54 protein-coding genes, 1 pseudogene and 1 other annotated feature are annotated in these 54,685 nt (G+C 38.6%); of the genes and pseudogenes, 7 read left to right on the top strand and 48 right to left on the bottom strand.

Annotation, left to right across the window (positions count from 1 at the left end; translation table 11 throughout):
* Positions 1–156: 156 nt before the first annotated feature.
* The 7 genes from dtd to V7164_RS07160 form a co-directional block, all read right to left on the bottom strand.
* Complete coding sequence (gene dtd, locus V7164_RS07190) at positions 157–597, bottom strand: D-aminoacyl-tRNA deacylase (protein ID WP_335345537.1); 441 nt, start codon at positions 595–597, stop codon at positions 157–159.
* A gap of 12 nt (positions 598–609) precedes the next feature.
* Positions 610–2,805, bottom strand: a complete 2,196-nt coding sequence (locus tag V7164_RS07185; protein ID WP_335345538.1) for a RelA/SpoT family protein — start codon at positions 2,803–2,805, stop codon at positions 610–612.
* A gap of 255 nt (positions 2,806–3,060) precedes the next feature.
* Positions 3,061–3,573: an adenine phosphoribosyltransferase gene (locus V7164_RS07180; RefSeq protein ID WP_335345539.1), complete on the bottom strand. Its 513-nt coding sequence runs from the start codon at positions 3,571–3,573 to the stop codon at positions 3,061–3,063.
* Positions 3,564–5,930 (bottom strand): single-stranded-DNA-specific exonuclease RecJ, encoded by a 2,367-nt coding sequence (gene recJ, locus V7164_RS07175; RefSeq protein WP_335345540.1) that lies wholly within the window; start codon positions 5,928–5,930, stop codon positions 3,564–3,566. The genes V7164_RS07180 and recJ overlap by 10 nt, the downstream gene beginning before the upstream one ends.
* Positions 5,931–6,021: 91 nt before the next feature.
* Positions 6,022–6,882, bottom strand: a complete 861-nt coding sequence (locus V7164_RS07170) for a cation diffusion facilitator family transporter (RefSeq protein WP_335345560.1) — start codon at positions 6,880–6,882, stop codon at positions 6,022–6,024.
* A 153-nt stretch (positions 6,883–7,035) separates the two neighbouring features.
* Positions 7,036–9,300: a protein translocase subunit SecDF gene (gene secDF / locus V7164_RS07165; protein ID WP_335345541.1), complete on the bottom strand. Its 2,265-nt coding sequence runs from the start codon at positions 9,298–9,300 to the stop codon at positions 7,036–7,038.
* Between the two features lie 158 nt (positions 9,301–9,458).
* Positions 9,459–9,755 (bottom strand): post-transcriptional regulator, encoded by a 297-nt coding sequence (locus V7164_RS07160; protein WP_335345542.1) that lies wholly within the window; start codon positions 9,753–9,755, stop codon positions 9,459–9,461.
* Between the two features lie 122 nt (positions 9,756–9,877).
* Here V7164_RS07160 and spoVB point away from each other — a divergent pair, with 122 nt between their 5' ends.
* Positions 9,878–11,440 (top strand): stage V sporulation protein B, encoded by a 1,563-nt coding sequence (spoVB, locus tag V7164_RS07155; protein ID WP_335345543.1) that lies wholly within the window; start codon positions 9,878–9,880, stop codon positions 11,438–11,440.
* Between the two features lie 24 nt (positions 11,441–11,464).
* Here spoVB and V7164_RS07150 read toward each other — a convergent pair whose 3' ends face one another.
* The gene (locus tag V7164_RS07150; protein ID WP_335345544.1) at positions 11,465–12,115 is read right to left on the bottom strand and encodes a DUF421 domain-containing protein; all 651 of its coding nucleotides are present in this window, start codon (positions 12,113–12,115) and stop codon (positions 11,465–11,467) included.
* 201 nt (positions 12,116–12,316) lie between these two features.
* Between V7164_RS07150 and V7164_RS07145 the strand changes: the two genes are divergently transcribed.
* Positions 12,317–12,709 (top strand): TIGR04086 family membrane protein, encoded by a 393-nt coding sequence (locus tag V7164_RS07145; protein ID WP_335345561.1) that lies wholly within the window; start codon positions 12,317–12,319, stop codon positions 12,707–12,709.
* Between the two features lie 168 nt (positions 12,710–12,877).
* Here V7164_RS07145 and yajC read toward each other — a convergent pair whose 3' ends face one another.
* From yajC to V7164_RS07115, 6 genes are all read right to left on the bottom strand, one after another.
* A complete protein-coding gene (gene yajC / locus V7164_RS07140; RefSeq protein WP_335345545.1) occupies positions 12,878–13,168 on the bottom strand; it encodes a preprotein translocase subunit YajC in 291 nt (96 codons plus the stop codon).
* Positions 13,169–13,242: 74 nt separating this feature from the next.
* Complete coding sequence (gene tgt, locus V7164_RS07135; protein ID WP_335345546.1) at positions 13,243–14,382, bottom strand: tRNA guanosine(34) transglycosylase Tgt; 1,140 nt, start codon at positions 14,380–14,382, stop codon at positions 13,243–13,245.
* Positions 14,383–14,431: 49 nt separating this feature from the next.
* Entirely contained in the window at positions 14,432–15,460 is a 1,029-nt protein-coding gene (queA, locus tag V7164_RS07130; RefSeq protein ID WP_335353767.1) for a tRNA preQ1(34) S-adenosylmethionine ribosyltransferase-isomerase QueA, read from the bottom strand.
* Positions 15,461–15,516: 56 nt separating this feature from the next.
* Positions 15,517–16,518 carry a Holliday junction branch migration DNA helicase RuvB gene (gene ruvB, locus V7164_RS07125; protein ID WP_335353766.1) on the bottom strand — a complete coding sequence of 334 codons (1,002 nt, stop codon included), beginning with the start codon at positions 16,516–16,518 and terminating at the stop codon, positions 15,517–15,519.
* 37 nt (positions 16,519–16,555) lie between these two features.
* Positions 16,556–17,167, bottom strand: a complete 612-nt coding sequence (gene ruvA / locus V7164_RS07120; protein WP_335345549.1) for a Holliday junction branch migration protein RuvA — start codon at positions 17,165–17,167, stop codon at positions 16,556–16,558.
* 155 nt (positions 17,168–17,322) lie between these two features.
* Positions 17,323–17,874: an intercompartmental signaling factor BofC gene (locus tag V7164_RS07115; protein WP_335353765.1), complete on the bottom strand. Its 552-nt coding sequence runs from the start codon at positions 17,872–17,874 to the stop codon at positions 17,323–17,325.
* A gap of 190 nt (positions 17,875–18,064) precedes the next feature.
* Between V7164_RS07115 and V7164_RS07110 the strand changes: the two are divergent.
* Together V7164_RS07110 and aroD are read left to right on the top strand one after the other, a co-directional pair.
* Positions 18,065–18,613 (top strand): annotated as a pseudogene (locus V7164_RS07110) (shikimate kinase); the annotation flags it as partial.
* A gap of 15 nt (positions 18,614–18,628) precedes the next feature.
* Complete coding sequence (gene aroD, locus V7164_RS07105) at positions 18,629–19,387, top strand: type I 3-dehydroquinate dehydratase (protein ID WP_335353768.1); 759 nt, start codon at positions 18,629–18,631, stop codon at positions 19,385–19,387.
* 89 nt (positions 19,388–19,476) lie between these two features.
* Here aroD and V7164_RS07100 read toward each other — a convergent pair whose 3' ends face one another.
* From V7164_RS07100 to nadB, 6 genes are all read right to left on the bottom strand, one after another.
* A complete protein-coding gene (locus V7164_RS07100; protein WP_335353764.1) occupies positions 19,477–20,139 on the bottom strand; it encodes a YhcN/YlaJ family sporulation lipoprotein in 663 nt (220 codons plus the stop codon).
* A 101-nt stretch (positions 20,140–20,240) separates the two neighbouring features.
* On the bottom strand, positions 20,241–21,233 hold the full coding sequence (locus V7164_RS07095; protein ID WP_335353763.1) for a phosphotransferase: 993 nt from the start codon (positions 21,231–21,233) through the stop codon (positions 20,241–20,243).
* Positions 21,205–22,767, bottom strand: a complete 1,563-nt coding sequence (gene safA / locus V7164_RS07090; RefSeq protein WP_335353762.1) for a SafA/ExsA family spore coat assembly protein — start codon at positions 22,765–22,767, stop codon at positions 21,205–21,207. The genes V7164_RS07095 and safA overlap by 29 nt, the downstream gene beginning before the upstream one ends.
* Before the next feature lie 207 nt (positions 22,768–22,974).
* Positions 22,975–24,081 carry a quinolinate synthase NadA gene (gene nadA / locus V7164_RS07085; RefSeq protein ID WP_335345554.1) on the bottom strand — a complete coding sequence of 369 codons (1,107 nt, stop codon included), beginning with the start codon at positions 24,079–24,081 and terminating at the stop codon, positions 22,975–22,977.
* Positions 24,082–24,141: 60 nt separating this feature from the next.
* A complete protein-coding gene (gene nadC / locus V7164_RS07080; RefSeq protein ID WP_335353761.1) occupies positions 24,142–24,981 on the bottom strand; it encodes a carboxylating nicotinate-nucleotide diphosphorylase in 840 nt (279 codons plus the stop codon).
* Complete coding sequence (nadB, locus tag V7164_RS07075) at positions 24,950–26,539, bottom strand: L-aspartate oxidase (protein ID WP_335353760.1); 1,590 nt, start codon at positions 26,537–26,539, stop codon at positions 24,950–24,952. Before nadB ends, nadC begins: the two co-directional genes overlap by 32 nt.
* Before the next feature lie 160 nt (positions 26,540–26,699).
* Here nadB and V7164_RS07070 point away from each other — a divergent pair, with 160 nt between their 5' ends.
* Both V7164_RS07070 and V7164_RS07065 read left to right on the top strand, forming a co-directional pair.
* Positions 26,700–27,842 carry an IscS subfamily cysteine desulfurase gene (locus tag V7164_RS07070; RefSeq protein ID WP_335353759.1) on the top strand — a complete coding sequence of 381 codons (1,143 nt, stop codon included), beginning with the start codon at positions 26,700–26,702 and terminating at the stop codon, positions 27,840–27,842.
* A gap of 71 nt (positions 27,843–27,913) precedes the next feature.
* Positions 27,914–28,450 (top strand): transcription repressor NadR, encoded by a 537-nt coding sequence (locus V7164_RS07065; RefSeq protein WP_335353758.1) that lies wholly within the window; start codon positions 27,914–27,916, stop codon positions 28,448–28,450.
* A 431-nt stretch (positions 28,451–28,881) separates the two neighbouring features.
* Here V7164_RS07065 and pheA read toward each other — a convergent pair whose 3' ends face one another.
* The 28 genes from pheA to V7164_RS06925 form a co-directional block, all read right to left on the bottom strand.
* Positions 28,882–29,760, bottom strand: a complete 879-nt coding sequence (pheA, locus tag V7164_RS07060) for a prephenate dehydratase (RefSeq protein WP_335353757.1) — start codon at positions 29,758–29,760, stop codon at positions 28,882–28,884.
* Positions 29,761–29,901: 141 nt separating this feature from the next.
* Entirely contained in the window at positions 29,902–30,357 is a 456-nt protein-coding gene (locus V7164_RS07055; RefSeq protein WP_066292905.1) for an ACT domain-containing protein, read from the bottom strand.
* 28 nt (positions 30,358–30,385) lie between these two features.
* The gene (obgE, locus tag V7164_RS07050; RefSeq protein ID WP_335353756.1) at positions 30,386–31,672 is read right to left on the bottom strand and encodes a GTPase ObgE; all 1,287 of its coding nucleotides are present in this window, start codon (positions 31,670–31,672) and stop codon (positions 30,386–30,388) included.
* Between the two features lie 80 nt (positions 31,673–31,752).
* Positions 31,753–32,295 (bottom strand): sporulation initiation phosphotransferase B, encoded by a 543-nt coding sequence (locus V7164_RS07045; RefSeq protein ID WP_335347766.1) that lies wholly within the window; start codon positions 32,293–32,295, stop codon positions 31,753–31,755.
* Between the two features lie 324 nt (positions 32,296–32,619).
* The gene (gene rpmA / locus V7164_RS07040; RefSeq protein ID WP_066292897.1) at positions 32,620–32,913 is read right to left on the bottom strand and encodes a 50S ribosomal protein L27; all 294 of its coding nucleotides are present in this window, start codon (positions 32,911–32,913) and stop codon (positions 32,620–32,622) included.
* Positions 32,914–33,258, bottom strand: a complete 345-nt coding sequence (locus V7164_RS07035; protein ID WP_335347765.1) for a ribosomal-processing cysteine protease Prp — start codon at positions 33,256–33,258, stop codon at positions 32,914–32,916.
* Positions 33,259–33,268: 10 nt separating this feature from the next.
* Positions 33,269–33,577 carry a 50S ribosomal protein L21 gene (gene rplU, locus V7164_RS07030; RefSeq protein ID WP_066292891.1) on the bottom strand — a complete coding sequence of 103 codons (309 nt, stop codon included), beginning with the start codon at positions 33,575–33,577 and terminating at the stop codon, positions 33,269–33,271.
* Positions 33,578–33,590: 13 nt separating this feature from the next.
* Positions 33,591–33,682: a sequence feature (ribosomal protein L21 leader region), on the bottom strand.
* Positions 33,683–33,731: 49 nt separating this feature from the next.
* Positions 33,732–35,192, bottom strand: a complete 1,461-nt coding sequence (locus V7164_RS07025; RefSeq protein WP_335353755.1) for an Rne/Rng family ribonuclease — start codon at positions 35,190–35,192, stop codon at positions 33,732–33,734.
* Between the two features lie 21 nt (positions 35,193–35,213).
* Positions 35,214–36,080: a M50 family metallopeptidase gene (locus V7164_RS07020; protein ID WP_335345754.1), complete on the bottom strand. Its 867-nt coding sequence runs from the start codon at positions 36,078–36,080 to the stop codon at positions 35,214–35,216.
* Entirely contained in the window at positions 36,073–36,849 is a 777-nt protein-coding gene (locus tag V7164_RS07015; protein ID WP_335345755.1) for a M23 family metallopeptidase, read from the bottom strand. The genes V7164_RS07020 and V7164_RS07015 overlap by 8 nt, the downstream gene beginning before the upstream one ends.
* A gap of 146 nt (positions 36,850–36,995) precedes the next feature.
* Complete coding sequence (minD, locus tag V7164_RS07010; protein ID WP_335345756.1) at positions 36,996–37,799, bottom strand: septum site-determining protein MinD; 804 nt, start codon at positions 37,797–37,799, stop codon at positions 36,996–36,998.
* A 1-nt stretch (position 37,800) separates the two neighbouring features.
* Entirely contained in the window at positions 37,801–38,478 is a 678-nt protein-coding gene (gene minC / locus V7164_RS07005; protein WP_335345757.1) for a septum site-determining protein MinC, read from the bottom strand.
* Positions 38,479–38,625: 147 nt separating this feature from the next.
* Positions 38,626–39,141: a rod shape-determining protein MreD gene (gene mreD / locus V7164_RS07000; RefSeq protein ID WP_335345758.1), complete on the bottom strand. Its 516-nt coding sequence runs from the start codon at positions 39,139–39,141 to the stop codon at positions 38,626–38,628.
* Positions 39,138–40,022, bottom strand: coding sequence for a rod shape-determining protein MreC (gene mreC / locus V7164_RS06995; protein ID WP_335345759.1), 885 nt, complete (start codon positions 40,020–40,022; stop codon positions 39,138–39,140). Before mreC ends, mreD begins: the two co-directional genes overlap by 4 nt.
* Positions 40,023–40,162: 140 nt before the next feature.
* Positions 40,163–41,179 carry a rod shape-determining protein gene (locus tag V7164_RS06990; RefSeq protein WP_335345760.1) on the bottom strand — a complete coding sequence of 339 codons (1,017 nt, stop codon included), beginning with the start codon at positions 41,177–41,179 and terminating at the stop codon, positions 40,163–40,165.
* Between the two features lie 170 nt (positions 41,180–41,349).
* Positions 41,350–42,039, bottom strand: a complete 690-nt coding sequence (radC, locus tag V7164_RS06985) for a RadC family protein (protein ID WP_335353754.1) — start codon at positions 42,037–42,039, stop codon at positions 41,350–41,352.
* A gap of 37 nt (positions 42,040–42,076) precedes the next feature.
* On the bottom strand, positions 42,077–42,670 hold the full coding sequence (locus V7164_RS06980) for a Maf family protein (protein WP_335353753.1): 594 nt from the start codon (positions 42,668–42,670) through the stop codon (positions 42,077–42,079).
* Positions 42,671–43,018: 348 nt separating this feature from the next.
* Positions 43,019–44,101: a hypothetical protein gene (locus V7164_RS06975; RefSeq protein ID WP_335353752.1), complete on the bottom strand. Its 1,083-nt coding sequence runs from the start codon at positions 44,099–44,101 to the stop codon at positions 43,019–43,021.
* Between the two features lie 108 nt (positions 44,102–44,209).
* Positions 44,210–44,962 carry a pilus assembly protein PilO gene (locus tag V7164_RS06970; protein ID WP_335353751.1) on the bottom strand — a complete coding sequence of 251 codons (753 nt, stop codon included), beginning with the start codon at positions 44,960–44,962 and terminating at the stop codon, positions 44,210–44,212.
* On the bottom strand, positions 44,959–45,588 hold the full coding sequence (locus V7164_RS06965) for a fimbrial protein (RefSeq protein ID WP_335345765.1): 630 nt from the start codon (positions 45,586–45,588) through the stop codon (positions 44,959–44,961). The genes V7164_RS06970 and V7164_RS06965 overlap by 4 nt, the downstream gene beginning before the upstream one ends.
* 2 nt (positions 45,589–45,590) lie before the next feature.
* Complete coding sequence (gene pilM / locus V7164_RS06960; RefSeq protein WP_335345766.1) at positions 45,591–46,583, bottom strand: type IV pilus biogenesis protein PilM; 993 nt, start codon at positions 46,581–46,583, stop codon at positions 45,591–45,593.
* 21 nt (positions 46,584–46,604) lie between these two features.
* Positions 46,605–47,360 carry a prepilin peptidase gene (locus V7164_RS06955; RefSeq protein ID WP_335345767.1) on the bottom strand — a complete coding sequence of 252 codons (756 nt, stop codon included), beginning with the start codon at positions 47,358–47,360 and terminating at the stop codon, positions 46,605–46,607.
* A gap of 51 nt (positions 47,361–47,411) precedes the next feature.
* A complete protein-coding gene (locus V7164_RS06950) occupies positions 47,412–47,849 on the bottom strand; it encodes a type IV pilin protein (protein WP_335345768.1) in 438 nt (145 codons plus the stop codon).
* A gap of 107 nt (positions 47,850–47,956) precedes the next feature.
* Positions 47,957–49,162 (bottom strand): type II secretion system F family protein, encoded by a 1,206-nt coding sequence (locus V7164_RS06945; RefSeq protein WP_335345769.1) that lies wholly within the window; start codon positions 49,160–49,162, stop codon positions 47,957–47,959.
* A 1-nt stretch (position 49,163) separates the two neighbouring features.
* Positions 49,164–50,204, bottom strand: a complete 1,041-nt coding sequence (locus V7164_RS06940) for a type IV pilus twitching motility protein PilT (protein ID WP_335345770.1) — start codon at positions 50,202–50,204, stop codon at positions 49,164–49,166.
* Between the two features lie 11 nt (positions 50,205–50,215).
* Positions 50,216–51,877 carry a GspE/PulE family protein gene (locus V7164_RS06935; protein WP_335345771.1) on the bottom strand — a complete coding sequence of 554 codons (1,662 nt, stop codon included), beginning with the start codon at positions 51,875–51,877 and terminating at the stop codon, positions 50,216–50,218.
* Positions 51,878–51,899: 22 nt separating this feature from the next.
* On the bottom strand, positions 51,900–53,222 hold the full coding sequence (locus tag V7164_RS06930) for a hypothetical protein (protein ID WP_335353750.1): 1,323 nt from the start codon (positions 53,220–53,222) through the stop codon (positions 51,900–51,902).
* A 30-nt stretch (positions 53,223–53,252) separates the two neighbouring features.
* Complete coding sequence (locus V7164_RS06925; RefSeq protein WP_335345773.1) at positions 53,253–54,083, bottom strand: hypothetical protein; 831 nt, start codon at positions 54,081–54,083, stop codon at positions 53,253–53,255.
* A 181-nt stretch (positions 54,084–54,264) separates the two neighbouring features.
* Between V7164_RS06925 and V7164_RS06920 the strand changes: the two genes are divergently transcribed.
* On the top strand, positions 54,265–54,685 hold a 421-nt coding region (locus V7164_RS06920), incomplete at its 3' end, for a prepilin-type N-terminal cleavage/methylation domain-containing protein (protein WP_335353749.1).

The raw sequence follows: 54,685 nt of genomic DNA, 5'->3' as shown, positions 1-54,685 counted from the left end.
AGGTCACAAGCCAATCCTCCCAGAAAGGAAAGGACACCTTTCCGAGAGGCTCGTCTTGTGCTTGTCGGACTTGCACAGGATGTGCTGACATCGGCGTTCGCCACAGGACGTGGCGGCCTTTAGTCGATGTTCCTTTGCAAGGCGCTTACACTTTTCTTATTTACTATCAACAATTAGTGTTACTGGTCCATCATTCGTTAGCTGAACATCCATCATGGCGCCAAATTCACCTGTCGCAACCTTTAATCCTTTTACACGAAGATTGGTATTAAAGGCTTCATATATTTTCAATGCGTGTTCAGGTCTAGCTGCTTCCATAAAATTAGGCCTGCGCCCTTTTCGACAATCTCCATATAAGGTGAATTGGGAAACCGATAAAATTTCTCCGCCTTTATCCAGTATTGATAAATTCATTTTTCCGCTTTCATCTTCAAAGACTCGTAGATTGGCAATTTTATCAGCTAAAAATTCAGCATCCTTATCATCGTCTTCATGGGTCACTCCCACTAAGAGGACAAAGCCCTTTGGAATACTCCCAACTATTTCACCGTTAACCTTAACGCTTGCTTCCTTGCTTCGTTGTACAACTACTCGCATAACAAATACTCCTTAATTCATGATCCTGCGAACTGCATAAACATCAGGAATTTGTTTAATACGTTCGACAACCTTCTGTAAATGGTTTACATTGTGAATCGCAATTGTCATATTAATTGTTGCCGCTTTATTTCGGTCAGAACGGCCTGATACAGCAGAAATATTTGTTTTTGATTCATTTACTGCCTGCAATACTTCATTAAGCAAGCCTCGCCTGTCAAAGCCAGTAATTTCGATTTCAACACTATATTCTTTCCGGTCATTTAAGTCCGTTTCCCATTCAACAGGAATAAGTCTTTCTTTTGCTTCATCATTGACGATATTCGTGCAATCAGCTCTATGAACAGAGACTCCGCGTCCTTTCGTAATAAAGCCAACAATTTCATCCCCTGGTACCGGATTACAGCAGCGGGAAAGACGGATAAGCAAATTGTCAATACCGGAAACACGGACCCCTGATTCACGCTTTTTAGTAGATGGGAATGATCTTAACTCGGAAACAGCATTTGTTATGTCAGCCTCTTGTTCCATATCACGCTTTCTACGCAGCTTTTCCGTTAAGCGATTCGCTACTTGAAGGGCCGTTACACCGTTATAGCCCACTGCTGCATACATGTCTTCCTCATTCATGAAATTAAACTTCTCGGCTACTCGTTTTATATTTTCGGCTGTAAGAATTTCTTTCAAATCGAAATCCATATTACGGATTTCTCTTTCAATTTGCTCTTTACCCTTTTCAACATTCTCATCTCTTCTTTGTTTCTTAAAGAATTGACGAATTTTGTTTTTGGCTTGTGAGGTTTGAGCTAGTTTTAGCCAATCCTTGCTTGGGCCATATGAGTGCTTGGAGGTTAAAATTTCAATAATATCGCCAGTTTTCAGCTTATAATCGAGTGTTACCATTTTCCCGTTTATTTTCGCACCAATTGTTTTATTTCCAATCTCGGAGTGAATCCGGTACGCAAAGTCAATGGGAACTGATCCTGATGGCAGTTCGATGACATCACCTTTTGGAGTAAAGACAAACACCATATCAGAAAATAAATCAATTTTTAAAGACTCCATAAATTCTTCTGCATCGTTGGAGCTGTCTTGAAATTCTAGAATTTCACGGAACCATGTTAGCTTGTCTTCAATTGACAGTCTTTCATTGACCTTTTTACCTTCCTTATACGCCCAGTGAGCAGCAATCCCGAATTCAGAGATTCGGTGCATTTCGAATGTACGAATTTGCACTTCTAACGGATCACCTTTAGGACCAATGACTGTCGTATGAAGAGATTGGTACATATTTTGCTTTGGCATCGCAATATAATCTTTAAAGCGGCCAGGCATTGGCTTCCAGCATGTGTGGATAATACCGAGGACAGCATAGCAATCCTTAATACTATTTACAACAATTCTGACAGCAAGCAAATCATAGATTTCGTTAAATTGCTTGTTTTGCAAAGCCATTTTACGATAAATGCTATAAATATGCTTAGGTCTGCCGGAAATATCTGATCGAATGGAAACTTCATTCATTCGGCTGCGCACCTCATTGATTACATCTTCAAGATATTGCTCCCGCTCAGCCCGTTTCTTCTTCATTAGGTTCACAATTCGATAATATTGCTGTGGATTTAAATATCTTAGAGCTGTGTCCTCAAGCTCCCATTTAATTTTTGAAATTCCCAGACGATGGGCAAGAGGGGCAAAAATTTCTAATGTTTCATTAGAAATACGGCGCTGTTTTTCAGCAGGCAAATGCTTAAGGGTACGCATATTATGAAGTCTATCTGCCAGCTTTATTAAGATGACACGGATATCCTGTGCCATTGCTACAAACATTTTGCGATGGTTTTCTGCTTGCTGCTCTTCTTTCGATTTATATTTAATTTTTCCAAGCTTTGTTACACCGTCAACAAGCATGGCCACTTCTTCATTAAAGGCTGCCGTAATATCAGCTAGTGTGACATCTGTATCCTCTACAACATCGTGAAGAAAACCGGCTGCAACCGTAGATGGATCCATTTCTAAGTCGGCCAAAATGCCTGCTACTTGAATGGGATGGATGATATAAGGCTCACCCGATTTTCTATATTGTTCACGATGGGCATGTCTTGCATATTCATATGCCTTCTCAACAAGCGCCACATGCTCATCATTTAAATATACTTTCGTTCTGTCGATGACTTGTTCAGCGGTCAGAACATGATCGTTCGCCATGGGATCACCTTTTATTATTAATTTTCATTTGTCGATTTGTCATTTTCCGTTTAAAACTGTCATAACAAAATTAGAATGATTGCTACTATTATCGAAAAAAAAAGCGAATATGTAAAGGGATAGCGATTATTTTCCTGAAAAATAAAAAAATTGTCGAAATCTGTAAGTTTTTAAAAGGATATATCCTCTGCTTTTTATTAAGCGTGCCGATCGTTCCATAATAAAAAGAGCGCCCCATCAGCGCTCCCATTTAAATTAATATTCCATTAAAGTAAGAATATCATATTTTCCAAGCTTATCTCGCCCTTTTAAATATGACAATTCAATTAAGAAGGCAATTCCAGCTACAATACCGCCAAGCTGTTCAACTAATTCAATGGTTGCTTCAATTGTTCCTCCAGTTGCAAGCAAATCATCTGTTATTAGTACTCTTTGTCCCGGCTTAATGGCATCTTTATGGATGGTTAGAACATCCTTCCCATATTCTAACCCGTATTCCACTTTAATCGTCTCACGAGGAAGCTTTCCTTCCTTTCTAACTGGAGCAAAGCCGACTCCTAGTGAATAAGCAACAGGGCAGCCAATAATAAATCCGCGCGCCTCTGGACCTACAACTAAATCAATTTGCTTTTTTTGTGCGTATTCAACGATTTTGTCTGTGGCATATTTATATGCCTCACCATTATCCATTAATGTCGTAATATCTTTAAATTGAATACCTGGCTTTGGCCAGTCCTGGACGATTGTAATATACTGTTTTAAGTCCATTCTTTTACTTCCTCCTCAAATTTCACAGAACCTTGGATTACTGAATCGAAAAAGCTTTTTAACTGTTGATAAGGTGAATATAGCAATTCGTTTTCGATTGTGTACTGTTTACGTCTTTGTTCATAAATAAGCGAATCTGTTAAATCACGTTTTTGTGAAGTCTCATTAATAGAAATGATTCCATTGTTTATTTTAACAAAATCTAATTCAAAAAACACTTGTGACATGAAGTCAATTGTTTCTTTGCTCCATCCTTTATGCTTTGCAATATTGTCTCGGTATTGCTGAAGGCTAATTGGACCCTTTTTCAATATTAAGGCATAGAACCATTTGAAATGATCCCTCGTTGGAAGTGTGCTAAAAAAGGCACTCTCCTCTTTATAGAAATGTGCATATACCCTTGAAGGATTTTTCCCAGAAAATAATTGGGTCAGAAATTCCTTGGAGGGTGGAAGATCCGTTAATATCACATTTTCTTGATCTATATTTAATGCCGCTGCTTCCTCATATGAACTTACTGTTACCATATTCTCATTTATATATGTTGGAAACTTTATAGCATTTTCTTTATTAAATACAATCCATTTTGATTGTTTTTTAGGGATCAAATCTATTAATTGTTCAAATCGTTTAATCCCCCTTATATCAAATAGCTGCCAGTCTTGAATAACCGCATCCTGGAGGAAAATTTGCGGCCTTCGGATATTATTCCATTCATTAATCGAAAGCTCTCCAATTACGGATATTTTAGAATATGGCGAAATATGCTCATATAATTCTCCTAGTCCGAATCCTACACCATCAAGTGTACTGCCTTCACTCTCAATTGTCATTTTCAAATGATTTTGATCCGAACCGATCTTTCTCATATTTGCAATGCTTGCATCCTTAATTAATATTTTTGGCTTCGGATTATCCATTCCAAATGGGGCGAGCATCTGCATTTCCTCTATAGAATTCAAGTGGATCTCTGACATATTTACTGTCCCATCCAACGTAGTAACTGGAATAAAGTCCTCATCTGCTAATTGTTCCTTTGCTGCTGAATTTAGCCTATTTCTAAGCTCATCGACATGACTCAGTTCCAATGTCATGCCGGCAGCCATCGGATGCCCGCCGAAATGAGGTAATATATCTCTGCATTCAGATAGGTTTCTAAATAAATCAAATCCTAATATACTGCGTGCAGAGCCTTTTGCTAAGCCCTTCTCTCTATCAAAGCTCAAACAAATGACTGGACGGTAAAATCTTTCTACTAGCTTTGAAGCGACAATTCCTATAACACCTGGATTCCAGCCTTCTTGACCGATGACAAGGACTGCATTTTCATCGATTGGATAATTTTCTTCAACCTGACGAATAGCTTTTTCAGCAATATTGCTTACTAACGCTTGTCTTTCCTTGTTCATTTGCTCTATTTCCTCAGCAATCGCTTCAGCCTCATAAATATCTTCAGTAAGCAATAAGTCAACAGCCGGGTCTGCACTATCCAATCTCCCAGCAGCATTTAATCGTGGCGCGATCAGGAATCCTACCGTTTCTTCCGTTACTGAGCCTGGTTCTACCTTGTTTTGTTTTAATAAGGCGGTTAAGCCAACATTATTAGTGGACTTAAGCTTCTTCAAGCCTCGTTTAACGATTAAACGATTCTCTCCTTTTAAGGAAACTAAATCCGCAATCGTCCCTATAGCAGCTATTTCTAGCAGATGCTCTGGCAGTTTACCGTATAGTGCATGAGCTAATTTAAAAGCAACCCCAACACCAGCTAACTCACGAAATGGATATTGGCTTCCTTCAAGTTTCGGGTGGATGATAGCCAATGCCTTTGGCAATTCTGGCCCTGGTTCATGGTGATCTGTAATAATTAAATCGAGTCCAAGCTCAGCAGCAGCAGCGGCTTCCTTTACTGCAGCTATACCCGTATCAACCGTTATTATCAGTTTGATTCCAGTTTCCGCTGCATATTGAAAGGCTGGGATATTTGGACCATAGCCTTCCGAAAATCGGTTTGGTATGTAGAATTCGACATTAGCGCCTAATTCCCGAAGAACCTTCATCATAACGGTCGTACTTGTCACACCATCTGCATCATAATCTCCGAATATTAAAATCGGTTCTTCCTTATCTATCGCCTTTTTTATCCGTGTTACGGCAATTTCCATATCAGCTAATAAAAAAGGATCATGAAATTCTTGTTTATCATCAAATAGAAAACTTTGTGCTAATTCCGGTGATTCTATTCCTCTATTTACAAGCAATGAAGCAAGGAGAGGAGTTAAATTTAATTGTTGAACGAGAAGATTTTGCTTGTCTTCATCTGATTTCCGAACAATCCAGCGAGTTTTTGATTGTAACATTTGTTCACCCCTCAACTTTTTAATTATACAAGAGGGTCCTTTGTGTTTCAATGCGTAGTCCTGAAAAAAGAAAAACAGCGAAGGACGCTGTTTAATTTTCATCATCTTCATTATAGGGATTAATATGAACAAACACATTGTGAACATTATTCATTTTTAATAGCTTTTCCTTTACTTCCTTGCCAACTCGGTGTCCCTCTTCCACTGTCATATTCGGATCAACCGAAATCTTCAAATCAATGATTACATAATGTCCATGCTCTCTTGCATGAAGCTGATTAATTTTCTTAACTTCCTTAACACTTTCCACTGCTTCTCTTAATTCCAGTGTATCCTCTTCATGCAGCACATGATCAAGTGTGTTATGAATCGACTCTTTCCCGAGCGACCACGCCATTTGGATAACCATGAGGGAAACAATCACTCCAGCAACAGGGTCCGCATATTCCAGCCAATCGATGCCAAGCTTACCGCCGATGATCGCAGCACCAATACCAGCCAATGCAGCAAAGGATGAATAAACATCTGAACGATGCTCATAGGCATTAACAATTAATGCATCACTATTCAACTCACGCCCAAGCTTGTATTTGTAGCGAAATAATGCTTCCTTTACAATAATCGAAAAAATAACTGCCGCAATAGCTATTGTTTTTGGTGCTTCTATCGGTTTAAAAAAAGCTGTTACAGATGACTTACCAATTTCAAATCCAACAAACAATAACAATACAGCAACAATAATAGCTGAGATAGATTCTGCCTTCCCATGTCCATATGGATGATCATCATCAGGCGGCTGCTTTGCTGCCTTCAAGCCTAAATAGACTGCTAATGATCCAGCAATATCCGAGGCAGAATGTACAGCATCAGCAATTAAAGCACGGCTCCCCGCATAGACGCCAATTCCCCATTTGACAATCGCAAGGACAATGTTAATCACGATGCCAAGCATGGCAGCAAATTCAGCCTTTTTAAAACGATCATCTTTATGATTCAAAATGAAACTTCCTTCCTAAAAATGAACTTATTGCTAGTTTATCCTAATTCCAATGATTATGAGCATGTTTTGAAAAAAAGAAAACCCCAGGATATCCTGGGGCTTGAATTATACTTGAGGTTCATCGCTAATTTTTCGTTTTTCTTTCACTGTTTTAATGACGCCTTTTTTCTTCAATTCTTTCCCTTTCCAAACGAGCCACAATTGGGCACATAAGAAAATGGAAGAATAAGCACCTGCAACCAATCCGATTAGTAGAGCAAAGGAGAAGTTACGGATGGATTCACTTCCGAATATTAAGATTCCTAATACAGCAATAAGTAGGGTTAAGACCGTATTAATAGATCGTCCCATCACTTGACGTAAGCTTGAATTAACAACATCCGCAAGTTCCTCAAACGTTTTAATACGCTTTTTCTTTTGCATGTTTTCGCGCATCCGGTCAAATGTAACAATTGAATCATGAAGGGAATAACCAATAACTGTTAAGACAGCCGCGATAAAGGTTAAATCAACTTCTAATCTTGTAATGCTAAAGAAAATGATGATAAAGAATGCATCATATAATAGACCAAGTATAGCTGCGATCGCCATATACATTTCGAAACGAATGGTCACATAAATCACGATACCAATAGAGGCAATCAACAAAGAAATAAACCCATTTTTTGCTAGCTCTTTTCCAACTGTTGGTGAAACTGTGCTTACATTTGGTTCTGCTCCTAATTTCTCATGGAAATGGGCTTTTAACTCAGCAATTTCATCCTTGGTAAGTACTTCTTTAAATCTTGCTACACCAATTTCTTGATTGGCTCCAGATATGACAATATCATCTGTTTCAATATTTAAATCAGCTAATTGCTCTTTTACTTCAATTTTTGTTATTGGTTTATTTGATAGAAGCTCCACACGAGTCCCTTGGGTGAAATCAATCCCTAAATTCAGGCCAAACATAACCACACAAATCAGCCCAATTCCGAGAATGGCCCCGGAAAATGTAAAATATTTTTTCCGATGTTTAACAAAATCAAAGCGATCAAACCTTGTCGGCAAATCAACTGTATCATAATTTTCTGCAATATCTTTAATATCACTTTTCTTAACACCGAACCAGCTTGGCTTTTTATTAAATAGATTGCTGTTTACCCATAGTCCAAGGAGTATTCTAGAGCCATAGACAGCGGTAATGAAGCTGACTAGGATACTAATAATCAACATCGTGGCAAACCCTTTAATGGAGCTTGTCCCATAAACAAATAAAACACCAGACACTAAGATCGTTGTAATATTGGCATCAAAAATCGTAGATAAAGAATTTTTGCCACCTGCTTGAAAAGCAGACTTAACCGTTCTCCCTACTCGTAATTCTTCTTTAATTCTTTCATACGTGATAATATTGGCATCGACTGCCATACCAACCCCAAGAATGAGGGCGGCAATACCAGGAAGCGTCAATACCGCATTCATCCAGTCAAAAATAAGGAGAATTAGATAAATATAAATCGACAGAGCCACAGTAGCAATAAATCCTGGGAATCGGTAGTAAACGATCATAAATAAGTAAATAAGCGCAATACCGATTATCCCGCCTAAAACTGTTTTGTTCAAGGCTTGCTCCCCAAATTGGGCACCAACAGATGTTGAATACACTTCTGTTAATTTAACAGGCAGAGATCCTGCATTTAATAAGTCCGCTAATGTCTTTGCTTCCTCGACGGTGAAGCTTCCAACTATCGAGACCGTATCCTGGTTAAATACTTGACTTACCGCTGGAGCAGAGATATATCCTGGCTCTGCTTTCATTGCTTCTTCTCGGAAAGTAGTACCTTCCTCAAAATCGAGCCAAATGATAAGCAGATTATTAGGTACCCCCATACTGACAATACGTTCGGTTACCTCTTTAAATTTACTTGCACTTTTCAGTTTAATTGAAACACTTGGCTTTCCATTTTCATCAAAAGTTTGCTTTGCTCCGCCCTCTGCCAAATCGGATCCATCCATCAATGGTTCATCATTTACATCACGGAATGTCAGGTTGGCTTCAGTGGAGAGAATTTCACGCGCTTGTTTCTGATCAGTCACTCCAGCAAGCTGAACACGAACTCTATTTTCCCCTTCAATTTGAATATTAGGCTCACTTACTCCTAATACGTTTACGCGTTTATTCAAAGCTTTTGCCGTACTGGCTAAAACAGTATTATCAATTTTTTGGTTTTTATCAATCGGTGATACCTCATACAGAACCTCGAATCCACCTTGAAGATCCAGTCCTAGCTTAATATTTTTCAGAATATTATTTGTTGTTGTACCCATCAAACTTCCAATCAATAATACAATCAGAAAGAAGGCAACAATGCGTCCTCGCTTAACCATTATGAAAATGTCCTCCTTAAATACAAGCCTAAAAAAGGCTCACAGCATAAAACATACATAAACAATCTATCTCATCATTTCATACCTATGATTCGACTAGAATTCCATTTATAATTATGAAACAGTTTGCAAAAGCTGTCAATTTTTCTATAGGTGAGTTATTTTAAAAGCTTGCGAAGCTCTTCCTCATCATCAAATGCAAAGTCTGCCTCTTTAAAAGCTTCGACCGTGGCATAATTGAAATACTCGCCAACCTTTACGGAAAGAACATCCTGAACAATTTCAGATATTCTCTTATTTTCATCTGCTTTCCGCCACTTTTTTCTCTTTAGAAAATTCCAGAGCTCCTGTTCAGAAACTTGACCATACCCTAATAAAGCAAACTCCTCTTGCTTACTTTTCAACGCCGGTTTCAATTCATTTCGAAGATGATCATATGTATGGCTGATTTCCATAACAGCCGCCTCCTTATTCAATTTAAAAGGAAAATAAAACTTTGCTTGTCATGCTTTGTCCACTTCCTAGCATATAGTTAATTGTATATGATAACACCTATTTTGAGAAGGCAGGGAGCCAAATGTCGAAGTTTTTAAAAGGAACGATGATTCTACTGGCAGCTGGACTTGTTACACGGGTGCTTGGGTTTATTAATCGGATTGTTATTGCAAGATTTATTGGGGAAGAAGGCGTTGGTTTATTCATGATGGCTTTCCCAACTTTAATTCTTGCTGTTACTATAACACAGCTTGGTTTACCTGTAGCTATATCCAAAAATGTGGCGGAGGCAGAGGCAAGAGGGGATAAAGCCAAAGTAAAGAAAATATTAGTTGTATCATTAGCAACCACTATTTCTCTTTCTGTCATATTTACTCCAGCATTAATTTTCTTAGCCCCTTATCTAGCTGATACGTTATTTACCGATTCACGCACATATCTTCCACTATTAGCCATTGCACCTGTTGTTCCAATTATTGCTATTTCTTCTGTTTTAAGAGGTTATTTTCAAGGCCGGCAAAATATGAAGCCTGCAGCTATTTCACAAATGCTAGAGCAGATCGTAAGAATTACATTAATTGCAGCGATGACGAAAGCGTTTCTTCCATATGGGATCGAATATGCTGCGGCCGGCGCAATGCTTGCTTCGGTAATAGGTGAATTAGCTTCACTAATCTATTTAATAACCACTTTCAAAATCAAAAAGAAATTCAAAGTCCGGAAGCATTTTTTTAAGTCTGTCAAAACAGGAAAAAGCACCTTTAAAGAATTAATGAGCATCGCCCTCCCAACTACAGGAAGCCGAATGATTGGTTCTTTGGCATGGTTTTTTGAGCCCATCGTTGTTTCTCACAGTCTTGCTATTGCGGGGGTGGCTGCCATCGCTGCAACAAAGCAGTATGGGGCGCTTACTGGCTTTGCTTTACCGTTATTAATGCTCCCATCATTTATTACTCACTCGCTGTCAACTGCTTTAGTTCCAGCCATTAGTGAAGCAAATTCAAGAAATCAGCATCATATTATTGAATACCGGCTGCAGCAGGCACTTCGCCTTACATTTTTAACAGGCGGCTTGGCTGTTGTTGTATTATTCGTACTGTCAGATGAATTGATGAAGGTTATGTATGGATCCAATAGCGGGGCTCAATTTATTAAGCTGATGGCTCCATTTATCATCTTTTATTACTATCAGGGTCCTCTTCAAGCTACCCTCCAGGCACTAAATTTAGCAAGAGCCGCTATGATCAATAGCTTAATTGGAGCCATAATCAAAACCGCGGTCATTTTTATTTTGGCTAGTCAGCCTACATTCGGAATAAACGGCGTAGCCATGGGGATTCTTGTTGGATTCGTGCTTGTCACACTGCTGCACTTCGCAACTGTGTTAAAAGCCATTTCTTTTACATTTTATGTACGCGACTACTTGAAAACCTTTTTGGTCATGGCGCTTTCAGCATGGGTAGGATTTTGGCTGCTTCAGAATTTAAACTCACAGTTTTCTCTCACCATTCAAGTACTGATCATTACATTCATCATCACGATAGTTTATTTAATTTTTACTCTCTTGCTTGGACTTGTAAAAAAGGATGAAGTCAGCCGTATACCTTGGATTGGCAAACCATTTTCAAGATTTGTCTTTAAATAAAAGTAAGAGACCGCACAGTGTCCCTTACTTTTTTTCATCCTTTAAATCGATATAAAACTGACCATTTTCAAAGCTGCAAAAGGAGATTTTCTGTATTTCGGTGTATCCCCTTTTTCTAAGCTGCTGGCGGAGCCAAAAATTTGTTTGGTTAATGCTTTCTAGACCTGATTCCTGAATGATTCCATCTAAAATTAACGGAACTGTCAAATTTCCTGTTTTCTTTTTTTCCTTTTTTAATACAGATAATTCACCTGTCGTTTCCAATATGGCAAATTCTACATCGGTAATATTTCGTATATCCTTCCCTCTTAATTGCAGAAGCAAATCATCAAAGTTATAACGATGCTTTTTCATGGCTGCCTCATCGATCTTACCTTTATTAATTATAATGGTTGGCTTCCCATCAACAAGATCACGAAACTTTTTGCTCTTTAAGGTCAAAAAGCCGAGCGTGATTTGGATAACCATTAACACTAACATAGGGAGAACATTTGGTAAGAGCGGGGACGTTGGGTTTTCTATAGCCAATACGGCCATTTCAGCCAACATGATCGTTACTACGAAATCTATCATACTTAGCTGTCCAAGTTCCTTTTTACCCATGATTCTAAAAACTGCCAATATTAGGGTGTACAAAATAATGGTCCGCAATATGATCATGGAATAATCATGCACTTTTCATTCCCCCTTTAGTGACATTCTCTTTTATTATGGGCAAAAAAAACATATTCATGTGATATATTAGTTCCAATTTGAGCAAATGCAATTCCTTAACTAAGAATTCGATTCTATTTTTTCTTTGTGTGAATATGCTTGTACTAGCAGTATTCTTGTACCAATCTGCGATCTAAATAAAAAAGAAGGGAGAGGGGCAATATAGAAGAATCAAGAAATATCAGCGGTGCTATTCTTTATGGGATTATTGCAGTTTTTGTGCTAGCCTTGATCAGCAGCTTAATATTTTCACTATTATTAAGATTCACTTCTCTACAGGAGTCATCCTTACAATTTGTCATTACTGCAATCTCCTTCATTTCGTTATTTATTGGCGGCTTCATTTCGGGTGGCAAGGGAAAACAAAAGGGATGGCTTCTTGGTGGGTTAACAGGGCTTGTTTATTCTATTATTATTTTTCTTTATCAATACTTAGGAGTAGACAGTCTATTTGATACAGAGCAAATTATTTATCATACATGTTATATGCTGACAGCGATGATGGGCGGCATATTGGGTGTTAATATGTCGAATAAGACAACGAGAAATGCGTAGAAAAGCGCAAGCGCCTTGTTCACCCCCGACAAGCACAAGACGAGCCTCCCGGAAAGGTGTACTTTGCCTTTCTGGGAGGATTGGCTTGTGACCTCGAGGGGGTAGGCGCTGGAGCTAGACATATAATAAAAAAAGAAGCGGAATCTAATAATCCCGCTTCTTTTCTCATTAAGATTTTGCTAGCATATCTCCGCCAGCAGCTGACTCTGTTACTTCGCGAATCGCAGCACGATCGTATGTAAGACGGCTACCATCACCACATTTAATGACTACTTTTCCTTCATCAATAGCATCGACAAAGCCATGTAGACCCCCGATTGTAACAATCTTATCTCCCTTTTTCAGGCCGCCCTGCATTGTTTGAACCGCCTTTTGGCGCTTCTGCTGCGGACGAATAAGCAAGAAATAAAATAGAACAAACATTAACAATAGTGGTCCAATTGTACCTAACATTTCCATTTACTTTCCCTCCTTCCATATAAAAAGATTTTCCTCAAAAAGTCAGGGTTTGTCCATCTTTTTGAATATGCAAATTAGAAATTTTTCGCATTAGGCTTATTAAAACCGTATTTTTCGAAAAACTCTTCTCTAAAGTCACCAAGTCGGTCTTCTCTGATCGCTTGTCTGACCCCTTCCATCAATTTTAGCAGAAAATATAGATTATGGTAAGTCGTAAGTCGAATTCCGAAAGTTTCATCACAACGAATTAAATGCCGGATATAGGCACGGCTGTAATTTCGGCAAGTATAGCAATCACAATGCTCATCAATTGGACCAAAATCTCTGGCATATTTTGCATTCTTTACAACTAATCGGCCTTCGCTTGTCATTAAAGTACCATTTCTTGCGATTCTAGTCGGCAACACGCAATCAAACATGTCTACGCCGCGAATGGCTCCATCAATTAATGAGTCAGGTGATCCAACCCCCATTAAGTATCTTGGTTTATCAGATGGGAGTAATGGAGTTGTAAATTCAAGCACACGGTTCATAATATCTTTTGGTTCACCTACTGATAATCCACCGATAGCATAGCCAGGGAAATCAAGTGAAACTAAGTCCTTTGCACTTTGTTTCCGTAATTCTTCATATTCGCCACCTTGAACAATACCGAAAAGACCTTGGTCACTTGGCCTTTTATGCGCCTGTAAACAGCGCTCAGCCCACCTGGAAGTTCGTTCCACTGACTTCTTCATATATTCGAAAGTAGCCGGGAATGGCGGACATTCATCAAAAGCCATCATAATATCGGAGCCCAACGAGTTTTGAATCTCCATCGCTTTTTCCGGTGATAAAAAGAGCTTATCTCCATTTAAGTGATTGCGAAAATGGACCCCTTCCTCTTCAATCTTACGGAATTCGCTTAAGCTAAATACTTGGAAGCCTCCCGAGTCGGTTAAGATGGCACGGTCCCAGTTCATAAATTTATGCAGACCGCCCGCTTCCTCAACGATCTCCTGCCCCGGGCGTAGCCATAGGTGGTATGTATTACTTAGGATAATACCTGCTCCCATTTCCTTTAAATCTTCAGGGGACATTGTCTTGACGGTTGCAAGCGTACCGACAGGCATGAACACAGGGGTTTCAAAGGAGCCATGCGGCGTATGAACTCGTCCAAGACGAGCCCCCGTTTGTTTACATGTTTTAATTAATTCATAGCGAATTGCTGTCAATTCAGTTTTCTCCTTCCATGATTAAACCATTTTTTCAGTGAAACTTTTTTCATAAAATTAGCATGGCATCCCCAAAGCTGAAGAATCGATATTTTTCCTCCACCGCTTTATGATATGCATGCAATACATTTTCTCTGCCTGCTAGAGCACTAACTAGCATGATAAGCGTGGATTTAGGCAAATGAAAGTTTGTGATCATCCCATCAATACCTTTAAATTCATAGCCAGGATAAATAAATATATCTGTCCAGCCGCTTGCCTCTTCAAACCGGCCATCATGTTTTGAAGCAATTGTTTCTAGTGTTCTTGTAGAAGTTGTCCCGACCGTAATAATTCTGCCGCCGCTTTCACGAACCTTATTTAAAAGATTAGCCGTCCCCTCTGTTACTTGATAAAACTCTGCATGCATATCATGCTCATCAATTTCCTCTACACTAACAGGCCTGAATGTACCAAGACCAACATGGAGAGTAATAAAAGCAATATGTACACCGATTTTTTTTATTTCCTCTAACAATTCCTCTGTAAAATGGAGTCCTGCCGTAGGTGCAGCTGCAGAGCCTCTTTCACGTGCAAAAACAGTCTGATACCGTTCTCGATCCTCTAATTGCTCCTTTATGTATGGCGGAAGAGGCATCTCCCCTAATTGATCGAGCACCTCATAAAAAATGCCTTCATAATGAAATTCAAGGGTTCTTCCTCCATGATCTGAGCTTCCAACACAAACAGCGGAAAGCAGTCCATTTCCAAATTCAATCCTTGTCCCCTCTTTTATCCGTTTCGCTGGCTTTACAAGCGTTTCCCAAACATCCCCATCCTGCTGTTTCAATAGGAGCACCTCAATTTTTGCACCGGTGCCTTCTTTTTCACCTAAAAGTCTTGCTGGCAGCACCTTTGTATCATTTAAGACAAGGCAGTCCCCAGCTTTTAGGTAATCTTTCAAATGTTTGAATGTATCATGTGTGATTGCACCTGTCGTTTTATCAAGCACCATTAATCTGCTGCTAGTCCTCTCGGTAAGAGGAGTCTGTGCAATAAGTTCCTCAGGTAAATGAAAATCAAATAAGTCTACTTTCATGCTGACACCAACTTTAATATTATTCTGCTTTTCTCCATTCATACAGAAAGGATGGATTAATCTTCAGGCACCTCTATTTGTAAATGCCTGTATACCAAATCTGTCACGATCCGTCCTCGCGGTGTCCGCTGTAGAAACCCAATTTGCAATAAGTATGGTTCATAAACATCTTCAATAGTAAGTGATTCCTCACCGATTGTTGCGGCAATGGTTTCTAATCCGACAGGGCCTCCACGGAACTTTTCAATGATCCCTCTTAATAATTTATGGTCAATATGATCAAGACCTAAACGGTCTACCTGAAGAAGCTCCAAGGCTTCATTTGCTTGGGCCTCATCAATTATGCCGTTCCCTTTAACTTGGGCAAAATCTCTCACTCTTCTTAACAGCCTATTGGCAATTCGCGGAGTCCCTCTGGACCTTCTAGCAATTTCGGCTGCGGCCAGAGGATCAATCTCTGTATCTAATACTTCCGCTGTCCTAGTCACAATCTCCTGAAGCTGGAATTCATTATAGTATTCCAATCTGCTAAGTACTCCGAATCGATCCCGTAAAGGCGCTGATAAAGAACCGGCCCTTGTTGTAGCTCCCACTAGAGTAAATGGGGGGAGGTCTAGCCTAACGGATCTCGCACTAGGGCCCTTTCCAATGACAATATCTAGACAGAAGTCTTCCATTGCTGGATATAAAACCTCTTCAATTGTCCTTGGTAAGCGGTGAATTTCGTCAATAAACAACACATCCCCAGGCTCTAGTGCTGTAAGAATGGCTGCAAGATCTCCTGGCCTCTCTATAGCAGGTCCAGCTGTCGTGCGGATATTCACACCCATTTCATTAGCAATAATGGCTGCCAAGGTCGTTTTCCCAAGGCCAGGCGGACCGTAAAGTAAAACATGGTCAAGGGTTTCATGTCGGAGCTTAGCCGCTTTAATAAATATCTCCAAGTTTTCCTTTACCTTATCCTGACCGATATATTGTTTTAAATTCTGGGGACGTAAGCTTTGTTCAAATGAGAGATCCTGCAGATCAGCCTCACTAGATATTATACGTTCTTCCATATCATCACCACAATTTCACTTAGTAATAACTAAGCCATTATTTTAACAGCCTTTGCAGCGCTTTTTTTATGTACTGGTCTGTTGTTAATTTTTCTTTTTTTAATGCCGGAGATATTTTGTTAATCTCCTTTTCCGAATATCCAAGTGCCTTTAATGCAAGGATTGCCTCCTCAAACTCTTGGCTATGCTCGTTCATTTGAGGATGTAATTTATCCTGTGAAAATAAATCTGGAAAAAAGTCCGGTACAATATTTTGCAATTTCCCTTTAAGATCCAGGATCATTTGTCTCGCTGTTTTTTTACCGACTCCCGGGAATTTCACAAGGAATGCTTCATCCTCATTTTCAATCGCCTGAACCACTTGTTCCGGTTCCCCAGATGCCAGAATGGCCAATGCACCCTTCGGTCCAATTCCAGTAACATCTAATAGTTTAATAAACAGCGTTTTCTCTTCTCTCGAATGAAAACCGTATAAGGCTATGACATCCTGTCTCACATGGTGGTAAGTGAATACCTTAGCCTCTTGTCCTAAATCCTTTGAAAAGCTAAATGGATTTGGAGTAGAGATTTGGTAGCCTATACCGTTATTCTCGATGACAACAAATTCGGGCCCAATATAGTCAACCCGCCCTTTAATAAATTCATACAATGCCTTTTCGCTCCTCTATTTTGCTGTACATCATTGTATCATACTTTACATATATTCGTAGAAAAAATAGCAGTAAAAAACCAAGGCTGGTATGTAAATAATCATCACAAAAAAACAGTGACAGCCACTGTAATTGTAGTAGCTGTCACTGTTTTTTAATTCGCTTGTTTTTCTACTTTGGAGTAAGACTTAAATGTCTCCAGCACTTCAACAAACTGTTCCTTTGTTTTTATTGGGATTCCTTTTTTTAATTCCTCACACTTTTTACTTTCAAGTTGGCCTAAGTCAATCTGAAAAAAGGACTGGATTATATTTGACTTATACGGCCTTCCGTTAAAGATCGTTAAAACCCCTTTATCTGTAATGCCAAAATAACCGTTCGCTTTCAGTAATGGGGATATGTCATCCATATATTTACGGAAGATCATTTTCTCTTCTTCCATATCTATAAGCTGCCATTCATCATATTTCGCCCAAAATTCTTCCATGGACCAGATTGTTTCCGTAAGAAGTTCCTGGCTTAACTCTCCATCCATATACATACGCTCTAAAACGACCGTTATATGCAGTGGTTCCTCAAAAGTTGTAACCTTGTTATTCCCCATATTCCCCTGTGAAGCATTTCCCTCTGCTAATCCATTGATAGGGGAAAACTGAATCAAAAGTAGAATAGCAAAGCAAAGGGCTATGGACCATTTGGTTCTCATTATTGATCACCTCGTTATTGAATACGGTGCTTTTAAATTTTGTTTCATATCATTAACTATTGTGACCATATTTTTCTTCCTTATCCGGTTATATTTTACAAATTAATTAATAAACAGTGAATCATTCAAAAAAGTAATTGAGCAAATAACAAAATATTTAAACTATGATTAGCATGAAAGAAGTTCTATAATGAGGAAAAGTTATATTTACTTAGGGGGATCATGTATTTTGTTAAGCCGAGAAATTCCTTTGAGGGAAAAAAGCATAGTTATTATTGGATTTATGGGAGTTGGCAAAACAACTATAGGAAATTTGGTTGCTGAAAAGCTAGGCCGGAAATTTATTGATACAGATGTTGAAATAGAAAAAGAATTTCAAATGCCCATATCCCAAGTTTTTAGTCAGCTAGGTGAGAAGCAGTTTAGGGAGAAGGAAAAAGCACTCATTATTAAATTGAGCCAAGAAAAATCTCATATTTTATCTCTTGGCGGAGGAGCTTTTCTTCAGAAAGAAATTAGAGAGGCCTGTTTAGCGAATTGTATTGTTATTTATATTCACTTGCCTTGGGAAAGCTGGAAGGAAAGAATTCCTTTAATTATTGATAGCCGTCCTGTGCTGCAAGGAAAATCTTTGAATGAAATTCAAGAGCTTTTTCAAATAAGACAGGAAATTTATTCTCATCACCATCATAAGTTTGAAACAGAAAATCTAGAAGCGGAAGAAGTTTCCGACCAGATTGTAAAAACATTACTCTTGAACAAGCAAATAACAGTTAAGAATATTGTAATTGGCGATGGGCCTCCGAAAATATGTGTCCCTATTATTGGGGAGACAATAAGTCAAATAAAGGAAGAGGCAACGTATTTAAAAACAATTGATGCAGATTTAGTAGAATGGCGGGCCGACTTTTTCGAGAATGTTGAGGATATTGACCAAGTTAAAATGGCTTTGGGAATGATCCACAAGGAATTATCTTCCACGCCTATTATTTTCACTTTTAGAAGTGCAAGGGAAGGCGGCGAAAAAGACATCAGCCTTGCCTATTATGCGGAATTAAATAAAGCAGTTATCAATACAGGTTTAGTGGATATTGTGGATGTAGAATTATTTAGTGATGAGGTTATTATTAGAGAGGTTGTAAATACCGCACACACCAATCATGTTTTTGTCATCATTTCCAATCACGACTTTGAAAAAACGCCTCCAAAAGATGAAATAATTAGACGTCTCCGTAAGGCGCAAGAGCTTGGCGGCGATCTTCCCAAAATTGCTGTCATGCCTACAACTGCATCAGATGTCTTAACACTATTAGAAGCCACACTTACAATGTATGATCATTATGCTGATCGCCCGATTATTACGATGTCGATGGCAGAAAAAGGGGTAATAAGCCGTTTATCAGGAGGAATTTTTGGTTCAAGCATAACATTCGGTTCTGCGAAAAAAGCATCTGCACCAGGACAAATAGCTGCTACAGAGCTACGCAGAGTATTAACCATTCTCCACAAATAAGTAAAGTTAGGAGCAAAGCATAACTTTGCTCCTTATGTTTCTGTACTTGTTGCAGCGTTTTATCAAAAACCTGTCCAAATCCGTTAAATTTACCGTTTTTTCAGCGAATTAAAGATGTTTTGAGTGTCTAAATTAATCTGATCCCTTGGGCCGCCTTCCCGCAAGTCATTATCAATCACCTTTATACGATTAAAGGTCGATGAATCTGTGACAATATGGGCAGTTTTTCCATTTAAGTAAGGACTAACTGCTTGTTGGATTTTTGTGATCGTTTCTTGTTTTCGATCATTATCAGCAAGATTGACAGCGATTAGGACATCATTTCCATTTACAAGTGATTCAACGTCCCTCACATTATTTACACGGGCAGCCTGATTAATTTGATTGATGAAATTTCCATCGTAGCCTTCATAATAAGAGGATCGCGGCTTACGTTCATTAAAGCCTAGATGCCCATGGTAATTGGCATCATTCCGGCTGAAACCGTCATTTTGCAGTCGCTGGTAATTTCGGTCCCCATTATTAATCGTATTATCCATCATTTCAGTAACGGGTCCATCATTATCCACTCCATCAAGAATACGGGCATTCCCTCCGCCATTTCGCTGATTATCACTTGAATAATAGCCTATAGGCTGAACATTTTTATTGTTTCGGTCTTGGACAGCTGTTTCATTATCATTTAGCCCGCATCCAGCTAATCCTATCGACATAATTGCTGCAACTGGCAGTGCAAATAGCTTTTTATTCAAGCGAAATACCCCCTCGCAAAGTAAAAGCATGAGCTAATGCTCATTAATAGGGTGGCAGGTTAGACTCGCTTTCATTCTGTCTAGTTACGACCAAATAACACTCATTCAACCTTATTTTGCAATTCCTTGAAAAAATCTTGTCTCTGCTTAAATTGTCCAACTGTTATATGCAGCAATTGCTGAATTTTTTCTTGCTGTAAATGCGACCGTTCTCTTATAGAACGATTCCATTCCCTGAAAATGTCAGTTGGATACCCGAGCCCGTATAAAAACCCCTTTTCAAGCATAAACGGGTGTATGATCTTAATACCTTCCAGCTCCTTAAATGACCATTGTAAGTTAGGCAATATCCTATTGGCATATTGGAGATAGTCAGAATGTGGTAGTCCTATACTAATTAAATCAAAGTCAATCAGATGTAATTCATCGTTGTTTGCTCGCAAAAAATTATGATGGGCGACATCGCCATGCAGAATAACCTTTTTCCCGCTTTGAAAAAAGTTATCTTCTGCCTGAATCCCTTTTAAAGACCAGTCTGCCCAAACGAGTAACTCATTAATTATTTCTTTTTGCACATAATATTTAATGATCGGCAGATTATTAAAAAATATCGTTAATCTTTCATTCCATTTGGCAAATTGATTAAATTGGGGGAGTCCCTGTTCAAATTGTTTTGCCATATTTTCTGTTGCTGAGTGAAAATCGTTTAATAAGTATAAACCTTCCTGCTGATCTTGCTGGTGATGAAATGTAAATGAATGATCTGAAGGCTGGATATATTCCAGACAACCATAAAAGCTGCCTTCAAACTGTAATGGCGGATACTTTGCCAATTGATAAAAAGAATATGTTTTTAAAAATCCTTTTTCCTTCAAAGACGTTACAAAGTCTTCCTGCTGCTTTAGTCGTGAAAAAGTCGAAAATCCCTTTAATATAAAATCCTTGTCAGTCGCCTTAACATAAAAAACCTTTTTTCTAATTAGTTTAATTTCTTCAATTGTAATCGTTAGCTGATTTTGTAAATAGGAGAAGAGACGATTAAGAAATAAATCGTCTCCTCCGTGATTAATCTTCATATTCATCGCTTTCTTCAAAGCTTCGCGGCATCTCCAAAGCCTGACCTCCCAATGGCCCTGGTCCATATGGACTCATATATGGGTTCATGACCCCAGTCATAGGGTAACCCATTTGCGGATTGCCATATTGCTGTCCATATGGAGCACGGTACATTGGAGCTACTCCCATGTCATACATTCCAGGTGCTCCAAAGCCTGGATTATACGCTCCCTGAAACATTTGTGGGGCTCCGCTGCCACAGCCGCAATCTTCTTTTACTCCTTGCATTGGCATAACTTGTGTTGGCATTAATGGCATTTGGCTTTGGGATGGCAATATTGGCATCTGGGTTTGAGTTGGCATTATCGGCATCTGACTTTGAGTTGGCATTATCGGCATCTGACTTTGAGTTGGCATTAAAGGCATCTGAGCCATACCAGGTGATTCCTCCATCACCCCTTGTACTTGAGGCATTACACCCATTTGCGGATATCCATACGGCATTTGTTCGTATAGCATTGGTCCGCAAAAACCGGACCCAGGCATGACTGGTGATATCGGAATCATTGGTGGCAGGAAAGGAGGACATGGCGCCTGTGGATATCCATAGGCTGGCTGCATCGCTGGTGCCGTATATGTTGGCTGAAGCGGCAATTGATGCTGCCCCATCTCTTGAACACCCATTACAGGTGCTGGCATCTGTGCTCCTGGTACTTGAGTAAAGGCTGGATTCGTATATGGCATTTGATGCATCGGCATGAATGAGGATGATTCCTCAAAACCATGGCTTTCGACACCTGCTAATCCGTAATGCGGCATTTGATGCATCGGCATTGCTTGTGCCTGATACATAGGCATAGTTGCTGCCCCCTGAACTTGCGGGTAGCCCATAGTTTGTGGATATCCTCCAGGAAATCCAGTTCCAGGCATGACTGGAGAAACAGGATAAAAACTGTGTGGTTGGTATGGATACATTGGCTGATAAAACCCTCCTTGTTTTATATGATCACTTTCAATTGATTCAGGGCTTACATGGGCAATTGGTTTAACTTGTGGAAGGATGTTTACTGGTTTTGGCGGGAGCTGTGGTGCCTGCTGCTGAGCCGCTAAATTAGGCATAATGGGCTTTGGCATTTTTGGAGCGTATGGTTTCACTGGCATTTCTTCTAGTGGCGACACCATTTTTGGCAATTGCTTTGGTAATTCCATTTGTGGTGATACCATTTTTGGCAATTGCTTTGGTACTTCTACTTGTGGTGCTGCTTTTATCGGTATTTCTTTTGGTGCTTCAACTACAGGTAATGTAATTGGTTTTTCTTTAGCAAAAGGGTGTTCTGCAATAGGCATTTCCTTTTTAGCACCCATACTGACTTTTGTTTCCGGTATGCCTCCAATTGGAGCTTCTTTTTTTATGGATCCACCTGATCCAGGAACTTTTATTTTCATACCGGGCATAATCATATCAGGATTGCTGAGCTGTGTATTTAATTTTTTCAGCTCTTCAAAATTCACGCCGTACTTTTTGGCGATCTTCCAAAGAGTATCCCCTTTTTGTACGATATGGATCTTCACTCTGATTTCCCTCCTAGTCAAATGTCCATATAGTGTATGTCAAAGTGGGCAATTTGCTAACAATCTACACAAAAACTTATGCAATTATTATTAATAATATGATTAGAGACCCATTTTACAACGAATTTAATTAATTTTTTTCTTAGAATTTTGTTAAATTTTCCTGTCGGATGACTTTTAAAAAAAGAAAACCGCCGAATTGGAGGTTTATGATTGGATTAGCATTCTGTCTAATGCAAGCTTTGCATTTGAAGCAATTGCTTTATCTACTTTTATTAGGTTATGCTCTTCACCTTGTTCAATTGTCTCTAGACACCATACTAGATGAGGCAAATCAATACGATTCATAGTCAAGCAAGGACACATATGTGGATTTAGCGAGATAATTTGTTTATCCGGATGCTGCTTTATTATTCGGTTGACAAGATTCATCTCTGTCCCAATTGCCCAGGATGAACCTTTTTCAGCTTTATTAATCGCGTCAACAATATAATTGGTCGATCCTGCCATATCTGATAGAGCCACTACTTCTCTTGAACATTCAGGATGGACGATAATTTTCATATCTGGATAGGTCCTACGAGCATCTTCAATATTTGCGACTGTGAAATTCTCATGGACGGAGCAATGCCCCTTCCAAAGAATAACCTTGATATTCTCAATCGGGCCATCATACTCGAGCGTATCATTGATTGGATTCCACACAGCCATTTCCTCAAGATCTATTCCTAAATTATAGGCCGTATTTCTGCCTAAATGCTGGTCAGGCAAAAATAAGATTCTGGATTTTTGTTCAAATGCCCATTGAACCATTTTCTCTGCATTCGAGGAGGTGACAGTTGCACCGCCATGCTCACCTACAAACGACTTAATAGCAGCTGTTGAATTCACATACGTTAATGGTATGATCGTTTCTCCAAAAAGGGCAATTAACTTCTCCCATGCTCTTTCTGTTTGGTAAATATCCGCCATATCCGCCATCGAGCACCCTGCGCGCATATCTGGCAGGTACACCTTTTGATTTTCTGTAGTCAAAATATCAGCGGTTTCTGCCATAAAATGAACTCCACAAAAAACAATATGCTCTGCCTCTTTATTATCCTCAGATAATTGAGCCAGCTTCAAGGAATCACCGGTTGCATCAGCAAATTGAATGACCTCGTCTTTTTGATAATGGTGACCCGGAATAAATAATTTTTTTCCAAGCTTATTTTTAATGGATTTTACTTGATTCTCTAGTTCTTCTGTTGTCATTTTTCGATATTTATCTGGAAGAACATTTGACCCCTTTTCAAGCGTTTGAAATATATTCATCCCTTAATCCCCTTTGCGGTATTTATCTAATATAGTTTTTTAAAAATAAATTCCATTGTTTTACTCCCCGACCTTAACCTTTACACTAATATCTAATGACTTAACAGAATGGGTTAAGAAGCCAAGAGAGATATAATCAACCCCAGTGTCACTGTAGCTGGCCAAGTTATCAAGCGTAATTCCGCCAGATGCTTCTGTAACTATTCCTTCAGGCACGTATGGAATCCATTCCTTAATTTCTTCCGGCAGTCTATTGTCGAACATGATGACATCTGCATTAGCTGAAGCCGCCTCCATAACTTGTCCTTTTGTTTCGGTCTCTACCTCAACCTTAACCATATGACCAATTTGAGAACGAACGGCAGAAACTGCTTTTTCGATTGAGCCAGCGAAAGAGATATGATTGTCTTTAATCATCACAGCATCATAAAGGCCATAACGGTGATTAAAGCCACCCCCACAGCGCACAGCATATTTTTCCAACATTCTTAGGCCCGGAGTTGTTTTTCTTGTATCACAAATTTTTGTATGTGAACTATTTAATACAGAGGCTGTTTTATTTGTTATCGTGGCAATACCGCTCATTCGCTGAATAAGATTAAGAATGACTCTTTCACCCTTTAATAAATGGACTACATTCCCTTTCGCAGTCGCCAATATTTGCCCTTTCTCAATTGGGACCCCATCCTTTACCTTTATTTCGACTTTAATCTCGCTGTCCAGAATGGTAAATCCAGTCCGAATAACATCCTCCCCGCAGAAAACTCCATTATCCTTAGCAATAAAAACGATTTCCCCTTTTTCTTCTCTTCCGAAAATAAGCTCACTCGTAATATCCCGGTCTCCAATATCCTCCAAAAAAAATTGCTCAAGTTGCAATCGCAGCTTCAATTTGTTCATGCTTATCATCCTTTTCTGTTTTTCTGCAATGTATAATTTGCTTTCGCAGCCAATCCCGATCATTTTCACATGGGTAATCCTGTCTGAAATGTCCGCCACGGCTTTCAGTCCTTTTTAAAGCTGAATCTGTTACAAGCCATGCAGTTATAAGCATGAATACCATCTCAATTTCTTCAATAGATAATTCAGCAAAATTGGCGTTCAAATATTTATTGATGTGAAAGCTTTCAAGCCATTCCTTCTGCCTCGAGAGGCCATTTTTCGTGCGTATGATGCCGACATTCTCCATCATTGATTTTTGGATGATAAAGGGAGAAGGGAGTAGTTTGGCTATACTCATTCGAATTTCTGACTGTTCAATTGATTTCAAGTTAACTGAATGCTTTATTGGAGATGTATTGATCCATTCGGCGAGTTTTTTTCCAATGAATAATCCTTCCAGTAAGGAATTACTTGCAAGTCTGTTTGCCCCGTGGATGCCTGTACAGGCTGCCTCCCCAATAGCATATAGCCCTTCTAAACTGCTCCGTCCTAATAAATCCGTTTTGATGCCGCCCATTAAGAAGTGACTGCCTGGAGCTACAGGAAGAAGCCCTTCCTTTATGTTAATCCCATGTTGCTCACATAAAGCAGTTATCGTTGGAAATCGTTCTTCAAATCCCTGTACAGAAGAAATATCCAGAAAAATGGGCTCTCCATTTTCGAGATAATGGTAAATAGTTTGAGAAACAATATGTCTTGGCGCTAAATCACCTAAAGGATGAATGCTGTTCATAATCGAATTGCCTCCCTTTGTTACAAGGCGTCCTCCTTCACCACGAACTGCTTCTGAAATTAATCCAACCGCTTTTCCGTTAATATGAAGCAATGTTGGATGGAACTGGATAAATTCCATATCAGTGATTTCGGCACCCGCCTTATAAGCAAGAGAAATTCCATCTCCGGTAACTGTGGCAGCATTCGATGTATAAGCAAATAGCTGTCCACAGCCTCCCGTTGCTAAAACAATATGTTCAGCAAAAAAGGTTTCTGTTCTTCCGTCGGGATATTTTCCTTTGACGCCGATGCATCTTTCCCCATGCTCATCTATTAATAAGTCAAATACGAAAATATTCTCCATAATGGTTATATTTTGATTTACATTTGCAGTCATAAATTGAATGAGATTTCTCCCGGTGGCATCCCCTCCACTGTGGACAATGCGATGATCACTATGTGCTCCTTCCATTCCAAGAGAGAGTTCCCCATCCGATCCTTTATCAAATGAACAGCCTTCAGCTATTAAACTATTTATTAATGCTGGACCTTCCTGCGTTAATTTCTCCACTGCTACAGGATCATTATGAAATCTTCCCGCTTCCAACGTATCCTGATAATGCTTATTTGGATGATCCTTTTTTCCAATGGCCGCGGCTACACCTCCTTGAGCGAAAAATGAGTTACTATTATACACATTAGACTTTGTGAGAATAATCACATTCAAGTCACAGCGAAGACTCTTTGCTAATTGCAAAGCCGATATCCCGCTGCCAATTATGATGACATTGGCCTTATTCATATTTACCCCCTGACTTCACATGTGTCTTGACACTTATATTTACATAGATTTAAACTTATGACAAGAGTTTTTATAGATTTGTCATAAGAATTGCAGCTCTATCATTAATAATTTTAGATCTTTTGAGAATTAGAGAATATGACTATGGAGTGATACTGGGATGAAATACTTTGATTATGCTGCAACCTGCCCTCTTGATGAGGAAGCAGCTGAGACATTTATAAAGGCGGCAACCCAATATTATGGAAATTCACAAAGCCTGCATGATAAAGGGAGTGAAGCCAGCAGCTTATTAGAACATTGCCGAAGTGAATGGGCCAGCTTACTTCATGTTCAGAAGGAAGGAATCTATTTTATAAGCGGGGGCTCTGAAGGTAATTCCCTTGCTATTCATGCACTATTAACAGCCTCGAAGAAAAAGGGCAAGCATATCATAACAAGCATGGCAGAGCATTCGTCCGTTCATAGTACGTTAGACAAATTAATTGACGAGCATCATTTTGAAGTAACGGCACTTCCACTAAATTCCAAGGGATTAATTGATTTAGTCGAGCTAAGATCAGCAATCAGGGAGGATACCGTGCAAATAACCATTCAGCATGGAAATTCTGAAATTGGCACCTTGCAGCCTCTTGAAGAAATTAGTATGCTCTGCAAAAAGAATCAAATTCTGTTTCATAGTGATTGTGTACACACATTTGGTAAAACGGATTTTAGAAAAATTGCATTATTGGTCGATAGTCTCTCTATTTCTGGACATAAATTTTTTGGACCTAAGGGAACAGGAGTTGTTTATATCGATCCCCATTTACATTGGATGCCTTATTATCCAAAAACATCTCATGAAAGAGGCTTCAGGCCAGGTACTGTCAATGTCCCGGGTATTGCTGCTATGACTATTGCTGCCCAAAAGGCTTATAAGAATCTGGACAATCACACAAATCATTATCAGCATCTACGGGAGATTTTTTTACATGCCCTTGAACCTATAAATGGTCAGTATATTATTTACGGCTCTAATCACAATCAACAGCTCCCATCAACGATTGGGATGCGAATAAGGGGCATTGAAGGGCAATTTGTGATGCTTGAGTGTAATCGCATGGGCTTTGCTGTTTCAACAGGCAGTGCTTGCCAGGTAGGCTTGCAAACGATATCTAAAACGATGAATGCTATGGGAATAACAGGGAAGGATGCGAAAGAGTTTATTAGAATTTCCTTTGGCTGGGATACAACAGAAGCAGACACAGAAGCATTAGGGAAAGCTCTTGTAAGAATAACTCAAGAATGGTTTCCGGATTAAGCAAATTTAATTTTACTGAACAAATATGTTAAAATGTATCATTATCGTCATATAAAGGGAGTTTTCGAAAAATGAAGGATCAGAAAAAGGTACTCGGTGAGGAAAGAAGAGAACTGCTACTCGAATTATTGAAGAAAAATGGTGAACCGATAACAGGCAATGAGCTTGCAACGAGAACGAACGTAAGCAGGCAAGTCATTGTTGGTGATATTACCTTGCTTAAAGCAAGAGGAGAGCCTATCCTTGCTACAAGCCAAGGATATATTTACTTAACCCAAGCTTCCATCTCCACATCTTTTGAACGAACCGTTGCAAGTTCCCACACTCCCGAAAGAACAGAAGAAGAGCTGAATTTACTTGTGGACCATGGAATTACAGTCAAGGACGTGCGAATTGAACATCCCGTTTACGGGGATTTAATTGCTTCGGTTATGGTTTCAAATCGAAAAGAAGTCAAGCAATTTATTGAAAAAATCAAAGCAACAAAGGCAGCCTACCTATCAGAGCTAACAGAAGGCATTCACCTCCACACCATCCAAGCTGCCTCTGAACAAAAACTGGATGAAGCAGTCAATGCATTGAAGCAAGCTAATTTTATCGTGGAATAGGAGAAAAAAGCATATAATGTTGTTTTGCGGATAAGCAAGTATACTAATTGGTGACTAGACATACGGAATTGGCCCTGCTGACTTTTAACTAGTAAGGATTAACAACTTTTGTAATTTTGATTATCTGAGCTTGGCGGACATCAGTTCCGTTATATGCGAAAAAATAGGGTATTTCCTTATGTTTGTGGACATAGGTTCCGCTATTTTGTAAAAAAGCAGTAATTCGCTTATGTTTTTTTGTATTTAACGTACCTAGAGTCCGCTTAGCTCTTATATTATGGTCATTTATTAAAAATAAAGGACTCATTGTCCGCTTAAAAATAATATTATAAAAAAATGAACGCTCAAAGTGATTTTGAGCGTTCATTTTTCTGTTGTTATTGGAAATTTTTTCTCAACATTATCGAACCAATTTACAATGCCGTAATTACTCATATATGTTGCACTCGGCTTTTTTCCATTCCGAGCTGAAAGTATGGATAGCTTCCTAAAATTTTCACCTTACAATCTAATGCTTCCAGTTCGGCGACTGTACCTGGTATGAGAACATCATCCTGCTTCATATCAACATCAATTATAAAGAAGTAATTTCCAAGTCCTGTTTTCATTGGCCTTGATTCAATTTTAGAAAGATTTAATTTTCTCCAAGCAAAGGCAGACAGCACTTGATGAAGAGCTCCGGAACGATCAGATGGCAAAGTAATCATGACTGTCGTTTTGTAGCCCTTAAATGATGTTTTCTCTTCCCGTAAAGAGACCTCGTTCTTCGATAGAACTATAAAACGTGTATGATTATAGCTGACATCGTGAATATCCTCACGTACGATTTCAAGACCATATTCCTTTGCCGCGAGCTCGTTGGCAATCGCACCCGCTTTAATGTCTGGATGCTCCTTTACAAATTGAGCTGCAGCAGCAGTCGATGTTGTTTTTTCAGATGGCGTCCCCTTAAGCTCCTTATGCAAAAATTTATGGCATTGAGCTAAAGCATGAGAATGACTGTAAACAACACCAACCTCCTTCCAATGATCTTTATTTGCTGGATGAACCATAAAATGCTGCCTAATCGGACAAGTTATTTCCCCAACAATTGGAAGATCCACTTCATGAACTAAATAATCCAGCGTAATATTAACTGATCCCTCAAGTGCATTCTCTAGTGGCACTACAGCTACTTCAATGTCATCCTCTATTAAAGCGTCAAAACAATCAGGAATTGTTAAATAGGGCACAGCCTGTTCTTCGGGAAACATTTCCCGTACAGCGATATCAGTAAATGTTGCTTTCGGACCTAAATAACCTACTTTCACGAAAAATCTCTCCCTTTAATTACAAGCATTCTTTCATACTAATACTTTACCACTTTACACGAAGAATGTAAGTAATCAATTTTGATTGTTTTGATAAACTGCCTATAAAAGAAAAAATCAGGGCCGGAATAGGTACAAAGATTATGCACCTGAGCCGAGCACCTCAACTTTTTCAACAAACTCCAGCTTTCTCAAATTTGCAAGCAGTTCTTCAATTTCAATAGCCATCGCAGTAATATTTAAGGAAAGGGTGACGTTTGCCCTCCCCATTAAAGGGATCGTTTGGTGAATTGTCATGACATTGCACCCAGAAGAGGCAACCACTGCAAGTAGATGAGATAAAGTACCTGAACGATCTTCCAGATAGAAAAATAAAGTAATTAATCTTTCTTTGACTACCGTATGGAAAGGAAAGACAGTATCCCTGTATTTATAAAAGGCACTCCTGCTCAAATCTACCTTTTGCACGGCATCCCAAACGGATTCTGCCTTCCCTCTCTCAATCATTTCTTTAGCATCTAACGTTTTTTTCATAGCCTCGGGAAGAACATCTTCCCGAACGAGATAAAATTTCTTATCGAATTTCTCCTGTCTCATACCTACACTCCATTAAGCCATCCTGAGATTAATCTATAAACTCAAATTCATAATCAAGAAGCTTTACTGTATCCCCGTCCTTTGCCCCTTTTTCACGGAGAGCTTCATCGACACCCATTCCACGGAGCTGTCTTGCAAAACGGCGGACAGATTCATCCCTAGAAAAGTCAGTCATCTTAAAGAGCTTCTCAATCGCGTCTCCTGAAACAATAAATGTACCAGCTGAATCCCTTGTAATAACGAATTCTGATTCTTCAGCTTCATGTTTATAGACTACGCGATGAACACCTGTCTCGACCTCATCATGAAGCGGGAATTCAGGTGTTTTTTCAATTTTGTCAGCAATGGCAAATACTAAATCTCTTAACCCTTGTCTTGTAATCGCCGATATTGGAAAAATTGGATAATCCTCTTCAATTTGCTCTTTGAACTTTTGAAGGTTTTCCTCCGCTCCAGGCATTTCCATTTTATTTGCAACAATAATTTGAGGTCTTTCCGTTAATCGTAAATTATATTCTCGTAATTCTTTATTAATGGTTAAGTAGTCTTCATATGGATCTCTGCCCTCTGTTGCCGCCATGTCAATGACGTGAACGATAACCCGGGTACGTTCAATATGTCTTAGGAACTGATGGCCAAGACCAACTCCAGAATGTGCCCCCTCAATTAATCCTGGCAGGTCTGCTAGGACAAAGCTGCGCCCGTCTTCGGTTTCAACCATACCTAGATTTGGAGCAATAGTCGTAAAATGGTATTCTGCAATTTTCGGTCTTGCCGAAGAAACAACAGATAATAGCGTTGATTTGCCTACGCTTGGAAAACCAACAAGCCCAGCGTCCGCCAAAAGCTTTAATTCAAGAATGACTTCTCTCTCGATTCCCGGCTCTCCATGCTCTGATAATTCTGGTGCTGGATTAGATGGAGTAGCAAATCTAGAGTTTCCTCTTCCACCTCGGCCACCTCTTGCAATAACAGCTTTTTGGCCATGCTCAGTAAGGTCAGCAATGATCTCATTTGTTTCTACATCTGTAACAACTGTTCCAGGGGGAACCTTAACAATCATATCTTTAGCATTTTTGCCATGCTGGTTTTTGGACATGCCATGCTCCCCGCGGGTAGCTTTAAAATGGCGCTGATAACGGAAATCCATTAGTGTACGCAGACCTTCGTTCACTTCAAAAACGACATCTGCGCCATTACCGCCATCTCCGCCCGCAGGTCCTCCCTTAGGAACATATTTTTCACGGCGGAAGGCAACCATGCCATTTCCTCCGTCTCCGCCTTTAACATAAATTTTTACCTGATCGACAAACATATTATTCCTCCCGTCTTAGCTGTTCCCATTTCATAGAACAGCAAGAACTGTATGTTTTCATTATGTACTATGATGATGGATTATTTTCTAGGGGAAACTAAAAAATCAAATGATAATTCTTGTTCAGTCCAGCTTTGAATAACAATTTCTGGATATGTTGATCCTTTTATCTCCAAAAATTGCTCTAGCTGCATCTTATTTATTATTATCCCTCTAAAATCAAAAAAGAAACGGGTTCCATCCATTTGCGGCTCAATTGTAACAGATAAATGATTCTCATAAAACGGCTTAATAGATGAATCCAAATAATCGAAAAAAGATCTAGTCCAATTTGTAAGCCAATCATCATCCAATAAACCGTTCACTGAACTTTCCATTACATCATATTCAATTTGAAACGAATGATTTTCCCAATTATATGTAAGAAGCAAGGAGGCGAATTGAGGAATATTCAAGTTAGACAGCTTAGCTTCAGCTTGGGCTTCAACAACAATTTCATTAATAATTTCTTTAGCCCGGTCAATTTTATTTAATGCCAGATTTCCTTTTATTAGTTGGATTTTGTTTAACCAGTCGTGGCGTGCGTAACGCAGCACCTCGATTACATCCCAATCAGTCTTCATACATGCACTCCTACACATGAAATCAAATTCGCCTTGGCGTATTTGCGCCCAGATTACCTGAGCTCGCTCGATAAATTCCTCTGAAAAATCTGAGGCATCCGCCAGAGGCTTAACTTTATTCAGCCTTTTTTTAGCTCGACTTAATTGAATAGCTATTTTGCATTCATCTAACAGCCTATAGTAATGGATGAAAATGGCTGAATAAAGTTAAGTGTCACTTGCTGTTAGTATATCAAAAAACCAAGCTAACGTAAGCAAAATATACATGATTCAAACCAAAAAGAAAACTCTAACCATTTAGGCTAGAGTTTTCCTAAGCATTCCTTATGCTTCTTGAGCTACAGGATATACGCTTACTTGCTTACGATCACGGCCAAGGCGCTCGAATTTAACAACACCATCCACTTTCGCGAAAAGTGTATCATCTCCACCTTTACCAACGTTTACACCTGGGTAAATTCTAGTACCGCGTTGACGGTAAAGAATAGAACCACCAGTTACGAACTGACCATCAGCACGCTTAGCACCTAGACGCTTCGCGATAGAATCACGGCCGTTCTTCGTTGAACCTACTCCCTTTTTAGAAGCAAATAACTGAAGATCTAATTTTAGTAACATTTATTCCACCTCCTGCTTTTTGAAGGTCATTTTTATATGCTGCCCGTATTGCTCTTCGATCGTCTGCAATGAGACAACCATTCCTTCTAAAAGAAGTTGAATTTTCTCGTTTGTTTCTTCCGGCAAATTGTCCGGAATTGCACAGCGGAGAAAACCATCCTCCTTTTGCTCAATATCGGGTGTAATGCCGATTAAAGCATGCACCGCGTTAATGGCGCCAATCGATACGGCTGATACGCCTGCACAGACAATATCATTCCCTCTTTCAGCAAAAAAGGCATGGCCGCTTATTTCAAATGACTGAATCATACCGGACTCTTTTCGATTCACCGTAACTTGAATCATGTTAATCGCCTTAAGCGTTGATCTTTTCAATCACAACTTTAGTGTATGGCTGACGATGACCTTGCTTTTTGCGATAGTTTTTCTTCGCTTTGTACTTGAAAACAATAATTTTCTTCGCACGGCCTTGCTTTTCAACTTTAGCTGTAACAGTAGCTCCTTCAACAACAGGGCTTCCTACTTTTACATTGTCTCCGCCAACGAAAAGAACTTTATCAAAAGTTACTGTTTCGCCTGCTTCTGCATTTAGCTTTTCGATGTAGATAGCTTGACCTTCTTCTACACGTACTTGCTTGCCACCAGTTTCAATAATCGCGTACATGAACTGCACCTCCTCTTAGACTAAGACTCGCCATCATCAGGCGTCTTACATTACTTGAAAGTAATGCAAAAGCTTATAACCTGTTCTGAGCGGTTGTAGCACGGGTGCGCTACAAACATAACATGAAAATCCTATCATAAATTGCCCCGAAATGTCAATTGGATTCTAGCTTTTTTCTTAAATCAGCTGAAGTTCCATATTGCCGAATCTCATAACTTGGTTTTAAAGAATCACTGCCGCTAAAAATAATCTCTAGACCGAGCAATTCCTCCATTCTTTCCTTGTGGACATTTTTCTCTCCAGAGAAGGTCCTTTGAACATCTTGTGTAGCTTCTATGAAGACGGCCTCATAGTCCCCGCCTTTATGCTCCCATAGCTCTCTTTCTAAGCGAAAAGCGATTGACTCTGGACTTAATACACGACCTGTCCCCTCACAGCTTGGGCACTTCATCGTCAAGGATTCTAATAGGGCAGGCTTAGTCTTCTTCCGCGTTAATTGCAGGATTCCGAGCGGGGTAAAGCCTATTACTTTTGTCCGTCTCTCATCCTTCCTAAGCTCACCCTCTAACAAGCTAATAATATGCTGCCGATCCTTTTCCTTCTTCATATCAATGAAATCGATTAAGATCATACCGCCAATATCGCGAAGGTGAATTTGTCTAGCGGCCTCAACTGCTGCCCATTCATTTGTCTTTAATATCGTATCCGAAAGGTCTTGTTTACCCGAGTATTTCCCTGTATTCACATCAATGACCGTTAATGCCTCCGCCTCGTCAAAAATTAGATAGGCACCATTTTCCAGCCATACAATTCTCTTTAACGCTTTTTCAATTTCATGTTCAAGTCTATAAGCAGAAAAAATGTTTTCTTTTCCACTATATAGCTGAATGGAGCATTGAAATTTCTTCTGAAGCTCAACCTTAAAAGCGGAATCATCCACAATAATTTCATTTATTTCTAATCTTTCTATCTCCTCAGAAATTTCATCAATCAATGAATTTCGCTCCAGCACACATCCTGGCTTTCTTAAAACACCAGCCGTTTGAAGGATCTCGTTATATTTAAGCCGATGCTGTTCAAGCTCGGCTAATAACTGTTCTTTTTGTGTGCCTTTTGAAGATGTTCGAAAAATAAGACCCTCTTCTGGCTCCTTCATTTCATGGCCAAGCTCCCGCAGCTTTTCTCTTTCTTGGCTATCTTCAATTTTTTTGGATACGGCGACATAACGTCCACGAGGCATGTAAATTAAATGATTTCCTTGCAGCTCAATGATACCAGAGAGACGCGGTCCCTTTGTTCCTGCTGCATCCTTTTCTACTTGAACAAGCAGCCTTTCGCCTTGATGAGCATAGGAAGAAACACTTTCAGCTCCATCTTCCTCTGCCTGTACAAAAGATGCCATTTTATCCCGATGTAGGTACCCGCTCTTTTCCTCGCCAATATCCACAAAGGCGGCATTCATTCCGGGTAGCACTTTTTCAACTATTCCTAAATAAATTTTGCTTACAGCTGACTGTTGCTTCGGCTGTTGAATAAATAGCTTTTCCACCACATTATTTTTTACTAAAGCAAACCGTTTTTCCCTAGTTAAATGATTAATAATCAATGTATACAAAATAGTTCCTCACTTTAACTTCTAATAAACATAGAGTAGATCTCCAATACGGGATGTTACCATTTTTTCCGTAAAATAAGCATGTAAAAGCTCGTTTTCGTCCATTGAACCCTTTTCTTTCCCGTCTTTTTCAATAATAATCGGATGCTTAAAGCCGCGCTGAAATTTCTCGAGCACATGCATAACCATTTCATCCTCTTTCACTACAATGGGCTTTAGCTGACGAAAGTCACTATTCTTCCCGTAATATCTTTCAAGCAGAAAACGCATGAAAACGTAACGGCTTTGTTTCCATTCATGGTACAGTGAAAATAACAAAAAGGCGATCACTACCCAAATATTTAAATTGATTGGTGAAAATATTAAGATAAAAACTGAAAAAAGCAATGTACAAACAGCAGAAATTAGCAAAGCTCTCCGATGTGCATTTGGAAATGATTGATAGATGGATAAGAATAGAAAAACGATCTTTCCACCATCAAGCGGCCAAATGGGCAGCAGATTAAATAATAAGACCATTAAATTATACTGAATGAACAGCTCGTACATGCCTTCTGAAAGAAATGAAAGCTCATAAAGAAGGTAAGCAGCCCCCATCATCCAAATGTGCTGGAGAGGCCCTGATAGGATAACAATCAGTTCTTCCTTTAAAGGGCGATTTCCATGCTCCTCTATTTCCGCAACCCCACCAAATGGCAGCAAGGCAATCCTTTTAATCCTCCACGAAAAAAAAGACGCTGCTGCCGCATGCCCCATTTCATGAACAAAAATTATTAGCAAAAACAGAGACAATTCTATAAAATGAGCGGTCATCACAGCTAATCCAATAACAACCCAAAGAAGCGGGTGAATATAAATATATTTTATCAATCCTGCAAATTTATTCAAATGGGATCACCTGTATCGGGTCAACGAAATCATCACCCTTTTTAATAGCAAAATAAAAGGAACCCTTCATTCCATCCTCCATTGCAGTTGACTTACCCAATTCAGTGCCTTTTTCAGCATACTCCATGAGATTCACGTTAATTTCCTCTAAATTCCCATACCATGATTCACTATTATCAGCGTGGCTAATAATGACGGTTTTTCCAAAGCCGTCCTTTTTCCCCGCAAATTTAACTAAACCTTCACTCATGGCGATAACAGCAGCATCCTTGCTCGTTTCAATTGTAATTCTCTGCCCATTTTCTTGAAAATCCTCAAGAATTCTAGCTGAAGCCGGCAAAGCATACTCCGTTTTTGGGGATAACTCCTTTTTCCCTTCCTTCTCATCCTTAAATGGTAAAAGGGCAAGGGGTTTGCCGAATTTATCTTCATACCAATTCGCAACAGTCACAAATTGAAAGTCATTTTCCATCGCTTTCATGACAAAGTTCCTCGCAGGTTCAAAGGTTCCAGTATTGTTTTTGAACATGATGGCGATAATTAAAAATAGGCATGCAGAGGCAAGTATTTTAAATAAGAAATGTTCTTTTCGGAATAAAGGATGAAAGCTTTCTTCCCCTTTGCCGTCATACGAAGAAATCCTATCAAAGCCATATCTTTCTTCATCTTCCGTCCACAGATTTTGTTTTGTTATCGGTTTTGACATTCGCTCTCGTTCTCTTTTTCTTCGTTCCATCCGCTTTCGTATTTCGTCTGCTCGTGATCTCATACGCCCCCACCATTCCCTTACGATTCTTTTGTACAAGTCTATGAGTTGTCCAATGGGAGTATGACTTGAAATAAATTGAATCTTCTAGAAGAAGAAACGAGAGGCTATTTATTTAAAATAAAAAAGCCAAGGAATTTCCCTGACTTTTACTTGACACCAAAAAACTTTTTAATTTTTGAGAAAACGCCTACATTATCTTCCTCCAGAGGCTGGAGGGGAATCGATTCTCCTAATATTCGGCGGGCAATGTTTCTATAAGCAATAGAAGCTTTGCTATTAGGGTTTAATGCAATTGGTTCTCCGTGATTTGAAGCTTTAATGACTTCATCATCATCTGCCACAATGCCTATTAATTCGATAGACAGATGAGCGGCAATCTCATCCACATCGAGCATATCCCCATTTTTCATCATTTGACTGCGGATCCGGTTAATCACTAGCCTTGGCGCTTCAACATTTTCTTCTTTTTCAAGCAGACCAATAATACGGTCTGCGTCTCGAACAGCTGAAACTTCTGGTGTTGTCACAACAATTGCTTTATCAGCACCTGCAACTGCATTGCGGTATCCATGCTCAATACCTGCAGGACAATCAATAATGATATAATCATAGTCTTGTTTTAATTCATTAACGAGTACCTTCATTTGCTCAGGAGTGACTGCGGTTTTATCACTCGTTTGTGCGGCAGGCAATAAATAAAGCAGATCTTCAAACCGTTTATCTTTTACAAGTGCCTGATGAATCTTGCACCGTCCCTCTAATACATCGACTAAATCATAGATAATACGGTTTTCAAGTCCCATCACCACATCTAAATTACGGAGGCCAATGTCTGTATCGACGAGGCAAACTCTTTTTCCTTGCAGAGCTAAAGCTGTTCCAATATTAGCTGAAGTTGTCGTTTTTCCAACTCCACCTTTACCTGATGTTATGACAATTGCTACTCCCATCCTATTGTCCCCCTTCCAATCTCGTAATGTTTGGTCTTAGATGCATCAACACTTGTAATCTATCTACTGTTATTTGATCTTGTTCATTTATGTAAGCACATTCCATTTCTCTTTTTTCCTGGTCCTGATTTTGATCAGGAGCTCTTGTTATACAAGATGCAATGCGCAATTGTGAAGGCTTCATGCTAGATGCTGCAACAATTGCTTCTTTATTTCCATAAAAGCCCGCATGTGCTATCCCCTTTAAGGTCCCCATAATATAAATATTTCCGCCTGCAATCACTGTCCCTCCAGGATTAACATCCCCAACGAGGAGGAGATCGCCTTGTACATGTAATACTTGACCAGACCTAATAATTCTAGCAATAGGTATAATTTCGGTTTCTTCTTTTAATTTTGCTGCTTCTTCTTTCGAAACGACATTGGAAATGATTGAATCTACAACAAGATTTTTCTTTTGTCGAATTAGCTCTTTTAGTTCTTCTTCCTGATCGTTCGATAAATATCTGTTGCCAACCTGAACCTTTACTGTGATTAGGCGATCTTCACGTGATCTCGAGCTTTCAGAAAGCTTAATATCTAACTCTTTTTTTAAATCTTCATAAGAACAGGAATCATCGAGATGGAGTATTAACCCATCCTTTGTCCCTTTAATCGTTATATTTTGGAATTTCTTCATGTCAAGATGTTCACCTCATAAGAAAAGCGCAAGCGCTTTATACGCTCCATAAATAAAAAGAATTCGACAGAAAGGCTAAAAAATCCTTTTTAGGATAAGAATTCATTGATGGAAAGTGTGGGAATTTAATTTTTACTATGAACGGTATTATATATCCAAGCTTGCTACTAGTTTATCATAATGCTTTTTGAGCGGATAAGCTGCAATAATAATGAAAATTAAATTAAAAATCGCTGTTGGCAAAAAACGAAGTGACATGAAAGTAGAAAATGGCATGTTGGTTCGATGAATTAGGAAATACATTTCATAAACTCCTAACTCCAGAAGCAGCACCCCAATCAAGGCAACAATTGAAACAATGACAATATTGGTTTGTAATATTTTCATTAGCTTCAGAATAATATAGGAAACTAATGGCAACATAAACAAATAAATCCCGATAATTTCGGTATAAACAATATCAAATAGAAGTCCAACAAAGAAGCTATAAATGATCCCATATTTTCCAGGTCCATAAACTGTTAGAAAAGTTAAAGCAATTATTAAAAACCTGGGCACAATAATATAAGCTTCTCCAAAAGCTTTTTCGGGCATTAGCTCTACAAAAATGCTTTCTGCAATGAAAATCAAAATGAATAAAAGAGGAAGAAGGAATTTTCTCACAGTTCCTCCTCCTTATCATCTATCATTTCTTCCAAGTCAGGCTGTAAAGCTTTCCTATTTACAACCATCACATGCTCAATATCATATAAATTTGCCCCTGGCTTCACATAAGCTGTTAAAGTTAGTCCATATTCAGCAGGTGCAACTTCAACTACCTTTCCAATCGGAAGATTCTTTGGAAATACCCCGCCCTTACCGGAGCTAATGACATTTTGCCCCTTTTCTACTTTTGCATCAAATGGAATCCTTTTCAGTAATAGAAGTCCTTTATCTTTGTCATATCCTTCAATTAGGCCATAATAGCTATTTCCATCTGCCTGAATTTCAGCCGATATACGATTTGTCGGATCCATCGCACTTAATAGCTGTACTGTAGAAGTTAGAGGCTGACTGCTTTTCACCTTCCCGATCAAACCATTTGCAGTAATGACAGCCATATTTTGTTTAATGCCATCTTTAGACCCTTTATTGATAATAAGAAGGTCGGTCCATCGGTCAGGGTTTCTTCCAATTACTGTAGCTTGTATTGGATCAAATTCACTTAACGATTCCTTTTTATCAAGAATTTCACGAAGCTCAGCATTGTCCTTTTTAAACATTTGTACATCTGCTTCAAGACGTGCGAGTTCATCCAGCCGCTTTTTTAACTCTTTATTTTCTGTATATGTATTTTGCAAGTCTTGCAAATTTTCAAAGAAACCAGCAACATAATGAGTTGGGCGTGAAATGGCAGTTTGAATCCATCCAGTGGTATCCTTGATAAATTGCTCTGGCCAGCTTAATTGTTCACGTTCCTTTAATGAAAACCCAATCAATGCCACGAGAATAATGATGCTAACAAGCAAAAGAATCAGGCGTTTATTCAAAAAGAATTGTGGCATTTTTAACACCTCAATTTACTATTTATATAAGAAATGTACGAAGAGCATTGTATATCTAAAACAAGATCTAGGAACTGTCTTATCATAAACACGATTGGAGCCCAGTCACTATTTTAGGTGAATGGGCTTCAATCATGATATTAACGGGAATCCCTTGATTTATTTTTAAATAAATCAATGTGATCCAGTGCTTTTCCCGTACCAATCGCTACACAATCAAGCGGATTTTCAGCAATTAATACTGGCATTTTCGTTTCTTCACTAATTACCTTGTCCAAGTTTCGAAGTAAGGCGCCTCCGCCAGTCAAAACTATCCCGCGATCCATAATATCTGCTGCAAGCTCTGGTGGCGTTTTCTCTAGTGTTACTTTTACAGCGTCAACAATGGCATAAACTGTGTCATGCAGAGCTTTAGAAATTTCCTCAGCTGTTATTTCAATAGTCTTAGGAAGTCCAGTTAAAAGATCACGTCCGCGTATTTCAATATTATCGATACCGTTAGGATCACCCGCTGAACCAACTTCGACCTTAATCGTTTCAGATGTACGATCACCAATCAAAAGATTATAGTGTTTACGAATGTAATTGATAATCGCTTCATCCATATTATTTCCAGCTACACGAACGGACTGGCTAGTTACAATACCACCTAAAGAAATGATCGCTACCTCAGTTGTTCCTCCACCAATATCAACGACCATGCTGCCAGTAGGCTCCCATACAGGAAGATTTGCACCAATTGCCGCTGCAAAGGGCTCCTCAATTGGGTATGCATCTCTAGCACCTGCCTGACGAGTAGCGTCTATAACTGCACGTTGCTCAACTGCAGTAATCCCTGACGGTACACAAACCATCACATATGGCTTTCCAGAGAACAGTCCTTTGCTTTTATTTGCTTGCTTAATATAGTATTTCATCATGACGGCTGTTGTCTCATAATCAGCAATAACCCCATCCTTCATTGGGCGAAGTGCTACGATATTCCCTGGTGTCCGGCCGATCATGTTTTTTGCATCATTCCCCACAGCCACGATATGTTTTGTATCTGTTTGCAAAGCAACTACTGAAGGCTCTCTTACAACAATTCCTTTTCCCTTTACATATACAAGTGTATTAGCTGTTCCTAAATCAATTCCAAGATCCTTAGTTCCAAACATCGTTTGTATCTCCCTTTCTGATACGAAATGCGAAAATGAACAGAGCCAGCTGCTAGCTGACTAGTATATTTATTTTCATAAAAAAGTTACTTTTTGAATAGGTGATTATAATCATTCACGTAAAAAAGCATAAACAATATTATAGCTTATCGTCAAATAAAAACATAGTGCTATAAATACCCTTTTTCCTTCAGACTCACAAATTTATTTTCTCCAATAATGAGATGATCGAGCACCTCAATGCCAATTATTTTACCGCACTCAGAAAGCCTTTTCGTTACTTCGATGTCCTCTCTGCTTGGCGCGGGATCACCAGAAGGATGATTATGGGCACAAATGATTGAAGCAGCTGAACGCCGGAACGCTTCTTTGAATACCTCCCTTGGGTGCACGATCGAGGCATTTAGGCTGCCGATAAAAACCGTTTGCTTGTGAAGAACTTGGTTTTTTGTATTTAGATAGAGGCAAACAAAATGCTCCTGAGATAGGAAGCGCATGTCGTTCATGACATATTTTGCCCCGTCCTCTGGAGAGCGGATCGTATAACGGTCGTCATAGGATAAATTGGATATTCTTCTGCCAATTTCAACGGCTGCCAAAAGCTGAATGGCTTTAGCTGTACCAATGCCTTTTATGGAAGTGATTTCATTTAAAGATGCATCCTTTAATAGCCGTAAGCCTTCAAAGTGAGTAAGGAGCCTATTAGATAATTGCAGAACTGATTCATCCTTTGTACCGGTACGAAGAAGGATGGCAACAAGTTCATGGGTAGCTAAGCTTTGAGGTCCATTTTGGATAAAGCGTTCCCTTGGACGTTCATCCTGCGGAAAATCCTTGATCATTAAGCTTTGTGTTTCCATTGTTTCATTTCCTCCCTTACAATGGGCGCGAGGGAGATTAAGATGAATTTGCTTTCTGTGGAAATGGTTGGAAATATCCTGCATTTCTTAATTCACGAACTGTCCTAGAAACTGGCAGACCAACAACAGAAAAATAATCGCCATTGATTTCCTTGACGAGAACGCTTCCGAAGCCTTGAATTCCGTATGCTCCTGCCTTATCAAAGGGTTCACTGGTGTCAATGTAAGCATTTATTTCTTCATCTGAAAGCTCCCAAAACACCACATCTGTTTTTACATAGAAATTCTTTTCTTTTTCCGGTGCGATTATGGATACCCCTGTATATACAGAATGAGTTTTACCCGATAGACTTTTTAGCATCGTGTAGGCTTCTGTTCTGTCCTTCGGCTTTCCTAATACGGCTCCTTCAAGGACTACTACCGTATCTGCACCAATGACAAATGACTCTCGGTTTTGTAAACTTACTGCCTTTGCCTTTCTATTGCTGAGCTCCATGACAACTTCACCCGGTGTTAATGCCGGGTCAAAGCTTTCATCGACATCGCTGCTGGATACTTCAAAGGTTAAATGAAGATTTTCAAGAAGTTCTTTTCGTCGTGGAGAAGAAGAGGCTAGAATGAGGTTTTTCATATAATCACCTTACCTTAAATTTGTATCATATTGGGAGATACATCTATATCGTACCAAAATTCAGCAGGACAAACAATTTTATAACAGCAAATAATAAATCTTTAATGTGATTAACCACTTTAACCCTTTACCTTATCAAAATAAATAAGGAGTCTGTCGAAAAAGTAAGAACAGACTCCAATAATTTGCGTTATTTCCCAGAAAATATTCGATTAAGGGAGGTTAATGTCGAAACTTGATTTTGTTAGACTTAAAAGCATTTAGGTACTATATAAGCACTTGAACTTTCATTTATAAAACACAATTAACCTTTCAACTACTTTTTTATGCACATAAAAATATGTACTTTTACAATGCTTGATAAACCGAAAAAAATTCAAGTAAATGCTGTTGAACCTTTGTTAAAGCTGCGGAATCCTTTGACTCTTTATATGCCATTAACTGTTGATGGGCATGATTTAGTTCATTATTTAAAGAAATGATCCCTTTGTTTTTTAGCTGATCACCTTTATCGGTCTTTATGCTTTCAATTTGGGCTGCTATCTTATCAACATTAGCATCAGATAATGTTTGTTTCGTAGCTGCTTCCGTTGCTCCCTCTGCGATAGCTTGAAAAATACCGGGGGCAGCATCGATTATTTTTTTCTCCACTGCTAGAAGCCCCTCTAGTGATTTCTCATCTAAAGTGATAGGCTTTGCAAAAGCTTCATATCCTTTGTCCTTGAATTGATTCCCTATTTCTTTGGCGTCTTCAATACTTGAGGCAATACTTAAATAAAGTACGGCCTGTCCATTTATATCAATAACCTTTGAAGGGATTCCTTTTTGTATGTGATCCCCTTCGATTTGCCTAGCTGCTTCAATATTAGAGAAAACACCACCTTGGATAACAAAGGTTGATAGAGGTTGTAAAACGGCTGTTTCAGAACCTTCAGGTTGTTTGACCACTTCCTCTACGGCTGGCTCGGCAATAACCGGCTGTTCAATTTCTGCTGAATTTTCAGTGATGACTAGCTTTAACATGATAAATCCAAAGCCTGTCCCTAGTAAAATAGCAAAAAATACTGTTATGAATACGGATGTGAGAAATCCCTTATGCCTATTCTTTTTAAAGCTTTGGCCGAATGTCCCATTTCCTTTTTTACTAGATTTCTTCGTTTGTGCAGCTATATTATACTCTTTTAAATCTGTTTCTTCTATCGTGTCTTCTGGCAGAATCCAATCAAAGCTATCATCATCAGCTGTTTCCTTAGCGGCTGCCGATTCTTCCAAAGACATATTGTCCCAATTTTCTGTTCTGCCTTCCTGTTGTAAATGCTCAATTTTTATATCCTCTTTTTGATTTTCTTCCACAAGGTTTTCTTCGTAGGACCGATGCTCGCCATTTATTTTTATCGTAATGGTTCTACCTTTTTCCCGGCCTTCCACCATTCGTCCTCCTTCCATGTCGATTGATGATTAAGTTTCATCCTAACATATCGAAAAAAAAAAATAACAAGACTTTTGTCGTCTTGTTACGGGGGATTTTCGTCAAATTTTTTATTGTTCTTTGTTTGCTTGATTTGAAATATTTCCAGACATGCTAAACGGATTCTTTTTATCGCTTGTCTTTGGAACCTCCATTTTTGGAAGCTGATCTGTTAGGTCAGTTAAAGTCGGCATATAAAAAGCGGAAATAGTTATTTTCGATTCAATTGTCTGTTTCTCTTGATCTGTAGAAACAATCTCTTCCTGACCGAAAATATTAAGGTTCTCAACAAGAATGATCCGATTTTCTGATTCTAGCGTCTCTATAAATTTCTCCATTTCAAAATAATTAGAGGATTTAACGGTTAGTAAAACTGTTGTTTTTCTCATCCCAGCTGGCATGGGAATGGATGAATTTTCTTCTTCCTCTTGATCGGATGGCGATTCTTCTAAAATTGAATCCTCTGTTTCACCCTGTGCTTCTTCTTCCATTTCATCTGTTGAAAACTCCATATTTGAAACAAAACTCCCAGATACCGTTTCAGCCTTTTCAATATCAAGAAGCAGTTGTTCAACCAGCGGCTTTACAGGGATTTTTTTTTGAAGTGCTTCTGTTCCTTCATACGTATTAGAGTCTGTTTTTTTAATCTGACTTTCAATAACTGCAAGGAGCTGTTCCTCCGTTTGCAACTCCCGTTGTTTACTGGCTAGCGTAAACCTTAGCGGCTGAATATAAAGAAAGTAGATACCTAAAAAAATTAAAACTAATATGATAAAGCCAGTAATCCCTATAAATTTTTCTTTTTTTGAAGAAAGAAGGGTCATGATTCATCCCCCCCATTTTCAACTAACTCTACATCCTGTTTAATAACCGATCGATTTATAATAATTTCGTATTCAGCAAGGTAGCGAGGCAGAATTTTTTCCTTATCTGGCTCCAGTATGTGTCCTTCGTTGCTATCTTCCTCTGATATATTAGTCGTAGTTAAAGTACGGATAGCGGCATCTTCAATCCAATCTGAATCCAGCATAGATTTTAAGTAATAGGATGCTTCGCGACTTGTATCGAACTGAACAGTTATCACAATATTACCCGTTTCCTCGTAGCTAAAGGTTTGAACAAAGCCTCTTTCTGGCAGTAGGGCAGTAAACTTCCTTAAAATAGGGACTGTTTTGATCGGGTAATCATGAGCCCAATTTACTGCCTTTTCGAGCTCATCCAATGAATTAAGGGACTCTGCATTCGCCACTTTTTCTTGTTCTATAGCAATTAATTTCTGTATTTGTGATTGCTGCTGTGTAATTGAGTCAAGTTTTCCTTTATAACTTTGCCCAACCCAAACAGCAGATCCGATTCCCAAAAGCAATATAATACCTAACACACAAGCTAACATGACAAGAGATGTATTCCTCGATTCCTTTTTTGGCAATAGGTTGATTTCGATGAGCATACTTACACCTCTTTCAATGCAAGCCCAAGAGCCAGATAATGAGATCTTGGCAGCTTTTCTTCTGTTGCTGAAGGAATTGAGTTTGAATTAATCGTTTGATGTGGAAGGTCAAATCGGTTTTCTACCTCTTTTTTGATGATGTCAAGGTGAGGATGATCACCATTTAAGAAAATTTTGGATACCTGCTGTTTTCCCTGATTAATTGAATATCGGTAGAAATCCATGAATTTACTTATCTCTTTATATATGTCCTCTAGTTGAAACAGCAAAGCCTCTGGATCCCCGTAATATTGAAGCTCACTTGACCCGTTTTTGCCTGATTTGATCTCCCATTTATCTTCTTCAAAATCGAACACCAAATGATGCATAAATAGAGGTAGCTGGTTTTCAAAAATGCAGAGGTTAACCATATTAATATCAAATTGAATCATTAAGAGCCGCTCATCTTGATCAGGCATCCCTAAATGATGATAAAGCCGGTAAAGAGAAAGTGAAGAAACATCAGCAGCTTCAGGGACAAGCTTTACATTCGTGAATAGGCCGGCATAGTCTAAGACATTCTCTTCCTGTGCCGCAAATATTAAAATTTCTTTTTTATCCTTTTCTTTTCTCACCGTATACGTGTCAAATACAGGCTCATCAAATGGAAGATGAATACTTGTGCCAAGTTCTAGATATAAAAAGCCATTGGTTTCATCGTCCTTAACATCGCCAGGAATATTTACCTTTCGAATAATGACAAAGGAATCAGGAACGATAAATCGAACAGCGCGCTTCTGAATTTTCCAATCAGTAATACATTCTTCAAGAATCATTTCTAATGTTTCATGGTCAATAATTTTTCCGTCTCTGACAATCCCAAACGGAATAAACCGCTCTCCCCATCTTTGGATACTAAGCGGATTCGTTTGCTTCAATTCGACAAACCGAATCGAATAGTCATTAATAATCAGATTAATGATACGGTTTTTTCGCGAAAAAAGGGAAAGTGCCATTTATTAAACCCCTTACTAAAATCAAGATGCAAATAAGCGAAAGTAACTTTCGAGGATCAAATCTCCATAAAAATAGGCAGTCAGTGTTCCTGCAACAATAAACGGACCAAACGGAATTGGATTTTTCCTTTTCAGCTTACCGGTTAGTAATCCAATTATACCAAAAACCGCCCCATATAAGGTTGCTAGAAAGAAAGATAATAGAACTACTTTCAATCCAACCACAAGGCCAATAAGGGCAAAAAGCTTAATATCTCCTCCCCCCATACCTCCTTTACTAATAATTGCGATAAAAAGCAGGAGAGAAAAACCAACAGCTGCCCCTAGAAGGGAATTCCACCATGGTTCAAGAGGAATGAGAATCCGTTCTAATAAAAAAATCCCTGTAAACACAAGTAAAACTTTATCAGGGATAATCATATACTTGATATCAGATACAAAAATAATCATAAATAATGAAATTAACGTCCAAGCAACAAACAGCTCACTTGACCAACCTAATATTAACGGTGCTGCCGCAAACAGCAATCCTGTTAGCAGCTCCATTAATGGATAAATAGGAGAAATGCGCACCTTGCATTGGCGGCATTTCCCCCCTTGGATGATGTATGATAGAACCGGTATCAGCTCATAAGGATTGAGCTTATGATGACAATTTGGACAGGCTGAACGCGGTGCCACAATGGATTGGTTTTGTGGGACGCGGAGGCCAACGACGTTGAAGAATGAACCGAGTGCTAGACCTATTATTAGTATATAGATTATTAGAAAATACATTCGCTAACACTCCTAACACTAGTTAGAAAAGATATTTTATATCCTAAAAATTTATTTTCCACCAGTTTCATATTTCAAAGCATTAATCTCAGCAACAGTCGTTCCTATAGTAGTTGTACCAGCTTTAGGTTTATGATTTGATGTGGCAGTAACAGTTACAGCACCTGTTGTAGAAATTGTTACAGTCCATGATGCTAGGTTATTATTCGAGATTTCAATATACTCAGCAAGGGGGTTAGGTGAATCAGTACTTTTAATATCTTTATTTGCTGTCTCAGGAGCGCCATTAGACGCGACATACAATTTTCCAGCACTTATTAGTTGAATTGCATCTGCCTTCGCCGCATCATATTTTGATTTAGCAATAACATTCCCAATACTAGGAACAGCAATCGCCGCAATAATCCCTAAAATTACTACAACCGCCAATAATTCCACCAACGTCAACCCACGCTGATCCTTCAATCTCTTTCCAATTCTTTTTAACATACTAATCTCCCTCTCTATTAATATTAAATCATGACATAAGACCTAAATTTAATTATACTAGACGCTAACTAAAATAATAGATATAAAATGTTAATTTTTTGAAAACATTATCCGACCTGATTAAAGATCTCAAACATTGGAACCATTATGGATGTCACAATCGTTCCGACAATGCCCGCAAGGAAAACAATCATTAACGGTTCAATAAGAGATTTAATTCTATCAGTACTGTTTTCTACCTCTTTTTCATAGAAATCAGCTACTTTACCAAGCATGGCGTCCAAAGCACCTGTTTCTTCCCCAATAGCAATCATTTGTGTTAGGAGAGGAGGAAAGGCCCAGTGCTTCTTCATTGGTTCTGTTAATGATTGACCTTTTTCAAGTGAAGTTCTTGATTGCCGTATAACCCTTGCCATAACTTCATTATCAACTACTTTTTCAACTATCGTCATGGCCTGTAATATGGGGACAGAACTCGTAAACAGGGAGCTTAATGTCCTTGTCATTCTTGCGATTACTGCTTTTTGCAGCATCTTTCCAAATATAGGGGTTCTTAGAATTATATAATCTAAATAATATCTTGTCTTCGAATTATTCCTCAGGATTATAATCATAATTACCAAACTGATAAAAAAGATTAAAACTAGCCACCAATAAGTTTGCATAAATTCGCTTGCGCTCAGAACAAACTTCGTAATTGCCGGCAGTTCCCCTCCGAAATCTTCAAACATCGCAACAAATGTCGGCACAACCGAAACTAAAAGAAAAATAACAACAGCAATTGCCACGAACCCTACGACAATTGGATAGGCTAGTGCAGAGGTAATTTTCTGCCTAGTATTATGCTGTTTTTCAAAATGTTCAGCAAGTCTTTCAAGCGTTTCATCCATATTACCGCCTGCCTCACCTGCACGAACCATATTGATAAACATCGATGTAAAGATTTTTTTATGTTTAGCAGCGGCGTCCGAGAGTGGATTTCCCTCTCTTAAATCTCCTTCAATAGCCAACAGCGCTTTTTTCAAGGCTTTACTTTCCGTTTGTACAGATAGTATTTTTGTAGATTCTACTACAGATATCCCTGCTTTTAATAATGTTGAAAATTGTCTTAAGTAAATAACAAAGTGCTGTAGCTTAACAGGATTTCCGATTGAAATATCTTTTGTTAAGAAGGATTCAGGCACTTCAGCGATCTCCAAAACCCTAATTCCTTCCTCTCTTAATTTAAACATTGCTTCCCTTTTCGATGTTGAGTTGATTATTCCTTCTATTTTCCCTTTACGATTTCGGCCGGAATATTTATATCTACCCATTTTAAGTTAACATCTCCTGCAGGAATGGTTCTGCAATGTCTTTAGAGATGATGCCGGACTGAATTAAACTTTTAATATTGCTCTCAAGTGTATGCATTCCCTGTCCACGTGACGTTTGCATAATATTCACGATTTGATGGATTTTTTCATTTCGAATAAGATTAGCTACGGCCGAATTATTAATTAATATTTCAGTTGCAGCTTTCCGGCCTTTAATATCTTCTCGTTGAAAGAGCCGCTGTGAAATAATCGCCACTAGAACGGAAGCAAGCTGAATTCGAATTTGTGGCTGCTGAGAAGGTGGGAATACATCGATAATACGATTTATTGTCGATGGTGCACTTGATGTATGTAAGGTTCCTAAAACTAAATGCCCCGTTTCAGCAGCCGTAATCGCAGTTTGAATAGTTTCCAAATCACGCATCTCACCAACTAAAATAATGTCAGGATCCTGGCGTAATGCCGCCCTTAAACCATTTGCAAAATTCCTCGTATCAAAGCCAACCTCTCTCTGATCAATAATTGAATTTCCGTGCTTATGCAAATACTCAATTGGATCTTCGAGTGTGATAATATGCTTTCGCATCGTTTCATTCATATACTGGATCATTGAAGCTAGTGTCGTAGATTTACCGCTGCCTGTTGGGCCTGTCACTAGGACAAGGCCTTGTGGCTTTTCGGCTATTTTACGTAAAATATTCGGCAGCTCTAACTCCTCAATCGTTGGAATTTTTGTCGGTACAACCCGAATAGCCATTGCTATACACGATCTTTGGTGATATGTATTCACACGAAATCTGGAAACACCCGGAATGCCATAGGAGAAATCCAATTCTCCCTTTTCCTTAAACTGCTCCCACATATGCTCCGGAATAATCGCCCTTGCCATTCCTTCCGTTTCTTCAGGCAATAATGGTTCTTTTCCGTATTTTTTCAAGTCTCCATTTATCCTAAGAATTGGCTGAACACCAACGGTTATATGCAAATCTGATGCTTTCAATTCAAATGCGGCGCGTAATAAATAATCTATTTTTTCCTTCATTCCTCGCACCCCTATTCAAGTATCGCGACTCGTAATACTTCTTCAGTAGTAGTTAGTCCTTGTTTTACCTTTAACAAGCCATCATCGATAAGGAAGATCGTTTTATTTTTTATCGCTAATTCTCTTAATCTAGTAATTGATTCCCCATTCATAATCGTGCGTCTTATATCATCATTGACGACAAGCACCTCATGAATGGCAATCCTTCCTTTGTAGCCTGTCATATTACATGATGAACAGCCCCGACCGCGAGTGACTTTATCTACACTCATCCCTCTTTTTGCAAAAATCTCTACCTCTCGCTTAGAAGGTGCAATAACCTCTGCACAATCTCGGCAAATTCTCCTGACAAGTCTTTGAGCGACAATTCCACTAAGTGACGAAGCAACTAGAAAAGGCTCAACTCCCATATCCATTAATCTAGTAATGGTACCAATAGAGTCGTTCGTATGGAGAGTACTTAATACTAAATGCCCTGTAAGTGAGGCTCGTATAGCGACTTCAACTGTTTCCTTATCTCGAATTTCACCGACCATAATGATATTTGGGTCTTGGCGAAGAATAGAGCGCAATCCTGCCGCAAATGTCATACCGATATTGGAATTTACTTGAATTTGATTAATGCCCTCAAGTTGGTACTCAACCGGATCTTCAATCGTGATAATATTCACTTCTTCACTATTTAACTGGTTTAATGCCGCATATAAAGTGGATGATTTCCCAGAACCTGTTGGTCCTGTTAACAGAACAATTCCCGTTGGCTTTTCGATCATGTCTTTAAATCGCTTTAAATTTAATTTATTGAAGCCTAGCTTTTTGATATCATTTAAAGAGCTGCCTAAATCAAGAATCCGCATAACCACTTTTTCGCCAAATACAGTTGGCAAGGTAGAAACACGTAAATCAACAGGATGAAAGTCAAGGTTTACTTTTATTCTTCCGTCCTGCGGGATGCGGTGCTCTGTAATATCTAGGTTTGCGATTATTTTAATCCTGGCAATCAGAACACCCTGCATGTGCTTTGGAAGAACACGTTCCACTCTTAGGACCCCATCAATTCTGTAACGAACAACAACCTTCGTTTCCTGTGGGTCAATGTGAATATCACTAGCTTTCATCGTAACAGCATTCGATAAAATTTGGTTCACTAATTTTACAATTGGTGAGTCCTGATCTGTTATCTTTTCTTCTTGAACTGTCTCTGTTTGCGAATCATCACCCAGTAGTTCCTCAAAGCCCTCATCGATGTCATAATACTTGTTTATCGCTCTTAAAATATCATCTTTCGTTGCAATGGCCGTCTCAATCTGGAATCCTGTTGACAGACGTAAATCATCTATTGCAAAAAAGTCCATTGGATCAGCCATGGCGACAAACAGCTTGTCCCCGTCTCTTTTCATAGGAATTAAGAGCTGACGCTTTGCTATCTCTTTTGGAATAATATTAAATAGCTTTGTATCAAATGGAAAGCGATACAGGCTTATATGTGGAATGCCGAGTTGGAATTCAAGTACTTCAATAAGCTGCTGTTCCGTAATAAATCCCCTTTGAAGAAGGGCATCACCAAGCTTTTGCCCATCACTTTTTTCCTTTAATGTTACTAGGAGCTGCTCTTCTGTAATAAGGCCAGCATTTACAAGTAAATCACCAAGCCGCTGCCGATTTTGTTTCATATACTATCCCTGCTTTATATGATTATTTCATTTGTTCAATTGGCTTGCCCCAGAGATCACTATTCGATTTAATCACTCCAATTGCTTCTTCATCCATATCAGAACTTGTCAGATTGCTATTGTTACTCTGTTGATTATCATCTAAAGACTCAGTATTTTCGGAACCAGTCTCTGCCTGGCTGCCAGCTTCAACATCGGCTTTATTGATGAGACCGTACACTTCAATTTGATGAATAGGAGGATAGAAATCTTCTGAAATAGCTTCACTTCTTAAAAGTGCTCCTTTTTCATCATAAATCTCTCGAAAAACTTTAATAAATAATCCTTCTTTACCTTGCCTTTCAACCACTTTTTCACTAGGCTTTAACAAGGAATTATACTGTTTTATAATTTTGGGTTTAAAGCTTTGTTCATCATTTGAAATAACCTCATACTTATTTAAAAAGGATTTCCCTTTGAGCGAAAGGATTAACACACTGTCAAAAAACTGCATATTAATTTCGTATGGTATTTCATTCGGATTAACAAAAATAAGATCGATATTTTTTTGTGAATCTACTTTTGCTTCAAAACCTAATGGAATATATTCAGGCTTTTCATTCCCGATATTTCTTTCAATAATTGCAAAGTTAGTCGGCAAAATTAATTGATATATGCCAGAGGCTATGGCATTTAGAGCATCTGCAGACATATTGTTAAACCCTTTTTCTTCTATTAGCTTAAGTAAAGAGAACCTATTATTAGCTGGAATCTCAATAGGCTTTTCTAATATACTGCTAAAATGAACTACATCTGTTTTAACTTGAACTTCATGAATTACAACATCTTCATTAATACTTGAACTTGTAATATAGTCTTCAAGCTTTAATTCAAGTTGTTCAGATTGTAATCGTGTTGCACTTTTTAACAAATCTGTCTGTAATTTCTCAAAATCAATAGATCGGGAATCTATTAAAGGGTAAGAATTCAAGATAGAATCTTCTAACGTGTTCTCTTCAAATTGGACAATTACCGTATTCTGCTGCCCATTTTGTGCTGTTTTAACTGATTCAGTAATATTAAAACGAAACAAAGCATTGTCTAACTGAATCTGATTTTCTTTAAAATGAATATTTATTACCATTTCATTTAACCAAAGGGTTAGCTGCTCATCTACAGCTTTCATCGCCTCTGATTCATTTTTGCCCGAAATGTTAACATTTCCAACCACTGTATTCTCATCAAAGTTGTCAGCATTATTGATAATCGAATTGAAAGCGGAAGCACCGTAATGCGAGAAGGCAAAGATAAAAAATGTAGAAAGGAAAAGCACAATAAAAATTTTAATTCCTTGCTTGTTTTTCACCTAGCCAACTCCCCTTCAATTGCTTATCTCTTATTTATGAAATACTAGTTCTTCAATCTCAATTTCTTCATCCAAATCAGTTTTTTCCTCATTATCTTCTTCTATTTGAAGCTCTTTAGTAAACACAATTTCCTCTAATTCTTCCATTACAGGTTGAGGAACATGATCAATTGTTTTAGGCATCTCTTCTGTTTCCTCATACCCTATATCATTTTCTTCGAGTAATTTCTCAATTTCTGACATATAAGCGTTTTCAGAATTATTCTCCTGATGCTTTGTACTGCTCACGTCTCCATTAGTAGTGATCGTTGCTACCCGATTCTCTAGAAATGAAACATCCTCATCTAAGTCTAGAGGATCTACCGGAGTTTCAGTATCAAATATTTTTTGTGCAACTATTTGAATTTCCTCAGAAGCCTCGTCTTCCTCATAGAGAGAATTTTCCTGCTCCATTAAGTCATCCTCTTCTTGAGGAATTTCGCTAGCTGCAGCTACTTCATTTAGCACAGTGGGTAAAGCTTCTTTTTCTATGACTATATTTGGTTTCTCATCTTCTCTATGTAAAGTTTCTTTTTCTATGGATATGATTTTCTTCTCTATCGGCTTAGAATCTACTTTCGTTTGAGTAACATTCACTATTCTTTTCTCTATCAAAAGGGTAATTAAAAAACAAAGCAGAAAAATAATCAATATCGTTTGATATATTGGTAATTGCATATTAGCCATTAGTCCTACATTTGCTAGTAAGAATGCAACACCAATAAGAACAAGTTTCCACTTCTTAGGAAACCCAATCGGCAGCAAAAGCAATACGGGCGTAAGAATTAACAACGAAACTATCAAAAATATAGCAGTTATCATTCCTCTACACCCCCAAAAAAATTATAATCCCAATTTATCACAAAAACTGCAGGCAAAATGTTACATTTTTTCAAAAACTACTAAAAAAGACCTAAATAGAACTTTTCATGGATGATTCATATTGTATAATAAATGAGAGTGTTTGAGAAGATTGTACTTTCTTTGAGTTGGAGGGATAGAAATGAATCAAAAAGGGTTTACTTTACTGGAATTACTGCTATCCATATTAATACTCACCATTATTTTTATCTCATTCATGACATTCTTCTCTCAATCAGCCTTTTTTATAAAGAAAAATGAAGAAAAATTCTCTGCGGCTAATACTGCTCAAATGGTATTAAATATATTGCAAGAAAGAGAAAAAGAGAAAAAGGATAAGAAAGAATTTATTATTTTTCCTGAGAATATTCAAAAGGATATTAATAATGGTAAAACAGGCAGCATTACTAATAAAACGGAAGAGTTTAGAACTATATTAAATCAAGATATTAAATCCAATTTTAAGATAACCATGGAATTTAATAAAAAAAGAGAATTTAATAATCTAATACAAGTAAAGATAATTGTAAGAAATCCAGAGAATAATAAAGATGAAGCTGTAA

It is taken from the genome of Bacillus sp. JJ1474 (assembly GCF_036965225.1).
Taxonomy (GTDB): Bacteria; Bacillota; Bacilli; order Bacillales; family Cytobacillaceae; genus Cytobacillus.
This window is presented reverse-complemented; position numbering and strand designations above follow the sequence as displayed.

What these genes read in the sequence shown, in the direction of transcription:
- V7164_RS07035 (WP_335347765.1), bottom strand. Translation starts at nt 33,258, where the DNA reads ATGATTCAAGTTACGGTGAATCGAAAAGAGTCCGGTATGATTCAGTCA.
- mreC (WP_335345759.1), bottom strand. Translation starts at nt 40,022, where the DNA reads ATGCCACAATTCTTTTTGAATAAACGCCTGATTCTTTTGCTTGTTAGC.
- V7164_RS06945 (WP_335345769.1), bottom strand. Translation starts at nt 49,162, where the DNA reads ATGGGTAGATATAAATATTCCGGCCGAAATCGTAAAGGGAAAATAGAA.
- V7164_RS07045 (WP_335347766.1), bottom strand. Translation starts at nt 32,295, where the DNA reads ATGAAGACTGATTGGGATGTAATCGAGGTGCTGCGTTACGCACGCCAC.
- minC (WP_335345757.1), bottom strand. Translation starts at nt 38,478, where the DNA reads ATGAAGAAATTCCAAAATATAACGATTAAAGGGACAAAGGATGGGTTA.
- radC (WP_335353754.1), bottom strand. Translation starts at nt 42,039, where the DNA reads ATGGAAACACAAAGCTTAATGATCAAGGATTTTCCGCAGGATGAACGT.
- V7164_RS07055 (WP_066292905.1), bottom strand. Translation starts at nt 30,357, where the DNA reads ATGAGACAGGAGAAATTCGATAAGAAATTTTATCTCGTTCGGGAAGAT.
- V7164_RS07160 (WP_335345542.1), bottom strand. Translation starts at nt 9,755, where the DNA reads ATGGAAATCAGCCATACATATGATCATCTTCGAAATGAATTGAAACCG.
- obgE (WP_335353756.1), bottom strand. Translation starts at nt 31,672, where the DNA reads ATGTTTGTCGATCAGGTAAAAATTTATGTTAAAGGCGGAGACGGAGGA.
- V7164_RS06970 (WP_335353751.1), bottom strand. Translation starts at nt 44,962, where the DNA reads ATGACCCTTCTTTCTTCAAAAAAAGAAAAATTTATAGGGATTACTGGC.
- V7164_RS06925 (WP_335345773.1), bottom strand. Translation starts at nt 54,083, where the DNA reads ATGATAACTGCTATATTTTTGATAGTTTCGTTGTTAATTCTTACGCCC.
- V7164_RS07065 (WP_335353758.1), top strand. Translation starts at nt 27,914, where the DNA reads ATGAAGGATCAGAAAAAGGTACTCGGTGAGGAAAGAAGAGAACTGCTA.
- V7164_RS06955 (WP_335345767.1), bottom strand. Translation starts at nt 47,360, where the DNA reads ATGTATTTTCTAATAATCTATATACTAATAATAGGTCTAGCACTCGGT.
- minD (WP_335345756.1), bottom strand. Translation starts at nt 37,799, where the DNA reads ATGGGAGTAGCAATTGTCATAACATCAGGTAAAGGTGGAGTTGGAAAA.
- V7164_RS06940 (WP_335345770.1), bottom strand. Translation starts at nt 50,204, where the DNA reads ATGAAGGAAAAAATAGATTATTTATTACGCGCCGCATTTGAATTGAAA.
- V7164_RS06950 (WP_335345768.1), bottom strand. Translation starts at nt 47,849, where the DNA reads ATGTTAAAAAGAATTGGAAAGAGATTGAAGGATCAGCGTGGGTTGACG.
- secDF (WP_335345541.1), bottom strand. Translation starts at nt 9,300, where the DNA reads ATGGTTAAGCGAGGACGCATTGTTGCCTTCTTTCTGATTGTATTATTG.
- dtd (WP_335345537.1), bottom strand. Translation starts at nt 597, where the DNA reads ATGCGAGTAGTTGTACAACGAAGCAAGGAAGCAAGCGTTAAGGTTAAC.
- V7164_RS07015 (WP_335345755.1), bottom strand. Translation starts at nt 36,849, where the DNA reads ATGAGATCACGAGCAGACGAAATACGAAAGCGGATGGAACGAAGAAAA.
- queA (WP_335353767.1), bottom strand. Translation starts at nt 15,460, where the DNA reads ATGAAAGTAGACTTATTTGATTTTCATTTACCTGAGGAACTTATTGCA.
- V7164_RS06965 (WP_335345765.1), bottom strand. Translation starts at nt 45,588, where the DNA reads ATGCTCATCGAAATCAACCTATTGCCAAAAAAGGAATCGAGGAATACA.
- V7164_RS06935 (WP_335345771.1), bottom strand. Translation starts at nt 51,877, where the DNA reads ATGAAACAAAATCGGCAGCGGCTTGGTGATTTACTTGTAAATGCTGGC.
- nadA (WP_335345554.1), bottom strand. Translation starts at nt 24,081, where the DNA reads ATGAATATATTTCAAACGCTTGAAAAGGGGTCAAATGTTCTTCCAGAT.
- ruvB (WP_335353766.1), bottom strand. Translation starts at nt 16,518, where the DNA reads ATGGAAGAACGTATAATATCTAGTGAGGCTGATCTGCAGGATCTCTCA.
- nadC (WP_335353761.1), bottom strand. Translation starts at nt 24,981, where the DNA reads ATGAACAAATTGAAGCTGCGATTGCAACTTGAGCAATTTTTTTTGGAG.
- yajC (WP_335345545.1), bottom strand. Translation starts at nt 13,168, where the DNA reads ATGGAAATGTTAGGTACAATTGGACCACTATTGTTAATGTTTGTTCTA.
- pilM (WP_335345766.1), bottom strand. Translation starts at nt 46,583, where the DNA reads ATGGCACTTTCCCTTTTTTCGCGAAAAAACCGTATCATTAATCTGATT.
- V7164_RS07185 (WP_335345538.1), bottom strand. Translation starts at nt 2,805, where the DNA reads ATGGCGAACGATCATGTTCTGACCGCTGAACAAGTCATCGACAGAACG.
- nadB (WP_335353760.1), bottom strand. Translation starts at nt 26,539, where the DNA reads ATGAATAAGGCCAATGTCATCATAATTGGCAGCGGGATATCGGCTTTG.
- V7164_RS06980 (WP_335353753.1), bottom strand. Translation starts at nt 42,670, where the DNA reads ATGAAAAACCTCATTCTAGCCTCTTCTTCTCCACGACGAAAAGAACTT.
- rpmA (WP_066292897.1), bottom strand. Translation starts at nt 32,913, where the DNA reads ATGTTACTAAAATTAGATCTTCAGTTATTTGCTTCTAAAAAGGGAGTA.
- V7164_RS07180 (WP_335345539.1), bottom strand. Translation starts at nt 3,573, where the DNA reads ATGGACTTAAAACAGTATATTACAATCGTCCAGGACTGGCCAAAGCCA.
- V7164_RS07115 (WP_335353765.1), bottom strand. Translation starts at nt 17,874, where the DNA reads ATGAGAACCAAATGGTCCATAGCCCTTTGCTTTGCTATTCTACTTTTG.
- V7164_RS06990 (WP_335345760.1), bottom strand. Translation starts at nt 41,179, where the DNA reads ATGTTTGGAACTAAGGATCTTGGAATTGATTTAGGAACAGCTAATACA.
- rplU (WP_066292891.1), bottom strand. Translation starts at nt 33,577, where the DNA reads ATGTACGCGATTATTGAAACTGGTGGCAAGCAAGTACGTGTAGAAGAA.
- recJ (WP_335345540.1), bottom strand. Translation starts at nt 5,930, where the DNA reads ATGTTACAATCAAAAACTCGCTGGATTGTTCGGAAATCAGATGAAGAC.
- V7164_RS07170 (WP_335345560.1), bottom strand. Translation starts at nt 6,882, where the DNA reads ATGCTTGGCATCGTGATTAACATTGTCCTTGCGATTGTCAAATGGGGA.
- spoVB (WP_335345543.1), top strand. Translation starts at nt 9,878, where the DNA reads ATGTCGAAGTTTTTAAAAGGAACGATGATTCTACTGGCAGCTGGACTT.
- V7164_RS06975 (WP_335353752.1), bottom strand. Translation starts at nt 44,101, where the DNA reads ATGGTGGAAGGCCGGGAAAAAGGTAGAACCATTACGATAAAAATAAAT.
- V7164_RS07070 (WP_335353759.1), top strand. Translation starts at nt 26,700, where the DNA reads ATGAAATACTTTGATTATGCTGCAACCTGCCCTCTTGATGAGGAAGCA.